Source organism: Paenibacillus sp. CFBP 13594, assembly GCF_014842675.1.
GTDB classification, from domain to species: Bacteria; Bacillota; Bacilli; order Paenibacillales; family Paenibacillaceae; genus Paenibacillus; species Paenibacillus amylolyticus_B.
In genome coordinates, this window is the sequence record NZ_JACYVQ010000016.1 from 1 (window position 1) to 57,671 (window position 57,671).

General features: G+C 47.7%; 55 protein-coding genes and 1 riboswitch (1 of these 56 running past the window's edge). Of the genes, 42 read left to right on the top strand and 13 right to left on the bottom strand.

What is annotated here, in order from left to right; all coding sequences use genetic code 11:
* From IFU39_RS30360 to IFU39_RS30385, 6 genes are all read left to right on the top strand, one after another.
* The coding region (locus IFU39_RS30360; RefSeq protein ID WP_192136368.1) for a hypothetical protein at window positions 1–380 on the top strand (380 nt) is incomplete at its 5' end.
* A 151-nt stretch (window positions 381–531) separates the two neighbouring features.
* The gene (locus tag IFU39_RS30365) at window positions 532–795 is read left to right on the top strand and encodes an AbrB/MazE/SpoVT family DNA-binding domain-containing protein (RefSeq protein WP_091018775.1); all 264 of its coding nucleotides are present in this window, start codon (window positions 532–534) and stop codon (window positions 793–795) included.
* The gene (locus IFU39_RS30370) at window positions 792–1,205 is read left to right on the top strand and encodes a type II toxin-antitoxin system death-on-curing family toxin (protein ID WP_192136369.1); all 414 of its coding nucleotides are present in this window, start codon (window positions 792–794) and stop codon (window positions 1,203–1,205) included. Before IFU39_RS30365 ends, IFU39_RS30370 begins: the two co-directional genes overlap by 4 nt.
* 326 nt (window positions 1,206–1,531) lie before the next feature.
* On the top strand, window positions 1,532–2,263 hold the full coding sequence (locus IFU39_RS30375) for an ABC transporter ATP-binding protein (protein ID WP_091018771.1): 732 nt from the start codon (window positions 1,532–1,534) through the stop codon (window positions 2,261–2,263).
* Window positions 2,264–2,284: 21 nt separating this feature from the next.
* Window positions 2,285–3,532, top strand: a complete 1,248-nt coding sequence (locus IFU39_RS30380; protein WP_192136370.1) for an ABC transporter permease — start codon at window positions 2,285–2,287, stop codon at window positions 3,530–3,532.
* A 112-nt stretch (window positions 3,533–3,644) separates the two neighbouring features.
* Window positions 3,645–4,028, top strand: a complete 384-nt coding sequence (locus IFU39_RS30385; RefSeq protein ID WP_091018768.1) for a hypothetical protein — start codon at window positions 3,645–3,647, stop codon at window positions 4,026–4,028.
* Window positions 4,029–4,204: 176 nt separating this feature from the next.
* Here IFU39_RS30385 and IFU39_RS30390 read toward each other — a convergent pair whose 3' ends face one another.
* On the bottom strand, window positions 4,205–5,473 hold the full coding sequence (locus IFU39_RS30390; protein WP_091018765.1) for an NAD(P)/FAD-dependent oxidoreductase: 1,269 nt from the start codon (window positions 5,471–5,473) through the stop codon (window positions 4,205–4,207).
* Window positions 5,474–5,686: 213 nt separating this feature from the next.
* Here IFU39_RS30390 and IFU39_RS30395 point away from each other — a divergent pair, with 213 nt between their 5' ends.
* The 3 genes from IFU39_RS30395 (at window position 5,687) to nadE (ending at window position 8,969) form a co-directional block, all read left to right on the top strand.
* Window positions 5,687–7,363 (top strand): two-component system sensor histidine kinase NtrB, encoded by a 1,677-nt coding sequence (locus IFU39_RS30395; protein WP_192136371.1) that lies wholly within the window; start codon window positions 5,687–5,689, stop codon window positions 7,361–7,363.
* Between the two features lie 222 nt (window positions 7,364–7,585).
* On the top strand, window positions 7,586–8,020 hold the full coding sequence (locus IFU39_RS30400; protein ID WP_091018761.1) for a BrxA/BrxB family bacilliredoxin: 435 nt from the start codon (window positions 7,586–7,588) through the stop codon (window positions 8,018–8,020).
* Between the two features lie 139 nt (window positions 8,021–8,159).
* A complete protein-coding gene (gene nadE, locus IFU39_RS30405; RefSeq protein ID WP_091018759.1) occupies window positions 8,160–8,969 on the top strand; it encodes an ammonia-dependent NAD(+) synthetase in 810 nt (269 codons plus the stop codon).
* Between the two features lie 160 nt (window positions 8,970–9,129).
* Here nadE and IFU39_RS30410 read toward each other — a convergent pair whose 3' ends face one another.
* Window positions 9,130–9,945, bottom strand: a complete 816-nt coding sequence (locus IFU39_RS30410; RefSeq protein WP_091018757.1) for an alpha/beta hydrolase family protein — start codon at window positions 9,943–9,945, stop codon at window positions 9,130–9,132.
* Window positions 9,946–10,194: 249 nt separating this feature from the next.
* Here IFU39_RS30410 and acpS point away from each other — a divergent pair, with 249 nt between their 5' ends.
* On the top strand, window positions 10,195–10,593 hold the full coding sequence (acpS, locus tag IFU39_RS30415) for a holo-ACP synthase (protein ID WP_091018755.1): 399 nt from the start codon (window positions 10,195–10,197) through the stop codon (window positions 10,591–10,593).
* Between the two features lie 29 nt (window positions 10,594–10,622).
* Window positions 10,623–11,987: an A/G-specific adenine glycosylase gene (gene mutY, locus IFU39_RS30420; protein WP_192136372.1), complete on the top strand. Its 1,365-nt coding sequence runs from the start codon at window positions 10,623–10,625 to the stop codon at window positions 11,985–11,987.
* Window positions 11,988–12,299: 312 nt separating this feature from the next.
* Here mutY and IFU39_RS30425 read toward each other — a convergent pair whose 3' ends face one another.
* Window positions 12,300–12,911: a superoxide dismutase gene (locus IFU39_RS30425; RefSeq protein WP_036614138.1), complete on the bottom strand. Its 612-nt coding sequence runs from the start codon at window positions 12,909–12,911 to the stop codon at window positions 12,300–12,302.
* Between the two features lie 419 nt (window positions 12,912–13,330).
* Here IFU39_RS30425 and IFU39_RS30430 point away from each other — a divergent pair, with 419 nt between their 5' ends.
* From IFU39_RS30430 to IFU39_RS30465, 8 genes are all read left to right on the top strand, one after another.
* Window positions 13,331–13,756 (top strand): GNAT family N-acetyltransferase, encoded by a 426-nt coding sequence (locus IFU39_RS30430; RefSeq protein WP_017690782.1) that lies wholly within the window; start codon window positions 13,331–13,333, stop codon window positions 13,754–13,756.
* Between the two features lie 346 nt (window positions 13,757–14,102).
* Window positions 14,103–14,687: a signal peptidase I gene (lepB, locus tag IFU39_RS30435; protein ID WP_091018817.1), complete on the top strand. Its 585-nt coding sequence runs from the start codon at window positions 14,103–14,105 to the stop codon at window positions 14,685–14,687.
* Window positions 14,688–14,858: 171 nt separating this feature from the next.
* The gene (gene queG, locus IFU39_RS30440; RefSeq protein WP_091018752.1) at window positions 14,859–16,739 is read left to right on the top strand and encodes a tRNA epoxyqueuosine(34) reductase QueG; all 1,881 of its coding nucleotides are present in this window, start codon (window positions 14,859–14,861) and stop codon (window positions 16,737–16,739) included.
* A 15-nt stretch (window positions 16,740–16,754) separates the two neighbouring features.
* On the top strand, window positions 16,755–17,786 hold the full coding sequence (locus IFU39_RS30445; protein WP_017690779.1) for an HD-GYP domain-containing protein: 1,032 nt from the start codon (window positions 16,755–16,757) through the stop codon (window positions 17,784–17,786).
* Between the two features lie 165 nt (window positions 17,787–17,951).
* Window positions 17,952–18,215 carry a YneF family protein gene (locus tag IFU39_RS30450; protein WP_017690778.1) on the top strand — a complete coding sequence of 88 codons (264 nt, stop codon included), beginning with the start codon at window positions 17,952–17,954 and terminating at the stop codon, window positions 18,213–18,215.
* Window positions 18,216–18,312: 97 nt separating this feature from the next.
* Entirely contained in the window at window positions 18,313–18,906 is a 594-nt protein-coding gene (gene folE, locus IFU39_RS30455) for a GTP cyclohydrolase I FolE (protein ID WP_036668229.1), read from the top strand.
* Window positions 18,907–19,095: 189 nt separating this feature from the next.
* Window positions 19,096–19,950: a lipoate--protein ligase family protein gene (locus IFU39_RS30460; RefSeq protein WP_192136373.1), complete on the top strand. Its 855-nt coding sequence runs from the start codon at window positions 19,096–19,098 to the stop codon at window positions 19,948–19,950.
* A 70-nt stretch (window positions 19,951–20,020) separates the two neighbouring features.
* Window positions 20,021–20,245, top strand: coding sequence for a hypothetical protein (locus IFU39_RS30465; protein WP_036614132.1), 225 nt, complete (start codon window positions 20,021–20,023; stop codon window positions 20,243–20,245).
* A 148-nt stretch (window positions 20,246–20,393) separates the two neighbouring features.
* Here IFU39_RS30465 and IFU39_RS30470 read toward each other — a convergent pair whose 3' ends face one another.
* Window positions 20,394–21,674 carry a Fe-Mn family superoxide dismutase gene (locus tag IFU39_RS30470; protein ID WP_091018748.1) on the bottom strand — a complete coding sequence of 427 codons (1,281 nt, stop codon included), beginning with the start codon at window positions 21,672–21,674 and terminating at the stop codon, window positions 20,394–20,396.
* A 148-nt stretch (window positions 21,675–21,822) separates the two neighbouring features.
* A complete protein-coding gene (locus IFU39_RS30475) occupies window positions 21,823–22,848 on the bottom strand; it encodes an alpha/beta hydrolase (RefSeq protein ID WP_091018746.1) in 1,026 nt (341 codons plus the stop codon).
* A 359-nt stretch (window positions 22,849–23,207) separates the two neighbouring features.
* Here IFU39_RS30475 and IFU39_RS30480 point away from each other — a divergent pair, with 359 nt between their 5' ends.
* The gene (locus IFU39_RS30480; RefSeq protein ID WP_017690772.1) at window positions 23,208–23,951 is read left to right on the top strand and encodes an IclR family transcriptional regulator; all 744 of its coding nucleotides are present in this window, start codon (window positions 23,208–23,210) and stop codon (window positions 23,949–23,951) included.
* A gap of 148 nt (window positions 23,952–24,099) precedes the next feature.
* A riboswitch (TPP riboswitch) is annotated at window positions 24,100–24,213 on the top strand.
* A gap of 421 nt (window positions 24,214–24,634) precedes the next feature.
* Window positions 24,635–26,419 carry a phosphomethylpyrimidine synthase ThiC gene (thiC, locus tag IFU39_RS30485; protein ID WP_105602424.1) on the top strand — a complete coding sequence of 595 codons (1,785 nt, stop codon included), beginning with the start codon at window positions 24,635–24,637 and terminating at the stop codon, window positions 26,417–26,419.
* A 302-nt stretch (window positions 26,420–26,721) separates the two neighbouring features.
* Here thiC and IFU39_RS30490 read toward each other — a convergent pair whose 3' ends face one another.
* From IFU39_RS30490 to IFU39_RS30505, 4 genes are all read right to left on the bottom strand, one after another.
* On the bottom strand, window positions 26,722–27,411 hold the full coding sequence (locus IFU39_RS30490) for an aspartate/glutamate racemase family protein (RefSeq protein WP_105602378.1): 690 nt from the start codon (window positions 27,409–27,411) through the stop codon (window positions 26,722–26,724).
* A gap of 179 nt (window positions 27,412–27,590) precedes the next feature.
* The gene (locus IFU39_RS30495) at window positions 27,591–27,758 is read right to left on the bottom strand and encodes a hypothetical protein (protein WP_017690769.1); all 168 of its coding nucleotides are present in this window, start codon (window positions 27,756–27,758) and stop codon (window positions 27,591–27,593) included.
* Between the two features lie 467 nt (window positions 27,759–28,225).
* A complete protein-coding gene (locus IFU39_RS30500; protein WP_105602374.1) occupies window positions 28,226–29,044 on the bottom strand; it encodes a zinc ribbon domain-containing protein in 819 nt (272 codons plus the stop codon).
* Window positions 29,045–29,125: 81 nt separating this feature from the next.
* Window positions 29,126–30,076, bottom strand: coding sequence for a helix-turn-helix transcriptional regulator (locus IFU39_RS30505; RefSeq protein ID WP_091018739.1), 951 nt, complete (start codon window positions 30,074–30,076; stop codon window positions 29,126–29,128).
* A gap of 347 nt (window positions 30,077–30,423) precedes the next feature.
* Here IFU39_RS30505 and IFU39_RS30510 point away from each other — a divergent pair, with 347 nt between their 5' ends.
* The 7 genes from IFU39_RS30510 (at window position 30,424) to IFU39_RS30540 (ending at window position 34,941) form a co-directional block, all read left to right on the top strand.
* On the top strand, window positions 30,424–31,122 hold the full coding sequence (locus IFU39_RS30510) for a response regulator transcription factor (RefSeq protein WP_091018737.1): 699 nt from the start codon (window positions 30,424–30,426) through the stop codon (window positions 31,120–31,122).
* Window positions 31,115–32,203 (top strand): HAMP domain-containing sensor histidine kinase, encoded by a 1,089-nt coding sequence (locus IFU39_RS30515; protein ID WP_105602372.1) that lies wholly within the window; start codon window positions 31,115–31,117, stop codon window positions 32,201–32,203. Before IFU39_RS30510 ends, IFU39_RS30515 begins: the two co-directional genes overlap by 8 nt.
* A 99-nt stretch (window positions 32,204–32,302) precedes the next feature.
* Window positions 32,303–33,166, top strand: a complete 864-nt coding sequence (locus tag IFU39_RS30520) for a M15 family metallopeptidase (RefSeq protein ID WP_192136374.1) — start codon at window positions 32,303–32,305, stop codon at window positions 33,164–33,166.
* Window positions 33,167–33,197: 31 nt separating this feature from the next.
* Window positions 33,198–33,758, top strand: coding sequence for a VanZ family protein (locus tag IFU39_RS30525; RefSeq protein ID WP_105602370.1), 561 nt, complete (start codon window positions 33,198–33,200; stop codon window positions 33,756–33,758).
* 13 nt (window positions 33,759–33,771) lie between these two features.
* Window positions 33,772–33,981, top strand: a complete 210-nt coding sequence (locus tag IFU39_RS30530; RefSeq protein ID WP_105602369.1) for a hypothetical protein — start codon at window positions 33,772–33,774, stop codon at window positions 33,979–33,981.
* A 214-nt stretch (window positions 33,982–34,195) separates the two neighbouring features.
* On the top strand, window positions 34,196–34,594 hold the full coding sequence (locus IFU39_RS30535; RefSeq protein WP_091018727.1) for a hypothetical protein: 399 nt from the start codon (window positions 34,196–34,198) through the stop codon (window positions 34,592–34,594).
* Between the two features lie 32 nt (window positions 34,595–34,626).
* Window positions 34,627–34,941 carry a hypothetical protein gene (locus IFU39_RS30540; protein ID WP_091018725.1) on the top strand — a complete coding sequence of 105 codons (315 nt, stop codon included), beginning with the start codon at window positions 34,627–34,629 and terminating at the stop codon, window positions 34,939–34,941.
* Window positions 34,942–35,050: 109 nt separating this feature from the next.
* Here the strand turns inward: IFU39_RS30540 and acnA are convergent, their stop codons facing one another.
* On the bottom strand, window positions 35,051–37,765 hold the full coding sequence (gene acnA, locus IFU39_RS30545; protein ID WP_036614112.1) for an aconitate hydratase AcnA: 2,715 nt from the start codon (window positions 37,763–37,765) through the stop codon (window positions 35,051–35,053).
* A gap of 362 nt (window positions 37,766–38,127) precedes the next feature.
* On the opposite strand from acnA, the gene IFU39_RS30550 reads away from it, so the two are divergent.
* The 14 genes from IFU39_RS30550 (at window position 38,128) to IFU39_RS30615 (ending at window position 53,985) form a co-directional block, all read left to right on the top strand.
* Window positions 38,128–39,147, top strand: coding sequence for an amidase domain-containing protein (locus IFU39_RS30550; protein ID WP_197997991.1), 1,020 nt, complete (start codon window positions 38,128–38,130; stop codon window positions 39,145–39,147).
* A gap of 137 nt (window positions 39,148–39,284) precedes the next feature.
* Window positions 39,285–40,385: a D-alanine--D-alanine ligase gene (locus tag IFU39_RS30555; protein WP_036614110.1), complete on the top strand. Its 1,101-nt coding sequence runs from the start codon at window positions 39,285–39,287 to the stop codon at window positions 40,383–40,385.
* Window positions 40,386–40,415: 30 nt separating this feature from the next.
* Window positions 40,416–40,739, top strand: coding sequence for a hypothetical protein (locus tag IFU39_RS30560; RefSeq protein ID WP_036614107.1), 324 nt, complete (start codon window positions 40,416–40,418; stop codon window positions 40,737–40,739).
* A gap of 153 nt (window positions 40,740–40,892) precedes the next feature.
* Window positions 40,893–41,894, top strand: coding sequence for a UV DNA damage repair endonuclease UvsE (gene uvsE / locus IFU39_RS30565; protein WP_105602367.1), 1,002 nt, complete (start codon window positions 40,893–40,895; stop codon window positions 41,892–41,894).
* A 107-nt stretch (window positions 41,895–42,001) separates the two neighbouring features.
* A complete protein-coding gene (locus IFU39_RS30570) occupies window positions 42,002–42,865 on the top strand; it encodes an inositol monophosphatase family protein (RefSeq protein ID WP_197997992.1) in 864 nt (287 codons plus the stop codon).
* Window positions 42,866–43,095: 230 nt separating this feature from the next.
* Window positions 43,096–43,386, top strand: coding sequence for a hypothetical protein (locus IFU39_RS30575; RefSeq protein WP_091018724.1), 291 nt, complete (start codon window positions 43,096–43,098; stop codon window positions 43,384–43,386).
* 206 nt (window positions 43,387–43,592) lie between these two features.
* Window positions 43,593–44,915, top strand: coding sequence for a stalk domain-containing protein (locus tag IFU39_RS30580; RefSeq protein ID WP_105602365.1), 1,323 nt, complete (start codon window positions 43,593–43,595; stop codon window positions 44,913–44,915).
* A gap of 250 nt (window positions 44,916–45,165) precedes the next feature.
* Window positions 45,166–46,953, top strand: coding sequence for a sensor histidine kinase (locus IFU39_RS30585; protein ID WP_091018722.1), 1,788 nt, complete (start codon window positions 45,166–45,168; stop codon window positions 46,951–46,953).
* On the top strand, window positions 46,928–48,481 hold the full coding sequence (locus IFU39_RS30590; RefSeq protein ID WP_105602364.1) for a response regulator transcription factor: 1,554 nt from the start codon (window positions 46,928–46,930) through the stop codon (window positions 48,479–48,481). Before IFU39_RS30585 ends, IFU39_RS30590 begins: the two co-directional genes overlap by 26 nt.
* A gap of 220 nt (window positions 48,482–48,701) precedes the next feature.
* Window positions 48,702–49,985, top strand: a complete 1,284-nt coding sequence (locus IFU39_RS30595) for an ABC transporter substrate-binding protein (protein WP_091018718.1) — start codon at window positions 48,702–48,704, stop codon at window positions 49,983–49,985.
* A gap of 139 nt (window positions 49,986–50,124) precedes the next feature.
* Window positions 50,125–51,027 carry a carbohydrate ABC transporter permease gene (locus IFU39_RS30600; protein ID WP_047841423.1) on the top strand — a complete coding sequence of 301 codons (903 nt, stop codon included), beginning with the start codon at window positions 50,125–50,127 and terminating at the stop codon, window positions 51,025–51,027.
* A 2-nt stretch (window positions 51,028–51,029) separates the two neighbouring features.
* Window positions 51,030–51,869, top strand: coding sequence for a carbohydrate ABC transporter permease (locus IFU39_RS30605; RefSeq protein ID WP_017690747.1), 840 nt, complete (start codon window positions 51,030–51,032; stop codon window positions 51,867–51,869).
* 105 nt (window positions 51,870–51,974) lie between these two features.
* Complete coding sequence (locus IFU39_RS30610) at window positions 51,975–53,183, top strand: rhamnogalacturonan acetylesterase (protein WP_105602423.1); 1,209 nt, start codon at window positions 51,975–51,977, stop codon at window positions 53,181–53,183.
* A 385-nt stretch (window positions 53,184–53,568) separates the two neighbouring features.
* Window positions 53,569–53,985: a sensory rhodopsin transducer gene (locus tag IFU39_RS30615; RefSeq protein WP_091018716.1), complete on the top strand. Its 417-nt coding sequence runs from the start codon at window positions 53,569–53,571 to the stop codon at window positions 53,983–53,985.
* Between the two features lie 84 nt (window positions 53,986–54,069).
* Here the strand turns inward: IFU39_RS30615 and IFU39_RS30620 are convergent, their stop codons facing one another.
* The 3 genes in view from IFU39_RS30620 to IFU39_RS30630 are tightly spaced (each overlapping or abutting the next) and all read right to left on the bottom strand, a layout consistent with a single transcriptional unit that may run on beyond the window.
* On the bottom strand, window positions 54,070–55,227 hold the full coding sequence (locus IFU39_RS30620; RefSeq protein WP_192136375.1) for a Ger(x)C family spore germination protein: 1,158 nt from the start codon (window positions 55,225–55,227) through the stop codon (window positions 54,070–54,072).
* Window positions 55,224–56,693, bottom strand: a complete 1,470-nt coding sequence (locus IFU39_RS30625; RefSeq protein WP_192136376.1) for a spore germination protein — start codon at window positions 56,691–56,693, stop codon at window positions 55,224–55,226. Before IFU39_RS30625 ends, IFU39_RS30620 begins: the two co-directional genes overlap by 4 nt.
* Window positions 56,674–57,671, bottom strand: the 3' portion of a protein-coding gene (locus IFU39_RS30630) for a GerAB/ArcD/ProY family transporter (protein ID WP_100526774.1). Its footprint extends 109 nt past the window's final position; 998 of the gene's 1,107 nt are visible here — the last part of the coding sequence; its start codon lies off the right edge, out of view; its stop codon occupies window positions 56,674–56,676. The genes IFU39_RS30625 and IFU39_RS30630 overlap by 20 nt, the downstream gene beginning before the upstream one ends.

The window sequence follows — 57,671 nt, forward strand, 5'->3', positions numbered from 1 at the left end:
ACAGCGATCGTACCACGAGCAGTAACTTCACGAATGAAAGTCGTGGAAGCTTGGATCTGGGTCTGAACGCGAAAGCAGAAGGTGAGAGTGCAACAATGACTCAAACTGAACGCAACAAAAGCTTGAACGACCGTGAGCGTAACACGGGCAGTAACTTTGCTAATGAAAGTCATGGAAGCTTGGATCTGGGTCTGAACGCGAAAGCCGAAGGCGAGAGTGCAACGACGGCTCAATCTGATCGCACTAACAGCGTGAAAGACAGCGATCGCAACACGAGCAGTAACTTTACGAATGAAAGCCGTGGAAGCTTGGATCTGGGTCTGAACGTGGATGCGGATGCAGAGAGTGAAACTACATCTGTGGTGGAGACAAATCGGTAATATGAGATTTTCACTGTAATATGAAGAAGCAGGGGCTCCGGAACCCTGCTTCTTTTTTATGCTTTTCAAAATTCGAAATAATATGCAAATGGACAAGGATTTCAGTATAATTGTTATAACAGTTGAATAGTATAACTAAGGAGGGAAATGAATGAATAGGGTGAGTGAAATGGAACGAAAAGTAACGAAATTTGGTAATAGTCTTGGATTAACCATGACGGATGCCTTCAAACAAATTGGTCTTGAACAAGGTGACATGGTTCAAATTGAGGTAAATCAGTCTAACGGGGAAATTATTATTAAGAAGTCTACAAAAGTCAATTTGCCTAACGGAATCAGTAGTGATTTTATGGATACATTAGCTGATGTGATAGGTGAATACGATCAAACTTTGAAAGGTCTCAAGGATAGATGAGCATGACCCGGTATTTGAGCATACAAGAGGTTATTGCGATCAATGTCGCTATGATTAAGCGTTACAGTCCTGGAGAGCAGATTGGAGTTAAAGATTCTGGTCTGCTTGAATCCGCGATTATAAGAGCGCAATCATCAGCTTTTGGTAACGAAGCCTACCCATCTGTATATGAAAAATCTGCTGCAATTTTTCAATCTTTGGGCCAAAGCCAAAATCATCCTTTTCATAATGCCAATAAAAGAACGGCTTTTACCGCACTGGTAATCTTCCTGCGTTATAACAATGTGTATCTTAAAATGGATCAAACTTTTGCTGAGGACTTTACTGTCGATACGGTGAACCACAAGTACACATTTGAAGAACTGGTCTCGATTATTCGTACATACTGTGTTACTGAAAATGAAATATAATAGTAAGCAATAAGTCATACTTTACTATGATTTATTGCTTTATTTTATTGCGGAAATTTACACGAGAACGTAGAGGGCAGAAAGAACCAGAAGAAGCGGAGCTAAAAGCTTTCTGCAAGAAAGCTACTTCGGAAGCATATTCTTCGCCTTTATCCCCCGATTTTCACCTTGTCAAATTGATTCAAAAAATCGGGGGATAACAGCGATCGGAAGGTTGTTCTGTCATCGCAGTGTGCAGTGTAACTGGTCTTTAGTTCAACGGATATAGATTACAATAAAACATAAAGAACGAGTTAAACACCTGATCAGAACAGGGAGTGAATAATATGGGAATGGAATATAAAAGCAAGGAAGTACAAGAGTCCATATTGGACGTACATATTACCGAGGCAGGATACGAGCCGGGACAATCGACCATACGCAATATTCGAATGAGTGTGGCGCGAGGAGAATTGGTAGGTATTATCGGACCCAATGGTGCGGGCAAAAGTACGACGATCAAAACGCTTCTTGGTCTTCTGGAACATGCGAACTATGAAGTGACGATTGGAGGAGATGGTCGTTATGCCTATATCCCGGAGCAACCGGTTTTTTATGAATATATGACGCTATGGGAACATCTTGATCTGGCGGCAGCGGCATATGAAATGGAGGAAGAAGCTTTTGTTGCCAGAGCGGAGGAACTGTTGATTCGTTTCGGGATGGACCATGTTCGAAATGATCTTCCAGCCAGTTTCTCAAAGGGCATGCGGCAGAAAATGATGTTGATGATCGGATTTCTGTCTTCACCGGATATCTATATTGTGGACGAGCCGTTCATCGGGTTGGACCCTCGTGCAACCAAGGATTTTCTAAAATTACTTGATGATGAACGCCGTCGCGGCGCGGGTGTGCTCATGTCTACGCATGTGCTGGATACCGCTGAACGAATCTGCGACCGGTTTATTCTGATTGCTTCGGGCAGATCTGCTGCCGAGGGAACATTGGATGAGATCCGTGAAGCAGCAGGATTGCCGGAAGCCTCTTTGTTTGACTGTTTCGATGTACTGACGTCTTAGATAGAGAGAGGGTGAGAGAGAATGGAAACTTCCCAGCGTTATACCCCACTTCGTTTATACAGACGAAGACGCAAAGAGCACTTCAGGGAACAGATGAAAAATCTCAGACTCGTCGTGGATTGGACAGTGTGGGTATACCTGCTTGTTCCGGGTCTGCTCTATCTAATTGGATGGTACACGAGTCTGTGGACCAAACCGCTGCCTGCATGGGCGACAGGATTACCGCTCCCCGTACTGACTGGGCTGATTGACGTCGTTATGCTTACCGGTGGTGTGTTGATATTTGTGGAGGAAGCGGATGTATTGTTTCTGAAATCAAGGCCGTTGTGGATGCGCACGTTAATGAGGCAAGGGCTCTACCGGTCCTGCCTGCAACATCTGGGCAAAATGATCCTGATTACAGCGCTGACCGCACCCCTGTGGTCCCGTGTCTATGAGATGTCGAATCTCCAGATTGCACTTATGGCTGTCTGGTTTGGTGCAGTAGCTTCATTCCAAGCCATAACATTACATATGACGAAGGTTCGACATACAGGATGGCGGCGTTGGATTCAGATGATCCCTCTCGTCGTTGGCATAGGTTACATGACCATTCATGCGACATCACGGATGTATGGACAGACGTGGAAAATCAGTTTTGGAATCGTAATTATCATGCTTCTTCTAATTACAGTTGGACAGATGAGGCTATTGATGAAGGGAACGTTTGAAGGGGATGTGCGGGAGGATCTGCGGAGCAGGCTGCAGCTTACAGCTCTAATGTTAAGCCGGGCGGTGAGCAAGCCGAAAGCCCCACGAACACGGTCCATCATCTTCCGCAAACCGCGTAAACTGTTACGCAATCGTTCCATCGCGAATCGGACAGCGGAGATTGCGTTCAAGGCATTTTTCAGGAACTCGGCCACGATGAAATTGTATCTGCAGCTTGGCGGACTATCCATCGCAGCAGTTGCCTTGCCACCTTTTCCGGTCAATGTCATTGTGTGTGCGTTATTAATCATCATGTTGACGGTGATGTTTTATCGTTCCTGGGATGTTTTTGCAACCTCGGACTATGCTCAGCTCATAACGTATGATTCGGAGGCGCTGCATCTTGCGGGTTCAATGATGGTTCGGATGTTGTTCATCCCGATTGGTATTCTTATGGGATTCACGCTGGGATTGGCCTGGCTCGGCTGGATCGTCGGTATTCTGACAGCTGCAGGTGCGGTGGCCTTCGGACTTTGTGTGTTATCTATTGCCGGGTGGGTTCGGCTTACCCGTGGCTAAAGGAATTCCTTTCTAATTCGGAGCATATCGTGCGCTATAACTGACCATGCTATAGAAGAAGAATCTCATCCATGGATGATGAGAGATTAGCTGTAGCAAGGAGGAAGAGACGATGATGGATAATAGCGAACTACAGGTGCACTTTTCAGACGATTCAGCGTTGAATGCCGCAAGGGCAACCTTGGAGGAATTGGGATATAAGCCATATCAGTCCGGCCCGCTGGAATTGTACATCCCTACAGATCGCCAAGATCCTCAGTCTGCCGTAGAGATTGTACAATCTCATGGAGGCAGTGCCGTATTTGCCTCACAGACGGAAGAGCTGGATCAGTTTCAGAATATATCAATTCCGGCTCATCTCGTGAATGAAGACTGGAATGAGGGTTATGCAAACGGAAACCAGGGAAGCCAGACGGAGCAAGGCAGACATAACTATAGCGATGACCCGACATACGATGATTCGGCTGATGGATTTTCAGGCAGTGTGAAAGCATAGAAGCATCACAAGCTAAGAGCAGTTCGAGCCAATTTTTCTAAAATGGAACAATGCCCAAAACCCCCGATCTTCCACAGATGTGGATATCGGGGGTTTTGGCATCTGAAGCAATTCATCGCTGATGATGCCATTAGGCATGATTCGTAATCAAAAGCGGACTTTTTGAACAACCTCTATTATAGTTTAGCGTGTTTATATTCAGCTGCATGCATACCAGCCGTATATCCTGTGGAGAATGCAGCGGTGATATTATACCCTCCAGTGTAGCCGTGAATATCCAAAACTTCACCGCAAAAGAATAGTCCAGGCAGCAGCTTGGATTCCATTGTTTTTGGGTATATCTCCTTTAAGTGGATTCCTCCCCCAGTAACAAAGGCTTCTTTGAGCGATCTTGTTCCGTCTGCACGGAAGGTAAAAGCCTTCATTAGCCCACACAAGTTGCTTAACATACCTTTGGGAAAATGGTGGAACGTAAGGTCATCGCTGATCTCTGCCCGTTTCATCATTAAGGGAATCATACGTTCAGGAACCCATGTTTTTAAAATGTTTTTGACAGCCTTGCGGGATTCTTGTTCCAATACCTGTTGCACCTGTGCTTCCAATGCACCTGGGGACAGCTCCGGGAACAGATCAATGCTCATAATGACCTGTGGGTTTCCAGTCTTCATCTGTACCTTGCGGATAAATTGGCTGCAGCGCAGTGCAACCGGTCCAGACACTCCAAAATGCGTGAAGATCATATCCCCGCGATGAGAGATGACTGTTTTTCCTTTGGCATCCACTACGGATAGAGCGATATCCCTCAAAGACAAACCTTGCAGTTCTTTGGACTGAATCCAACTCTCCCCAGACACAATGGGCACTTCGGTTGGATATAATTCTGTAATGGTGTGGCCCGCAGCCTCAGCCCAAGGATAACCATCTCCGGTAGATCCGGTTTGGGGTACGGACTTGCCGCCGGTAGCAATGATGACAGAGCGCCCAAGAATGGTTTTACCGGATATCAATTTAACACCCTGTACCTGTTGACCGTTCTGAATAATTTCCTTGACCGGTTCTTTGGTGCGAATCTCAACGCCGAGGGAGACAATCTTGCCTACCAGCGCATCCACAACTGTTTTCGCTTTATCGGTTACAGGGAACATTCTGCCGTTGTCTTCTTCTTTCAGGGCAATTCCGAGATTCTCGAAGAAACGCATGATTCCCTGGTTGTCCAGATTCTGAAACGAACTATATAAAAAGCGTCCATTACCGGGAATATGTCGGATGAGTTCATCCGTTTCCTTGGCATTGGTTACATTGCATCGACCTCCGCCAGAGATGCCGAGTTTACGACCCAGTTGATCTCCTTTATCCAGCAGAAGCACGGAGGCTCCATGCTCGGCAGCAGCAACGCAAGCCATCAGGCCCGCAGATCCACCACCAATTACAATGACATCATACATATGTTATTACCCTCTTTTTTCATTGATTTTGTCTGTTTTACGTAAAATGTGTCTACTCCTGGCTTTTTCTGAAATATAATGGAGTTATGAGCAGTTCTATTGTGCAGTCTTAAGGGATATATTGTAATATACTGTCGCCTATGTTTTAATCAGAAATACATGAGGGAATGTGCAGGCAGAGGAGGAGATGGCATTGTGGTTGCGTTAAAGGACATGCTTTTACAAGTACTGCTGGCAGGGTCGGCGGTATTTCTGATTCCCTTATTCCGTCTGGTACTCTCCAAGCGGGTTATTGCCAGAATGGAACATGACGGAACCGTTCATACCAGTTTTGCTGTGACAAGTGCCCTGAGCATGTTATTGTGTCTGCTGTTTGCGCTCTATGCAAGCCCGGTGGCCGTACCCATATCATTAAGCATCGTACCTGTGATACTTGTTATTTTGTATTGTAAGTCCGCTATAGGCGTAACGCTGTCCATTCTACATATTCTCTTCTATTTTCTTTTTGCGCATCCCTATGAGCTGTACGGATTTCTCCTTCATACGGGTATTCTTCTCTATCCTATTGTATGGTTGTCTGCCAAACGATTCAAGCATAATACACCTTCACGCAAAATGGCGATCCTCATCATCCTGATTACAATGGAACTGGTTGTAACGAGTCTGTTATGGATCGCATCCCTCCAGAATGAATCCACGTACTCTGCGACCTACATGATACTTACAGCACTTGGGTATACCGCTGGAGCCATTGTTGCGGGCAGTCTGAGTCTGCTATGGCTGGAACGGATGAAGCACTATCGCGGGCTGGAGCAGCATCTCTCGGAAGTCCACCATCGATACATAGCCGAAACGGAGAAACTTCATCAGATTCTGAACGCAGTGCCTCTCTCCATTGCCACTGTAGATAAACAAGGTACAGTGATGTTTGTCAATGAGATGATGGAGCATACCGCAAGGGAGCAGCTACCTTGTACCTCCACACCTGATCTCATTGGACAGCCTGCCAGTCAATTTGTTGAACAAGGTCAGGCGGATAAGATGGATAAAAGCATTCGCAGAGCCGTCCTTCATGGTGAGATTAGTGGGTTGACCGTTCGTTACGGTGCACACGTATTTCAGTCCCGAACCGTACCGATTTATGCCTTTTCAACAGAATCTGCGAGAGAAGTTACAGGAGCCATGCTGATCATTCAGGATATCACGGAGCTTGAGATGTTGCGAAGTGAACTGGATAATGTGGATCGTCTCAGTCTGGTGGGGCAGATGGCTGCAAGCATTACGCATGAAGTGCGTAATCCAATGGCGGTTGTGCGGGGTTTTCTTCAACTTATGCAGGAAAAGAGTCCTGATTCCCTCGATCACTATTACCGGATCGTTCTGGAAGAGCTGGACCGGGCCAACAGTATCATTAATGATTTCTTGTCTTTGGCTCAGAATCGTATTGCCGAGAAAGAAGAATCCCAGCTTCACGATATCATACATGAACTCAGTCCGTTGTTATGGGCGGATGCGAACCTGCGTGGTCAGAGTATAGAACTCATGTTGGCCCATAATGTGCCGAAGCTGCATCTCAATTCTAAGGAAATCAAACAGGTGGTGTTGAACCTGGCTCGTAACGGGATGGAAGCCATGAATGAGAAGGGCGTGCTTACGCTGGAGACGCGGATAGTGGATGATAAGGTCGAACTGTGTGTACGAGACACAGGGCCTGGTCTACCCAGGGTGAAGAAGGAAAAGCTGTTTGAACCTTTCTATACGACAAAAGCCAAGGGGACCGGACTTGGATTGTCCATGTGCCTGAGTATTGTGGAACGACATAACGGAACCATTACTGTGGAATCGGAGGAAGGCCAGGGCACGACCTTCAAAGTGGCATTTGAACGTTAGTCATTCAGCATATTTTGCCAGACATTGAGACATAATATTATGGAAGAAGCCTTTCCGCAGGCGGTTTCTGAATCTTGCTTTCATTGCTTATGGATGTATAATAGGAATAGCACATCATTACATCCATAATGTTCGATATGAATGTAACGTTGTTTTGGAGAGTTTATTGGCCTTTAATTCGATCGAGATCATAGAACAACCATTTATAAGGAGTGAAACCGAATGTCGATGTCATTTGATCAATACATGAAAGATATGGTTCAACCGATGCGGGATGATTTAACTCGTCTGGGAATCCAGGAGTTGCGTACTCCTGAAGAAGTGGAAGCAAGTCTTCCGGATGCAAAAGGAACAACGCTGGTTGTCATTAACTCTGTCTGCGGATGTGCCGCGGGTCAATGTCGCCCAGGTGTGTCCCAAGCACTTCAGCACGATATTACACCGGATCACCTGTACACTGTATTTGCTGGTCAGGACAAAGAAGCCACTGCAAAAGCACGTGAATTCTTTGCACCGTATCCTCCATCTTCACCGTCCATCGCTCTGATGAAAGACGGAGAACTCGTTCACTTTATCGAGCGTCATCAAGTGGAAGACCGTTCTGCAGAGGATATTGCGGCTGATCTCAAAAGTGCATTTGACCGTTACTGCCGTTAATTCGCTCCAATAGAACGCCCCGCCCTTCGGATCACCGATGCCGGGGCGTTTCATTTTGGATAGATAAGGTTATTGAACCATTCGGACCTTTCAAGCTGGACATCAAATTTCATTCATTTAGAAACGGGGTGTGTGAACGATGAGTTTGCAACAACAGATCATCGCTGAATTGAAGGTTAAACCAAGCATTAATGAGGAAGAGGAAGTACGCAAGCGTGTTGATTTTCTGAAGACGTATGTGAAAAATGCGGGTGCCAAGGGTTTGCTGATTGCGATCAGCGGCGGTATCGACAGTGCAGTGGCTGCGGCGTTGTGCAAAAAAGCAACGGACGAGCTTACGCAAGAGAACAACCAAGAGTACAAAACGCTTGGTGTGTTCCAACCTTATGGTGAACAATCCGATATCGATCACAGCTACGCTGTAGCCAAAGCATACGATCTGAAGCATGTCGTGGAAACCAATATCGAAGATGCAGTGAACGAGATTGCGCTGGAAGTGGAGCAAGGTTTCAAATCCTTGGGCAGCCCACGCCATATGACTCACCAAGGCAAAGGTAATGTTAAGGCGAGAACTCGTATGGTTATGCAATATGCGCTTTCGTTTGAAGAGAACCTGCTCGTTGTAGGTACGGATCATGCATCCGAAGCCATCACAGGCTTCTATACCAAATGGGGCGATGGCGCTGTGGATATCACGCCACTAAGCACCCTGAACAAACGTCAGGTGCGCCAGCTGGCAGCATATCTGAACGTGCCACAAGCTATTTTGGACAAGGCACCATCTGCAGGACTATGGGAAGGTCAGACGGACGAAGATGAACTGGGAATTTCGTATGAAGCGAACAGCGACTATCTCGAAGGCAAACAGATCGATCCGGCTGCACAAGAGCGCCTCGAAGCGTTCTATACGCGCACACATCACAAACGTAATGCCATTCCTGGTATCTAATACGGGTGGATGAACATGATCGTTATAGGCTGTTAACACCAACATTGAAATACCGTCCCTCTTAGGGAATGCAAAAAGAGTCACTGCTCACGCAGTGACTCTTTTTGTTATGTGGAACGAGAAACCGCAAAAATCCAGGTGACTACTATATAAAGATGTGTTAGCTATTCCAGTCTTTGATCTGTTGCAGGGTTTGGGTGATGGCTTGCTCCAGTTGCGGAGTGGTTTCTTTAAATGGGTGAACGGTGTTGAAGGTGTGGTTTCCCTCATTAATCTGGTGCCACGGGATATCAGGGCGTGCTTGCACAAGTGCGGCAGAACCGTCCCGCAGACGTTGGGGATCTTCTGTTCCCTGAATGAGTGCGACTCGCACAGGTGAAGAAGCCAAGCGGTCAATGATAGCGTAACGTTCGCTATGCTTGTCCAGGTCTTCCAGAATAGCTACGTCCAGTGGCATCTGCTGGCCTGTTCGTCCGTTAACGACATGGCTGCGGCCATGCGTACGCATTTCTTCTTTTTGCTCCGCTGTAAAGAGATCCAGATTGGTTACGCCATTCCAGGAGATGACACCTGCCACCTGCTCGGGGTGATCCAGTGCATAGACGAGACTCACGCCTGCACCGCGGCTATGGCCAACCAGGTATACAGGAAGTCCAGTGAGTTCAGGTTGTGTAGCCACATATTCCAGTACCAGGGCCAGATCGGAAAGCTCCCGGCTGTAGGTATTCACTGCGAACTTTTCAAGTTCAGAGAATTGCTCCAGATATTCGCCGATACCGTTGTGAGAGAAATTAAAGGTCAGCACATGATGCGTCTGGCTTAGCTGTGCAGCTGCGTAGGGGAACATACCCCAGTCTTTGAAGCCTTTGTATCCGTGAGCCAGAATGATGACACCTTGAGCGGGTTGTTGTGCAGGGAAAAAGTCTCCGCGAATGATCGCATCTACGTCAGTGGGCAATTCAAAAGTTATGGGCATTATTCAGACCTCCTAAGAATTTCAGACGATTCCTGATTCATATTTTAGCATATATGGTAATGCGGATAGGTACTCGCTTCTGATCGCCCCTCCTGCTACAATAGAATACGTGTTCGGAGAGTTACGGATCATGTGATTGAATGGAGATCTTTTACAATGCATGTTCAAAAAGAGCGGTTTTCAGTACCAAGAAGGTGGAACTTTTGAACAACCTCTTACAGTATAAAAGATTAAGCGGGTGAAGCGTTGATGATATATGGCATAGGCAATGATGTGCTGGAGATTGGACGTATGCGGAAGCTGCTGTCCGGTCGCCATGCGGAAGCTTTCATAAAACGAATTTTAACGTCAGCAGAGCGGGAGATCGCAGTTCGTCGAGGGAAGCGGATGACGGAGTTTGTATCCGGTCGATTTGCAGCGAAAGAAGCGGTGTCCAAGGCATTTGGCTGCGGTATTGGTGGCATAATGGGCTTCACTGACATTGAAGTGCTGCCTGATGGGACAGGACGTCCAGTGGCCTCGTTGTCCAGTCAAGCCTGGGAACGTCTGCAGTTGCCATATGATAAGCAATATGACATTCATTTGAGCATTACACATCAGACGGAATTGGCAGCGGCCTTTGCGATCGTGGAGCAGATGGAAAAGTAGTTAGCTTGGTAATAGGAGAGGACGGAAATATGGGTTTACAGGAACAGAAACAACATTTCAGCGTGAATTTGCTGGACTGGTATATGATCAACCGACGGGATTTGCCGTGGCGGCGCCACAACAATCCGTATTTTACATGGGTATCGGAGATTATGCTTCAGCAGACTCGGGTGGATACGGTAATTCCGTATTTCAATCGTTTTATCGGGAATTTCCCGACCGTACAGGCGTTGGCGGAAGCACCCGAAGAGGATGTGTTGAAAAATTGGGAGGGACTCGGTTATTACTCCCGTGCACGTAATCTTCAGGCAGCCGCGAGACAAGTCATGGAGCTGCACGGAGGCGAGATGCCGCAGGACAAGCCTGCTGTCTTTGCATTAAAAGGGGTTGGCCCCTACACGGCCGGGGCCATTCTCAGCATTGCCTTCAACCAGCCGCAACCTGCGGTAGATGGCAATGTCATGCGGGTACTGTCCCGATACTTCCTCATCGATGAGGACATTATGAAGGGCAGCACCCGGGTGTTGATGGAAGAGCTCGCAGGAGAGCTCATTCCGGAAGGGCGGGCGCGTGATTTCAATCAGGCGCTGATGGAGCTTGGCGCGCTGGTATGTACACCCAAAGCGCCGCACTGCCTGACTTGCCCGGTCATGGAGCAATGTTCCGGCCGTATTGCCGGAAGAGAGCTTACACTGCCGGTCAAGACCAAGGCGAAGCCGCCGCGCCCTGAGCAGCGGCTGGTCGCGATTGTGGAGGGCCGCGGTGATCATCGCGGCCAAGTGCTTGTGCGCCAGCGCCCAGACACGGGCCTATTGGCCCGCATGTGGGAGCTACCGCATGTGCTCGCGGCGCCCGCCGCAGCAAGCAAGAAGGCGGCGCCGCTGGCGGATGAGCCGGCCATGGCATTGCTGGCCGGCAGTCTATGGGCGGAAGGCTTCGCTGCCCGCCCGGAAGGGCTGGCTACCCATGCGGAGCATGTGTTCAGCCATATTGTCTGGAGCCTGCAGGTGTACAAGTGTACCGAGCAGGACCAGAGCAGTGAGCTTCCGCTAATCGCAGCGGAAGCCAGAGCCGCCTACGATGCACAGGCGGCAACAAGGGAGGGCACAGCCTCATTATCAGCTGTGTCACCTGAGTCAGACATAACGCATTCATCGGAGCCAGGCATGCCTAAGGCGCAGAACATCGCAACATCGCTTAACGAGGGAGAGATGTTGGCACCATCTGATGTTAGTGACCTAGCGCTGAGCACTCCGACACTGACTGGTAAAGGCGATGGCTTGACCTACCGCTGGATCGGACCGGAAGACATGGACAAGATGGCATTCCCTAACATATTTCTGAAGCTGATCAGCAGTTATTTTGCCGGTGCGTATGATCAAGTGAAGGATTAAATGGGGAAGCTAACGAACCCCAGAGGTCTTATTATGTGGATATACCACAATTATAAATTCTAACGAACCTGAGTGACGTTATCTTAGCCAAATCAACCCAAAAGTGCGCATCAAAGCTCGTATTTGGGGAAATAGCTACTCTGAGATTTGTTAGGTTCGCGATACGATGAAATATGGAGCAATAGCGGGTCCTGGGTTCGTTAGAAACAAAACACCCATTAACTATAGCGATAGCAAAAAGAGAGCCTGATCACGGTCACGACGACCGAATCAGGCTCTCTTTTATGTTAACTGTTGCATACTAAAACAGTCTTATTTTGCAGAAGCGTAACGTTTGTTCACTTCATCCCAGTTGATTACATTCCAGAAAGCGGCGATGTAGTCAGGACGTTTGTTTTGGTAGTTCAGGTAGTAAGCGTGCTCCCATACATCCAGACCCAGAACCGGAGTCAGACCTTCGAAGAGAGGGCTGTCTTGGTTAGGTGTGCTAGTGATGGACAATTTGCCATCTTTGCCAACTACGAGCCAAGCCCAGCCGGAACCGAAACGAGTTGTAGCTGCTTTAGCGAAATCTTCTTTGAATTTATCAAAGCCACCCAGTTCGCTATCGATAGCTGCTGCGATATCGCCTGTAGGAGCGCCGCCGCCGTTAGGTCCGATGATTTCCCAGAACAAGCTGTGGTTAGCATGTCCACCACCATTGTTGCGAACCGCTGTGCGGATGCCTTCTGGTACGCTGTCAAGGTTAGCGATCAGATCTTCCAAACTTTTTTCTTGCAGTTCAGGAGCGCTTTCCAGAGCTGCGTTCAAGTTGGTTACATAAGTATTGTGATGGCGATCGTGGTGGATTTCCATCGTTTTTGCATCGATATGTGGTTCCAGTGCGTCGTTAGCGTAAGGAAGTGCTGGTAATTGAAAAGTCATAATGAAATACCTCCTGAGATTTTAGTTTTTTTGAAAACAGGTACATATGTAATAATACCCTTGCCACTAATATTAAACCGCATTCGGGCTAATTAAGCAACATTTTTGTTTATTAAGTCCCCCGAGGCGTTGATCTAATGATGGGCCAGAGATAACAAACATATTTTACCCTTTATGAATATATTTATGTGTTTTCAGGCGTTTAAATAGAGGTAAAGTTTAATATTCGTATGTAAACGGTTACAATTAAGCGCTTTCAAAAGAAAATGCGTGTTTTATGGAGAAAAGTATGGTTTAATTGACGAAGAAGCGGTATTTTCTCGTTTTTTGTCATTATATGAACATTGGGTTTTTGGTAAAAAGGGATTCCCTTTTTGTAAAAAACCTCATCTAAGCTAACGAAAAGGGAGATTTAAGACATGCACGTTCGTTCCTTTCAGTTGAGTGATGCAAGCCAGATGACGGAGCTTCTCCAGGTTGCACTATCGGAAGAGTGTTATGAGAACACGATGGGCCCGTTTGCCCGTCAATTGTCATGGGATTCTGACCTGATCATGGTTGCGGAAGAAGAGGGAGACCTCGTAGGCGCTTTGATCGGTACGATTGATCACAACCAGGGTTGTATCTACCGTATTGCGGTACATCCAGACTATCGTCGCCGTGGAGTCGGCAAAACACTTGTCGAGGCTATGGAACAGCGGTTCCAGCAGCGTAAAGTCAGCCAAGTATGGGTGGCGGGTGATGAGCACAACAAAGTAGCCATGCCTCTATATGAAGCAATGGGTTACGGTGCGAATCAGATTATGAGCGCTTTCCAGACTCTTAGTATTTTGTCCAAAGCTTAGTTTGCATGTTTAAAAAGAAATAAAAAAAGATTTTCATTTCATATTAGGCATATCTCTTTAACGTGTAAAAAACGTGAGGGATGTGCCTTTCTATTTGTATGAGCGTTCTTTACGTAATATTCCTCTGGTTTTCTCATTCTCTAACATACTTCGGAGTCTCCGAATTCTATTTAAATTAACGCGGTTATCCCGGCTGTATTCACGATAACGAAGGTACTGGTGCTCATAACCAATTGTTTCACTCTCCCAAATGGAGTAGACTGAAAGGGAGTATGGTTACCATGTTACAAGTTTAATTCAACTATTTAATAAATGAGGTGTCCCTTTGAATTCCAATAATCATTCAATGGAACATGTGACTTCCGAGGAACATAATGAACCGCCAAAGCCTGAACAACCGGGAAAATCCTGGGTTGTCGAGCTGTGGGACTGGGTCAAAACGATTGTTGTTGCTTTTGTAATCATGATGCTGCTGAACCTGTTTGTGTTTAATCTGTCAATGGTCAAGGGACAGTCCATGCAGCCGACACTGGTTGAGCGAGATCGCCTTTTCGTCAACAAAATCGTATACCATCTGGGTACTCCTTCCCGATCAGATGTGATCGTACTTCGTGATCCAAGCGAAGGCTTGGAGAAGAAGGATTTTCTGGTGAAACGGATCGTTGGACTTCCGGGAGATACAATTGAAGTTAGGGATCACCATCTATATGTGAACGGTGAGCAACAAGCGGAAACGTACACCGATATTGAGGTGCAGGACCCTGATTTTGGCCCAATCACACTGGAGCCGGATCATTTCTTCGTGATGGGGGATAATCGTCATGAAGGCAAAAGTAAGGACAGCCGAGTGTTTGGCAGTATTACATCCGACCAGATTGTAGGCAAGGCTGAATTTATTTTCTGGCCGTTTTCTGAATTGAAGAAATTGTAAAATTCTTACAGGACAACAACTTCAGACTGCATTTTGCGTTAAACCATATAGACTCGTTCCGTTTGAATTCAAATATGTAAGGCATATATAGAAATTAACGCCTGTCCTCTTACCGTGAGGCGGGCGTTCACTATTTACGGAATAAGTGTCGGAAGAAGAGAGGGAAGAGAAATGACGAGCGTACAGACCGGGGCAGCACAGGATGCCTCCATATGGGAGAAGTTAAAACAGGAGATCAAGGCAGCTGGCCCCGGACTGGGCATTGATGATATCGGATTTGCTTCGGCTGATCCCTTTGTTTCCCTGAAGTCGCTGCTGGAGCAGTCGCGGGATAAAGGGTATGCTTCAGGTTTTGAAGAGCCGGATATTGAAAAAAGGGTGCACCCCGCCTTAAAAGATGGCGAGCCTGCTTCACTCATTGCAATAGCCGTGGCATACCCATCCAAAATGGTGAATCCGCCGAAATCGGAGCCTGGTGCGTATCGAGGCATTTTTGCCCGTTCGGCTTGGGGTCAGGATTATCATCAGGTCCTGCGTGCAGCGATGGACAAGTTGGTCAATTTTATAAAGGAACGCGTACCTGAAGCCATGATCGAAAGCATGGTAGACACTGGAGCATTGGTGGATCGTGCGGTGTCCCAGCGTGCGGGGATTGGTTTTAGTGCCAAAAACTGTGCCATTATATCACCCAAATTTGGTTCATGGATTTTTCTCGGAGAACTGGTAACGAATATTCCTTTTCAACCAGACACACCTGTGACCGAAGACTGCGGTGAATGTACAAAATGTATCGATGCCTGTCCTACAGGAGCATTGGTGGGGCCGGGGCAGTTGAATTCACAGCGTTGTATTTCTTTTGTAACCCAGACGAAAGGGTTCGTGGATGAAGAATTTATGCTGAAAATAGGCAACCGTCTGTACGGTTGTGACACGTGTCAGATCGTATGTCCGAAGAACCGGGGCAAGAACTGGGATCACCATCCCGAATTTCACCCTGATCCGGAGATTGTGAAGCCGTTGTTGCTACCACTACTGGACATTGGTAACCGGGAATTCAAGGAACGTTTCGGTCAGAGTTCCGCCGCTTGGCGGGGCAAGAAGCCGATTCAACGCAACGCCGTTATTGCCCTGGGCAATTTCAAAGACAAAAGTGCTGTACCCAAACTTACAGAAGTATTAAAACGTGATCCGCGCCCCGAGTTGCGGGGAACCGCAGCCTGGGCGTTAAGCAGAATTGGAGGAGAAGACGCCATGAGAGCAATTGGGGAAGCTGCCGCTAACGAACAAGATGGGAACGTACTAAGCATGCTGCAGAAGGCCGAGGAGCGACTGAGTTCGTCCGAGACCTTACCCAAACAGCCACAGGCTGGGCAAGTGAGTGAAAAGCAGCCAGAGGAACAGAACAACGAGAACAATGCTTTACGTGCGTTACAACAGGATTTGAAAATGGAAGCTGGGATTGAACCGGGTAGTGAGCAGTCTGCACAGCCTGACAAACCGGAAGCCGCAGCGTGGAAACCTTCAGCCGTTACGGGTCTTCATGGCAAGCCCGTATACTACGATGAGGTACTGACACCGATTGGTACTCTTACGTTATGCGCGACGGATGAAGGGCTGTGTCATATTGATTTTGGCGCCTTTCACGTACGGGAAGCTCATCTGCAACAATGGGCCCGCATCTGGATTGGCGAGTATCGATATGAGAAGAATGAAGAGAAGCTCAGCGAAGCTGCAAAGCAGTTAAAGGAGTATTTTGCAGGGGAGAGAAAAACGTTCGACTTGCAGCTTGATCGGCTTGGAACACCATTCCAGCTACAAGTATGGCAAGTACTGTCCGATATATCTTATGGAGAGGCCTCATCACACCAACAGGTTGCGGAAATCATCGGCAGACCCAAGGCTGTTCGTGCAGTTCTGGACGCCATTAGCAAGAATCCGATTCCGATTATTATTCCCTGTCACCGTATCAGTGGTAAAGACGGTACCCTGGTGGGTTATGTAGGCGGTCTGCAAACCAAGGAGCAATTGCTCGCATTGGAGCAGCTATCGTAAGAGCGGGGGACGTTCATGAAGTATGTAAACGTGGAGAGCGTGGAAGCGGGGGAGCTTCTGGGCAAGACGGTATATTCCAGTAACGGCACGGTATTGCTGTCTGCCGGAGTCCAGCTCACCGTATACATGGTCAATACGCTGAAGCGTATTGGCGTGACCATGTTATACATCCAGGATGAAGCGTATAAAGATGTGGATGCAGAAGACATTCTGGATGAAACCACGAAACGGGCAATAATTAACGAAATGAGTGTCACACTCGAATCCATTCGATCCGGGAAAGACTGGAGTCCGAGAAAGGTTGCCCTCAGTATAGAGAAGTTGCTGAATGATGTACTGAACGGGCGTGAAATGCTTGTGCAGCTCACCGATATTCGTACCAAAGACAATGCACAGTATGTTCATGCGATGAATGTATGTTTGTTGTCTTCGGTCATCGGACTGAATATGGGACTCAATTATAATCAACTGAAGGACCTTGCTGTGGGGGCATTATTGCATGATATTGGCAAAGTGGGGGAACCTCCTGGCAGTGGCTCTGCTGCAAATTCTTCGCTGCACCATACATGGCGTGGATTTGAAGTGATTAAGAACAAACGGGAGTTCAGTCTGTTGGTCGCCCATACGGCCCTGCAACATCATGAGCATGTAGATGGTACAGGCATGCCGAGGGGAATCAAAGGGAGTGACATTCATCTGTTTGCGAGAATCGTTAGTGTGGCTAATATCTATGATAATCTCATTAATGGTTTATCCAAGGACAGTTTGATGCCACATGAGGCCTGTGAAGAGATGATGGCGTTGTCTGGTACAAAGCTCGATCGGGACATTCTGATTGAGTTCAACAAGAGTGTATCCGTGTATCCCAATGGTACAGCGGTACGACTGTCCACCAAAGAGACTGGAGTCATTGTGCGTCAACATCGGGGATTACCCGGCAGACCTGTAATCAGGGTGGCACGCGGAAGTACGCGTTATTCTCTGGATGTGGTTGAAATCGATCTGGCTCAGCATACAACCGTTTTCATTGAAGCTGTCATGACGTAGCTTATGTGCGGTTCAACTGGAAAATCCGTTTGCTCAAGGCGTGCGGAAATGCTATGATACTTTCAGGAAATCCGGTCTGTGTCAGGTTTGCAACATGTGCGCTTAACATCATGAAGTGACACGGATTATCAGGCTTTTTAGAATGCATACAGAGGTGTCTAAGAGATGGATATTGTTATACCGATTATTACATTGATTGTTGGTCTGGTCGGGGGATTTTTCATCGGGGTGTTCTACTTGCGTAAACAACTTGAGAAAATGCAAAGCAATCCGGACATGCTTCAGAAAATGGCGAAGCAAATGGGCTACAACCTGAATGGCAAGCAAATGCAGCGTGCCCAGCAGATGATGAAGAATCAGCAGCCAGGAGCGAAAATGCCTCAGCCGCAACAGCATCCTGCGCGTAAAAGTTCGGGCCGCCGAAAATAATAGCAGGGAATAACTGCTTAAAGTGCGTGTTCAAAAAGTTGGGTCGCACTTTTTGAACAACCTCTTACAGTAGTGGTTCGAAAGGAGGCGTTTGGCAGTGGCTGGCGTTAAAGATTATTTGAATTCAAAAGTATCCGACAATCGGGAGAAGATCGAGTATCATGTAGAGCAGATCCTGAAATTGATCGGGGAAGATAGTACACGTGAAGGGCTGCTTGAAACGCCTGCACGTGTGACCCGAATGTATGAAGAAATTTTTGGTGGTTATGAAGTAGATCCACGCGATGTGCTCGGTGTCACGTTTGACGAGAATCATGAAGAACTGGTTATCGTTAAGGATATCGTCTACTACAGTCAGTGTGAGCACCATATGGCGCCGTTCTTCGGCAAGGTACACATTGGCTATGTACCAAGCGGCAAGATCGTTGGTCTGAGCAAAATGGCTCGTCTGGTCGAAGCAGTAACACGTCGCCTTCAAGTTCAGGAACGTATTACTTCACAGATTGCTGACATTCTGACAGAGGCCGTTGAACCTCATGGAGTTATGGTCGTTGTGGAAGGCGAGCACTTGTGCATGTGTTCCCGCGGCGTGAAGAAACCGGGAAGCAAGACGGTAACGTCTGCTGTACGTGGTTCTTTCCGTGAGAATCCGGCACAACGTGCGGAGTTCTTGTCTTTGGTGAAAGATTAAGATCAGGTATGTCCACACGCTGGACAAGCCGGATGTGTAAGTTCCTTTGGTTTTGGAAGCAGTAGTTTCTAAGCCATAGGATGTGATATAAATAAGCCGTGTTCCCTGGGAACCGGCTTATTTATATATGTGTTGTCATTCCTATATACTGGATACATATGAATTCGTTAAGCCGGAGGTAATGGAACGATGAGTGTACCTTCCCATTCAGATCAACCGGTTCAACCGGAAAAGGGACTACAGGCAGATCAACAGGCTACATTGCGTCTGCAAATCTGGGAGACACCACTCATGCGACAAGGGAGTAGTGTACTCGAAGCTTTTGCTTGGGAAGAAGTTATGTGCAGGCGGGTTGGGGCAGGGCATCTACCTGTTGCACATATATGGAGACACCCAGCTGCCTTTGTAGCGGGTCTGCGTGACCGCAGGTTGCCACAGGCTGTAGAAGCGATGGAACAGATTAGAAGCCAAGGTACAGCGGTCTGTGTTCGGCCTTCCGGTGGAGCGGCAGTACCCTTGAACCCAGGGGTAGTTAATGTGTCACTGATTCTGCCTAATCCCGGACATGCCATCAATATTCATGATGATTTCCGGGAGATGGCTTCAATTATTGCCGAGTCGCTAACGCCGTGGTCGAATCAGGCGCAAACTGGTGAGGTTCAGGGTGCTTTTTGCCCGGGAGATTATGATGTCAGTGTAGGTGGCCTAAAATTCTGTGGTATTGCCCAGCGTAGGCAAGCAAAGGCGTATATTATTACTGCTTTTATTATTGTGGAAGGTCAGGGAGATCAACTGGCAGCGGACGTGCGACAATTCTATCAGCATGCAGCAGGCGGGGCGAGTGAAGGATATCCCGATGTTCAGCCTGGCACGATGGCAAGTCTGAAAGAATTGGCAGGTGTACCTTCAGCTGCGGCATATACTGCGGCTTTGGTTCGTACACTGCGCGATCGCTATCCACAGGCGGAGACTAGCAGGGTGCTTAGCGTTCGTTCTGAAGAAGTGCGCCTGACAGCTGAGCAGATGAAGCTGCGCTACGACTAACACTTTTTACTAGGGCTTGGAATTGGTTAATAGAGATGATATGATGTGATTTCGGAAGGAGAGTGTTAGGATGGACACATTGAGATATACGTATTTATATGAGGTTGTATCAACAGGCGAAAAATCCGAGTTCAGCCAAATGGCAACAAGCAAGGAAGAGGCTGCTGCACTGATCGTTGCACGTATAGCCGATCTGGAGTTTACAGATGAGTCTGATATCAAGCTGGGCGATCTGATCTCCATTAGCAAACAGGTTGGCGACAACTATGTGGCGTGCGAGGGCTGTGCTTCTTAAGTGAACATTTAGAAATAGGAAGTCTCTCAAAATACAAGCAAGTCTCTTTTTACAGGAGGCTTGCTTTTTTGTATACACCAAAAAGAGATATCTTTCAGTCATTCGGCTGGAGATATCTCTTTTTTCTCTAATCGATCTAACTCCAAGCTTAGTAAGGCGGCCACAACAACTTGCGTGCCGTTTCGTAACGCTCCGCAACAGCGGGCCAGTAGACAACGTTCCACCAATCCTCGATATATTTTTTGCGTTCATTCTGATGTTTCAGATAGTAGGCATGTTCCCACACATCCAGTGGCAGGAGCGGTACGATATCGGACTGGGACAGGTTCTGGTGTTTTTCCGCCTGCAAAATCTCCAAACGATGTGCTCTCGGGCTCCAGACAAGCATCGCCCAGCCACTGCCTTCCACTTTGTTCGCGGCTTCTGTGAATTGATTCTTAAACGCTTCATAACTTCCGAAATCTCGCTTGATCTGCTCTGCCAGCATACCGGAAGGTTTGCCGCCGCCAGCAGGATTCATAATCGTCCAGAAGATCGTATGCAGGTAGTGGCCTGCCCCGTTGAAGGCGAGTTCACGTTCCCAATGTTTGATGAGTTCAAAGTTATTCTTTTTTCGCGATTCCGCCAGCTTCTTCTCTGCTACATTTAATCCGTCCACATAAGATTGATGGTGTTTGTCATGATGGATACGCATCGTCAGCTCATCAATATGTGGCTCCAGCGCATTGTACGCATAGGGAAGAGGGGGCAGTGTGTGCCCTCCAATGGGAACCGGCTTTTCTTTTACGGGAGGTGCTGTAGTGCTGGGTGTGGCTTGTGTTGTTCCGGTAGAAGGCGGTTGAACGGTTGCAGATTGGATCTGAGCTGAAGCGGCAGGTGCATTTACATTCCCCTCTGGAGAAGTTGGAGCTTCTGAAGCTTGGCGATGGACGCTTCCGGACCCTGACGTATGAAGCGCATTTTCCAGAAAAAGTGATGGCTCCGAATCCGTTTCACGCAAGATGCCCGGTTGGCCAAGCGTATCCAATACGCCCAGAAAATACTCCGATTCGCGGATAAAATGCAGAATGAGTACTTTGGCAAGCGGAACAGCTTGCACAGCAGCACTTTGTTCCAGAAGAACATACAGCTGTTTGATGAACTCTCTCGATTGCTGCCGAGCTGCCAGCACAAGTTGATCGATACAACGAACCATGTAGGGAGCAGGTGGATGGGTTGCGGGCAATAGTTGTTTTAAAAGCTGATTGGCTACTCGCTCACTGTTTGCAAAGGTAACCTCCCATTCCTCCAGCAGCTTGACGTATGGGGGCTCCAGATCAGGAACCAGGGCACGGATGACGAGTGTATGTTCTTTCTCTTGCTCTTTCCAGAAACGAATTTCCTCCAATGTCCGCAGAGGCAGCAGGTGACCATATCCATACCAGTTCATCTATGTTGAACCTCCTTCAGATGAAATTCATTGCATGCAGACCGTCTGTTCATGCGTCACAAGAGTATATTCCGCGAGCTTGTTGTCCTATGAGTACAAAAAAAGAGCCCCTGAGGGCTCTGGAAAAAATTCAATGATTAAAATTTGGTTATTGTCCATTATTCGTGTTCTGCACATCGTCACTGCTTGTTTTCGTTACATGACTGAGGAAAGTTGAGACACGACGCAGATATTCCTTTGGATGCTCCCGGAAGATCAACTCATGATGCGCATCCTGGACAATCCATACATCGGAGTACGGATTGGTCTGGTTGGCGGCGAGTTGCTCCGCAATTGGATAAGGTGCCTTCTCGTCCTCTGTACCATGGATGAAGAAAATCGGGAACGGATAATCTTCCTTTTTCACTTCCTGGTATGGAATCTGTTGTAATCCGGTACCATTCAGAACAGGGAACAACAGCTTCATGATCTCCAGTGTAGGCTGACGTGGCAGATCGATCTGGTTGTGAATGTTGTGGTACAGTGTATCTGGCTCCAGCAGGAACGCACTGTCCAGAATCATTGCATCCACTTCCTTCGTAATCAGTCCGGTTTGTAACGCTGTACCGGCACCCATCGAGAAGCCCCAGACAACCAGTTCCTGCGCACCACGTTGCTTGGCGAACTGGATCGCACCGAGCAATTGCTGTGACTCAGCTTTGCCACCTGTGGCTACAGCTTTGTTCACCTGTGAGGCGAAGCCATAATCGAACATGACCACGTTGAACCCAAGTTGATGAGCATAGTGTGCCAGGTCATACATGGGAACCCATGTTTCTTCACGATTGGCACCATAGCCGTGACTGAAAATAATCGTTTTGCTTGCAGCATTGTCAGCAGGTATATACCATCCCTGCATCGTCCGGCTGCCATCTGCTGCCGGGAACGTGATGTCTTCGTACTTCATGTTCTTGGCTTGCATCGGATTGGAGAAGACCGGCGCTACAGTAGGATTGGATAATACCCATGCGATATAACCATGCAGTGCAATAAAACAAAACAGTAGAAAAAATACAACGGAGAGCAGCAGCGCTACGATAATATGTTTGAACCGAATCAGCCTCGGTGATAGGGAAGAGGGCAGATCGGACACTTTTGTTTGCAGCGGGGCTTCGCTCTGGGATGTTGGATACATGAATGCCCCTCCTTTGAAGTTCAGTTGAAGATAACAACGACATGAAAAGAGAATTGCGTCGATTTCAGAGCCTGCTTCAGAGCGATATCTTAATGTAATATATCTTTATCGTATGTTCCAATATAGTCAAAGTCAATTGATTGAGGGCATTTGTTACGCAATTGTTATATAGTTCTTAAGATATATGGGTAACATTACCTTAGTGTGTAAATTACAGGGGATTAACTCTTATAAAAAGGAAAAATTTACACGTTGGCCTATTTTAATTTTGGCTCTTTTTGGTTTACAGATGAGACCGTTTCTCATATAATTTATGTAACCAAGTTTCATGTGATGAAACATGAGGAGGGCATTATGCCATGGAAGATCGCAAGTTAACCGTCCGGGCTGTGGAACGGGCGCTGGATATATTATTATGTTTTACCACACGCAGTGATCTGGGACTCACCGAAATTGCCAGCCAGATTGGCCTGCACAAAAGTACAGTGCACCGTTTGATGGCTACGCTGGAGGATCGAGGGTTCGTGATCCGCGATGCAGCAACAGAGAAGTACCGACTTGGCATCCGAATCTGGGAGCTGTCAGCTCATATGTCCCGCAGTGATGATCCCGCTATTCTGCTGCTGCCTGCGATGGAGCGACTGAGAGATCGATTGGGGGAGACGGTAAGTCTGTACTTGCGTGATGGGAGTGAAAGGATACGGATTCAAGCTGTGCAAAGTGATCAGGCGATCCGCCGAGTCGCTCCAGTGGGTGTTAGACTCCCGCTGTCTGTGGGCGCTTCCAGCAAAGTTTTGATGGCGTTTGCCACGGACGAGGATCGTGAAGAACTGATGAACGGGCCGGAATGGCCGGTGTTTATTGATCCCGCGGTGTATTTGGCGCAAATGGGAGATATCCGGGATAACGGATATGCGACGAGTTATGAGGAGCGTGAGCCGGGAGCTGCCGCGGTATCTGTACCGATTATGGATCGCCGAGGCAATATTGCAGCTGCTCTCTCGGTCTCAGGGCCTGTCAGCCGACTTTCGCAGGAGACATTGCATGAATACGCACCTGTGTTGAAGGATGCTGCTACGCAGATGGGGCTCATGTTATCCTGATGCTGATGTAAGTTTGTTTCCAAATTGAGTTGGTGTTCTGGAATATAAAGGTTGTTTTTGTGTTCCGGTTGCGCTACTCTGTAATGGACGGCCCATCGGGGTCAGCTTCATTGAATATGAACGGCGGCATGTGTGTGCCGCAACTTGTTAACGTTACTGGGGGAGTCCGAACTGTCCGGACTGAGACGGAATCGCATGAGATTCCGGACCCTTTGCACCTGATCTGGATCATACCAGCGTAGGGAAGTAATCGGCGATATGACCACAACCACCACATGATGTGACCCTTGTAGGGCTCCGTTTAGGAGCCGCGTGAAGGTGCATTATTGGTGATGGACATAAAAGTCGGTTCCTTCGGGGACCGGCTTTTTTATATACAGTGAACGGGCGATATAGCACGTACTCCATCGACTTCTTTTTCAATAACCTGCGAAAGTGGGCTTGGATGATGAGAGAGAAGTCACCTTAGATCCATGATCTGTGGTAACCTCCGTTCTGTTGTTAACTGTACATGAAAAGTGTCTCTCCTGGTCTGGCGTAGGATCGCTCTTTCTTCTCTGCATTGCGCATGATTTGGGACAGGTACGTAAGCGAGCTAATGACGATACCAACCAAACAAGCGATGAACACTGAGGAGGAGACAAGCGAACATGAGTACAGGAAATCAAACGGGACAACAAGCGATGGAACAGGAACATAACGGTCAGCAGGTGGAAAAAGAAACAGGAGCGGCCGGACGGGTTCAGCCCTTTCCGGGCAGCCGCAAAGTCTACATTCAGGGCTCACGGTCGGACATTGCTGTACCGGAACGTGAGATAGCCCTTCATGACACGAATACTCCCCAAGGGGTGGAGCATAACGAACCGCTGCGTGTCTACGATACGAGCGGCCCCATGACCGATCCCGCATTTCATGCGGATATCCGTGCAGGTCTGCCAGCCCTGCGCACCCGTTGGATCACAGAGCGCGGCGATGTTGAAGCTTATCGGGGCCGTACGGTTAAACCGGAGGATAACGGACTGAAGCCCGGAGGGAAGAGAGCCGGCGCCGAAGAGTACCCCGGATTACGTGGCAAACCGCTGCGGGCACAGCCAGGACGCTGTGTGACCCAGATGCACTACGCGAGACAGGGAGTCATTACGGCAGAGATGGAATTCGCCGCCATTCGTGAGGGCGTGGAACCGGAATTTGTACGTCAGGAGCTGGCGAGTGGACGGGCCATTCTGCCATCCAACATCAATCACCCGGAGAGTGAGCCGATGTTGATCGGTCGTCATTTTCACGTGAAGATCAATGCCAACATAGGGAACTCTGCCGTATCCTCTTCCATCGAGGAAGAGGTGGAGAAGATGACTTGGGCAGTACGCTGGGGATCGGATACCGTGATGGATCTGTCCACAGGCAAAAACATTCATACGACCCGGGAATGGATCATTCGTAATTCTCCTGTGCCGATTGGTACGGTACCGCTGTATCAAGCGCTGGAGAAGGTGAATGGCGAAGCGGAGGCGCTGACCTGGGAGTTGTACCGTGACACACTCATAGAGCAGGCAGAGCAAGGCGTGGACTACTTTACGATTCATGCAGGTGTACTGCTGCGTTATATCCCGATGACGGCCAAACGGATGACAGGCATTGTGTCCCGGGGCGGGTCCATTATGGCAGCATGGTGTCTGGCGCATCATCAGGAGAATTTTTTGTACACTCATTTTGAAGAAATCTGCGAGATTATGAAAAGGTATGATGTGGCGTTTTCGCTGGGAGATGGACTTCGTCCAGGCAGTATCTACGATGCCAATGACGAAGCTCAGATGGCAGAACTGGCTACGCTCGGGGAACTGACGCAGATCGCATGGAAGCATGATGTGCAGGTGATGATCGAAGGCCCGGGTCATGTGCCGATGCACAAGATCAAAGAGAATGTGGACTTGCAGATGGAGATATGTAAAGAAGCACCGTTCTACACACTTGGGCCGCTAACAACTGACATTGCGCCAGGATATGATCACATCACGTCTGCCATTGGGGCAGCCATGATTGGCTGGTTTGGCACGTCGATGCTCTGTTATGTTACGCCAAAAGAACATTTGGGCCTGCCCAACAAGGATGATGTGCGCGAAGGGGTTATTGCCTACAAGATCGCAGCTCATGCCGCCGATCTGGCGAAAGGCCATCCACGTGCTCAACGCCGCGATGACGCATTGTCCAAAGCGCGGTTCGAGTTCCGTTGGCGTGACCAGTTCAACCTGTCACTGGACCCTGAACGTGCGCTGTCCTACCATGATGAGACGCTGCCAGCAGAAGGGGCCAAAGAAGCTCATTTCTGCTCCATGTGCGGACCGAAGTTCTGTAGCATGCGCATTACGCAGGACATTCGTGCCTTTGCGGCGGGTAAAGGATTGTCCGATAATGAGGCTGTAGCAGCGGGCATGCAAGAAAAGGCCGAGGAATATCGGACACGCTCCTAGGCGTCGGTACAGCGCAAGCTGGGCAGTCTGAAATAGAGATAAAGCCGTTTCTCTCTGTCATTGCAGAGAAGAACGGCTTTTTTGGTGCTATGTCATGTATGTATTCTTAACTTACTCAGCCTTTATCAGAATTAGCTTTGTGACTGCATGTGGCCCATATCTTATACAGAATTCCTGCGATAACGAATAAAAGAGCATCACTGAGTTTTGGTGCTCCTCCGTATAGAAATGCGGAACAGGAAAAACCTACTATAAACAGTAAAACAATATAGAGGAATCGCATATTAGTTCACCTCGTTAAATTACTGTCGAGCCAGGCCCAAATTCTTCTCCAAATACGCTGCAAGCAATGCCAGCGGACTATGGATTGGAATACCGCGATCTATTGCAACCTGTGCAGCGGCGGGAGCCATAGACAGTTGGGCCGCCACTACTGTTTTACCCGGATACTGCTCAGCAATCTGCTGTAAGCCTTCACGTACCGCTTCGAGATACCCTTGCTGATCTCCACGCATAATCAACTCAAATGTCCCAGGGATGCACACCGCATCCGTCTGAGATGTCTTGGCAACGTGTAGTTGCCCATTCTCATCCTCTTGCTGTAATGCCTGATTCACCCGTGCCATCGTTCCTTCAATAGTTGCCGGGTTGGTGAATGCTATTATGTAATCTCCGGGTACTCGTCGCATCTCCTGCAATAACGGATCATCTATGCCGATCACAGGCACAGGGACCTGTGTGGCTTCCTGCTCCAGTACTGTCGCAAACAGGGTACACGTGACCAGAATGGCATCGGCATGACACTTAGCGATCCATTGGAGCGTCTGGGCTACCTTCTCGTGAATGACGACCTCGGAAAAGTCAGCGTCATGTTTAAGGCGGTCCAGACCTGGATCGACGTAATGGACTAATTCAACTTCATAAGGAGCAAGCGTCTCTTCAATTAAGGCAATGTTGGAATAATGAGCGTGAAAACAACCAATGGTGATCATGTGCTAAGTCCCCTTTTACAGTTCGTATATGTCATGGATCTCGTAGATATTTAAAACCATTATAGAAACATGACTGAGGACTGTACAGTTGTTTATTGCTCAACGCCAATAACCGCCCTTCCGCCAAGCTGCGGAAAGACGGTTGATAAGCGGACTCGAATAGGGTCCGGTGTCCATTTTTATCTAAGGGAAGGAGAAGCATTTTTCTTCGCCATTTTTTGCTGTAGAATTTCATGAAAGGATAGACCTTGAGTGTTCTCATTCTCCTTTTTAGGAGCAGTGGTCGCCGTGTTGCGCGGATATTGGTGATGGTACGGGATCATTTGCTGAATAGGCATGCGGATCATCTTGGTTCCTCCTTTGATGCGTTTTTTCGAATTATGTATTTCGACTGGTTACCATGCCAGGTGCGCATATAGGTACATGTGACTTGTTAGACGAAATAGAAGAGTTTAAAGCGTAATTCCAATTGGATTGTAGTGATTTTACCCGGTTTTAAGGAGATGTAAACGTTTTTAGGGAAATTCAGGAGTAAAGGACCTGATATGAGAGGGTGTACATGGGAAGATCGAATCGGTTGTTATGCGAATAGTCCCAATTTTAAGGAAGTCAATGGTACCCGCATATGAGGCATATTATCTGGTTAAATGATGCAAAGCATGCTAACTAACTTGGTACCATGGTCGGGTTGTTTAGGGAGTAATGTAGTTCCGGATATAACAAAAAAGCTGCCGAGTGTACTCGACAGCTTGCGTGATATGAAGAAGGATGCGAACTAACGTTGATTCTGACTGAGATGTATATCGTACTACTTTTATCTACTTTGGCGAACAGCGATGTATATATCCACTTGTACACTTTCGGGATTCAGGCTGCGTTCATCATACAATTCAAAATCCCCGGTGAACGTACGATCGATTTGTTTCTCCCATGCCCACACGGCTCCCCATGCTTCACTAACAACCTCTGCCATTGGCCCTTTTCTGGAAGTGAATACGGCGTAAGTTGCAGGCGGGAGCAGAATGTCGCCCAATCCTTCAGGTAATGATTCCTCCGAACTTACCTCATGCCCTACCAGTATGGTGTACTCTCCGGTTATGCCATCGGTGTAATCCGTGTAACAGCCATAGCGGGCAGCTTCGGGTGCAGGGAGGTGCTCTGAGGCAAAATAATTGTTCCAGAGTCCCTGAATACAGCCTTTGCCACTAATCTCAATGGCATTGGTTGTGCGGGCGGATATGCCGGCCAGGCGTTTGCCCGGAAGGGTGACATAACGAACGGGCTGGGCAGATAACGATTGAGTTGTTGTAACCTGACCTGGTATAGCGGAAGTGACAGAGTTTTCAGCTGGAGATACTTCGTGTTGATCCGTTGTATTCGTGCGCCAACGTTTCAAAAAAGGAAGCTGATTACGCAGCATCGAACGAGCGGATTCCTCATCCATGCCCTCGTCCTTCAGAATGGCGGTGCACATCTCCGTCATGCCTTCCAGTGAAATACCGGGCTGCGCGAACTCGCCCTCTTTGTAACAATAGATACAGTATTCGCGGGTTGTGCTTCCATCTGCTTCCGTTCCGAATTGTGCAGGGGTGGTGAGTGGCATACCGCAGCTTTGACATACCGTAACATTCATCTTTCATTCCTCCTTGGGTATATATGCAACTTCAACCTGAACATATTTGAAGTATACGGGGAGGAACTGGACAACTGTCTGTCAGGTTTGATCGGAGGTTTTATAATTTTGAACAATTTGTTCGGCTATACGGCACACATTATCCCGAATATGCAAGGGTTCCAGGACCTCGACATCCGCCCCAAAGCCCAAGATGAAGCCGTACAGCCAGTTATCTTCTGGAAAAGCGACCTGGCTGATATAATAGCCGTTCCCGTCAGGCAATACATTTTCAATACCGAACCATTCCTCCGCAACATGATGGATACGGGCATGGAATCTCAAGGTAATCCCAATCTGGTTGTCTGGCCTGCTCCATTCCTGCTGCCACGGCCGGTCTTGAAGGTTGATGGATTTTCGTTCATAGTGCTCTGTAGTAAGAGAGACGTCTTTCATACGAACCAGCTTGAACATGCGGAATTCATTTCGTTCATGGCAAAAAGCATACAGATACCACGCGTGCCTCTTCAGCACAAGCGTGTGGGGTTCAACTGTACGATAGGTCTGTGCACCTTCGGCGCTGCAATAGGCAAAATAAATGCATTGTAGTTGATCGATTCCCTGATCAATGACTTTTAATTTTTGTTGCAGCGCTTCAGGGTGCGTCCACGTTGAATGATCCACGATGAATCGGTGCGTGCTGGCCTGAAAATCTTCATTTTTGGCTTCCGGGACGATACTGCTTAGCTTTTCCACCAACAGTTCACGTGCAGCATTTGTATGTGAGGTCGATATACTGCGCAGGGCGGTGACGATGGAAACAAGATCCTTATCGGTTAACAGATTGCGATCCAGACGATACCCTTCCGCTAGGCCGATGCCTCCGCTTGCTCCCTGATAGGTCACGACCGGAATCCCGGCTTGTCCTAATGTGTCGATATCTCTATAGATCGTCCGGATGGAAACTTCAAACATATCGGCCAGGTCTTTGGCCTGTAATCGCCCCCGGTTGATAAGCAGTACAACGATGGCTAACAAACGCTCCAGTTTCATAGCTACCTCTTCCTTTTTTTATTTGTGTTTATATAAATGAGCTATTTCTTTTACACTTGAACGGAGAGGATAGAAAAAACCTGGAGAAGCGAAGCGCTCGCCTAAAAGCTTTCTGGAAGAAAGCTGCTTCGGAAGCATACGCTATCACCGGATTTTCCCCTTTGGAAGATGGAATCAAAAAAATCTGGGGATAACAGCGATTGGAAGGTTATTCTGTCATCGGAGTGAACTGTGTAAAACTTTTGTCCAACTTATATAACATTGCTTTCAATTGTTTATCTGGTACTTATCTGTTAGATTCATAGGTGTTATATTGCCCAGCATCCCATATAGGAGTGAAATAAGCAATGAAGCGAATTACGATTCTGATTGCGGACGATGAGGTAGAGATCGCAGATCTGGTGGCTTTACATTTACAAAAAGAAGGCTATCATACCGTCAAGGCATCTGACGGACAGTCGGCACTACAGGCGATTCAGACACATGCCATTGATTTGGCTGTACTGGACATTATGATGCCGGGTATGGACGGGTACGAGGTGACCCGCAAAATACGGGAGCAGCATCATTTTCCGATCATTTTCCTGAGTGCCAAAACCTCGGATATGGATAAAATTACGGGGCTGGTAATGGGTGCCGATGATTATATGACCAAACCATTTAACCCGATGGAGCTTGTAGCACGCGTGAATTCTCAATTGCGACGCTCATTACAATTCAGCCAGTCCACAGCGGCGGTTCAGCGCTCGATTCTGGAAAAGGGCGGACTTGTCATTATACCTGAACAGCATAGCGTGACGCTTTACGGTAAACCGCTGGAGTTAACACCGAAGGAATTTGATATTTTAGTGTTGCTCGCGAGCAATCCAAAACAGGTCTTCAGTGCAGAAAGCATTTTTGAAAAGGTATGGGGAGAGGCTTATTTCGAAAGTGGCAATACCGTTATGGTACATATTCGGACGCTGCGCAAGAAGCTCGGAGAAGATGTGGACAAGAACAAGTTTATCAAAACGATCTGGGGCGTGGGGTACACGTTCAATGACTAAACGCAGAAGCTTTCGCACAACGATGATTATGCTGCTCGGTCTAAGCATGCTGTCTTCTGGCGCCGTAACATTTATCGTTTACAGGCTCTTGCAGTTGTATTATTCAGGTGTGCGGATGGAAGATCCGCTGGCGGAATATCGAAATATCATGAGAAGTATTGGCGATTTATATGTCTTTATGCTGCTCTTCATCCCGCTTGCGATTTTATTTTTCTACTTGTTTACGAGACCCTATGTCACGTATTTCAAAGAGATTTCCACAGGCATTAATCACTTGGCGAACGGAGACTTTCAGCATCGTGTTCAGATTTCGTCCAAGGATGAATTGGGTTCGATTGCGGAGGGTATGAATATGGCAAGCCAGAAGCTGCGGGAGGCGATGGAACGAGGTGACTTTGCCGAGAACAGCAAAGACCAGCTCATCGTAAACCTTGCGCATGATCTGCGTACACCGTTAACCTCCGTGCTGGGCTATCTGGATCTCCTTATGAAGGATGATCAGCTGACAGAGGAACAGGTTCGGCATTTTACGTCGATTGCATTCACCAAATCACAGCGTCTGGAGAAGCTGATTGATGATTTGTTCGAAATTACCCGCATGAATTATGGCATGCTACCGATCAATAAGGCTCCACTGGATCTTAGTGAATTGCTGAAACAGATGAACGAAGAGCTCTATCCTGTATTTGAAAAGAACCAACTGGTCACCCGCTTGAAAATAGACACTGACCTTACCATCTCTGGTGATGGCGAGTTGCTGGCTCGTGTGTTCGAGAATCTACTGATTAACGCTGCACGGCACGGCAAGGACGGCATGTACGTGGATATTAACGGATATCGTGATGCAGAACAGGTTATCATTCAGGTCATTAACTATGGCGGACATATTCGTCCAGAGGAATTGCCACATATTTTCGATATGTATTATACCGGAGATCGTGCCAGAACCCCTCAGGAGGGTGGGACAGGCCTCGGCTTATTTATCGCCCGTAATATCGTGGAACAGCATGACGGTACGATTTCAGCCCAGAGTGATGTGGTACGGACGTTATTTGAAGTTCGTTTGCCCCTATTACAATGAGGTTCGACGTCAAATTTAAGAAAAACTTTAAAAATGCCCTGCTTTTTCTTTAACTTGTTTTGTCTATCCTTGATGTATGAGGTAAAAGGAGGAACAAGCATGAAGAAGTGGGGCTTTTTAATATGTATCGTTTTGATCGGATATATCGTTACACAATCACCAGGATGGATTCATCAAAAGGATGAGCTACCTATCGAGATTCAGAATACGCGTGAAAATCCCGCAGGTTATACGGTATCTGTCACGGGAAATATTCAGGATCAGGTACATAAGGGCAATTTGTTACTGGTTAATAAGCAATACCCCGTTCATGAGGAAGGGGTTAAATCGGATATTGTATATGTGGCGGATGAGGATGATCTGCTTCGTGGATATGGAATACTGGATCGGAAAATCATGTTATCCCGGCAGGTGGCACAGGAGTTTCGGAAGATGGTTGAAGCAGCAGGCGAAGAGGGAGTCCGATATTTTCTTGTCAGCAGCGGGTACAGGGACTTTGCGAAGCAGGACGAGCTGTATCAGGAAAAGGGTGAAGACTATGCACTGCCTGCCGGTCACAGTGAGCACAATCTCGGGTTATCCCTGGATGTCGGTTCCACATTGGCTGCTATGAATGAAGCACCAGAGGGAGCATGGCTGGAGAAGAATGCATGGAAATACGGATTTGTTTTGCGTTATCCGAAGGATAAAGTGCGCATCACGGGAATACAGTATGAACCATGGCACTTTCGATATGTAGGGCTGCCGCACAGTGCTGTCATGTATAAGAATAATCTGGTGCTGGAAGAGTATTTGGATTTGCTAAAAGAGAAAGAGAACATTAATGTGGAGGTAGAGGGTGAGGCGTATCATATTCGCTACTATGGAGCCACCCGAGATACGACCGTTTACATACCTGAGCAAGGCCAAACTGAAATCTCGGGTGATAACATGGATGGCGTAATTGTCACCGTAAAGAAATAACAGGGCAGCACAAAGGAGGAGGAGCAGCAGCATGAAGCACAACAACCAGAAGAAAAACAAACATTACATCCTTTGGATTGCCGTTTTCATTATCTATGTATATCTACTTACGAAGCTGATCCTGTTCAAAGGAAGCCCGGTCGATTTTGGCATCGTGAAGGTTCGACTGATGGCGTTCTTGCAACAACCGGATCTGATCCATACACGAACTGTCAACCTGACGCCATTTCAGGAAATTTCACGAGACTGGAACAGTCTGTCGTTACATCGTCCGGGCACTGCAATCCATCTGGTAGGCAATATATGGGCCTTTATTCCACTGGGCATCTTCATCCCTGTGTTGACGGGCAACAAGTTATTCTCTGGAGTAAAGGTACTCCTGCTGTCCCTGCTGCTCAGTTTGGGTTATGAAGTGACACAGTTGTTGACGGGGATGGGAATATTTGATGTGGATGATCTGATGCTTAATACACTCGGCGGCTTGATTGGATATATTGTTTTCACTATGGCTATGGGTCTGAAAAAGGTGTTGTCGGGAGGAGAATCCCGCGTGACGACGAAAAAGTTAAATTCTAAGGAAAGTCACGTGTAAGGAGGGGAACAACTTGATTATAATAGCTGCAATCTTCATTAGCGCAGGGCTAATGTTTCTCGTGTATCCACACAAGGTAACAGATGCTTCGGAAAAACAGATTACGGAGCGAGTAATCATGTCTAGATGGGTCGGCGGCTCGTTAATTGTTCTGTCGTGTTTGTTTCTGATCATGGGCACGATTCAACTGTTAGATCAAGCATCACATCACATTGGGCATTAAAAGGCAGTTGGCCTTGAAGCAACGGAGAACACACATACTGAAAACAAAGGCTCTCTATCACTGTGCAGATTGCACGTTACGGGGAGTTTTTTTGTTGTTTCATAAGGTATCGAATATAGCATAGGACCAGTGAACTTTGCGAGTAACATCGCAAATGAGGTAGAGTAGAGATGATGCGTTAGTACCTATTCCTTACAAAAAAGGAGGATATACATTGTATTCATTAGCTAAAGAACTAGCAGGAACCATGAAAGCCATTATGCAAATTGAAACCGAAATTGCTGAAGCTACGAATAATCACTACGATAAAGAAGTAGTACGTGATGTAGAACAGAAAAGAACTGATCTGATAAGAGCTTGTACACGTGATGAGTTGCTGGTGATAAAAACAGTCATGAAAGTGGGACAATCGGAGAGAGGATATCGTCATTATTTCGATTCGAATGATGTTGAGATTATTTATCTCCCTGTTGAGTTAAACGAGCATGAGTTGATGCAGAAATATTCCTATTATCTTATACATAAGACTGAACGCGAACTTGCGGATAGCATTGAGTACTATACCGCTGTGTCGGAACAACTAAGAGAAGGTATGGAGATCTTAAAACTTTAAACTGTGATCTGTAAGTTCTAGGAGGCTTGTAAATGTTAATGAAAATTGTTGTATATCACTTTGATGTGTTCTACTATTACGTTCCCAATCAATATGCAGGAAAAATTGGCGAGTGGAGAGGAGAATTTATCGATTTTTTGCAGAGCCTAGAGTATAAGCACCCATTCACCCTGTATATCGAGTCTATTGATCATGAGGGAAATACGGAATATGCTCACTTTATTCGTAGTTACGGGGCGGATGATTTTGTAGACTGGATTAACGTAGAGAAATTAAACTGCAGAGGTATATATCGTATAGCTGAGCCACCTGATGATTCGGAAGTTGGCTTGAAGATTGATTTTTAACCATACCCCGATTATAAAAAGCAAAGCCAAAAAAGCTCCCCGCCACGTGCTGATTGCACGTAATGGGGAGCTTTTTTGTATAACTTCATCGCATTAATGATTTATATCATTAAGCTTTTTTCATCATTTGACGCAATACGGTTTGCAGGATACCGCCGTTATGGTAGTAATCCACGTCAACCATGCTGTCCAAACGAGCGATGACAGGGAATTCGAACTGTGTACCGTCTTCACGAGTTACGGTAACTTTCAACTCTTGTCCTGGCTTCACGTCATTGCTGAGGCCAGTAATGTCGTACGTTTCACGTCCGTTCAGACCAAGGCTGGACCAGCCGTGACCTTCCTGGAATTGCAATGGCATTACGCCCATGCCGACCAGGTTACTACGGTGAATCCGCTCGAAGCTTTCTGCGATAACGGCTTTGACGCCGAGCAGGAATGTTCCTTTTGCCGCCCAGTCACGGGAGCTTCCTGTACCATACTCTTTACCAGCGATAACGATCAGGTTCTGTCCTTCATCCTGATACTTCATGGAAGCATCGTAGATGGACATTTCTTCGTCTGTTGGCAGGTACTTCGTAATGCCGCCCTCAGTACCCGGAGCCACCTGGTTACGAATACGAATGTTAGCAAACGTACCACGCATCATGACTTCATGGTTACCACGGCGTGAACCGTACGAGTTGAAGTCTTTGCGCTCTACGCCATGTTCTTTCAGGTACAGTCCAGCTGGGCTGGATGGTGCAATATTACCTGCTGGCGAGATGTGATCCGTTGTTACGGAATCCGCAAGCAATGCCATAACACGTGCAGAACGGATATCTGCGATATCGTTCAACTTGTCGCCAAGCTCTTGGAAGAACGGAGGATTCTGAATGTATGTGGAGTTCGGATCCCACTCGTACAATTCACCTTCCGGTACAGAAATTGAATTCCAACGCTCATTGGCTGTAAATACATTCTCGTACTTGTTGCGGAACATCTGAGCGTTCAGGGAACTTGCGATGGTATCCTTGATTTCCTCGGAAGTAGGCCAGAGGTCTTTCAGGAACACAGGTTCATTGTTCGTATCATAACCGATTGGATCGGTTTCAAAGTCAATATTCACGGTACCCGCAAGTGCATACGCCACAACGAGTGGTGGTGATGCCAGGTAGTTGGCTTTAACCTGTGCATGCACACGGCCTTCAAAGTTACGGTTACCGGACAATACAGCCGCTACGGTCATATCGTTCTCAGCAATAGCTTCGCTCACTTCGTCCGGCAGTGGGCCGGAGTTACCGATGCACGTTGCACAACCGTAGCCGGCAACGTTGAATCCGAGTTTGTCGAGATACGTGATCAGACCTGCTTTTTCCAGGTACTCGGTAACCACAAGGGAACCTGGTGTCAGACTGCTTTTCACATATCCTGGTTTGGTCAGGCCGCGTTCAACTGCTTTTTTCGCCAGTAGTCCCGCTCCAACCATAACACTTGGATTCGAAGTGTTCGTACAACTTGTGATCGCCGCGATCACAACAGCACCTGCCTTCAGTTCACTGTTGGAACCGTCCGGATGCTTCACAGGTACGGATTGTTCGATTTTCTCATCGCTCAGACCGTAGCCGCCTTTATCTACAGGTGTGCGAATGATGCTGTTGAAGCTTTCTTTCATTTGTGTCAGCTCGATGCGATCCTGTGGACGTTTTGGTCCGGCAAGACTTGGTACAACAGAGCCGAGATCCAGTTCAATCACATCTGTGAATTCAGGATCAACGGTGCTTGAAGTACGGAACATGCCTTGAGCTTTGTAATAAGCTTCAACCAATTCTACCTGCTCGTCAGGACGTCCAGTGTTACGCAGATAGTTCAACGTTTCACTATCAACAGGGAAGAAACCGATTGTTGCGCCATATTCTGGTGCCATGTTGGCTACTGTAGCACGGTCAGCCAGACCGATGTTGGCAAGACCTGGTCCGTAGAATTCTACGAATTTACCAACAACACCTTTTTTACGAAGCAATTGGGTAACGGTGAGTGCCAGATCCGTTGCTGTTGCGCCTTCGCTCAGGCTGCCTGTCAGTTTGAAACCGATAACGTCCGGTGTTACAAAATAAAGCGGTTGGCCCAGCATACCTGCTTCGGCCTCAATACCACCAACACCCCAACCAACAACGCCAAGTCCGTTGATCATGGTGGTGTGGGAGTCTGTACCTACGAGGGAATCCGGGAATACAACGGTTTCGCCGTCCACGGTTTTGGTTGCTGCCACGGAAGCCAGATACTCCAGGTTAACCTGGTGAACGATCCCTGTGGATGGTGGAACGGCACGGAAGTTGTTGAATGCCGTTTGCGCCCAACGCAAGAAGCGGTAACGCTCTTCATTACGCTCAAACTCAACTTTGATATTGTAATCAAGTGCATCGTTGGTACCAAAAGCATCAACCATAACGGAGTGGTCGATAACAAGATCGACGGGTACGAGCGGGTTGATCTGTTTTGGATCGCCGCCTGCTTTTTTCACAGTATCACGCATTGCAGCGAGGTCAACGACAACCGGTACACCGGTGAAATCCTGCAGAACGATACGTGCAGGGATGAATGGAATTTCCTTGTTATTGTCACGGCCATCTGCCCAGCCGGTCAGTTGTTTTACGTGTTCTTCGGTGATAGCACGTCCGTCGAATTGACGAATTGCTGCTTCAAGCAACACTTTAATGGAGAAAGGAAGCCTGGAAAGATCGCCGTGGCCGTTTTCCTGAAGAGCATCGAGACTGTAGTAGCGGTAAGACTTGCCTCCAACCTCAAGACTGCGAGCGGCGGAGAAATGATTCTTTGCTGACATACATGTACCTCCTTGGGATGTGTCGGTGAGATGAAGAAAACGTTCATTTAGGTGAAGAACAGGCCTTCATCGTTCCGTGTTCTTGTTCGTTAGTTTCATCAGATGAAACGTAATTTCATAATCATAACTTTAGTTTTAAGTATACCGTTTTCACCTCCGTACGTAAAGGTCTTTTTGCCTGATCAAGCAAGCTTTTGGAGCGATGAAGGCGTTTTCGTGAAGCGAGCAGGAATAAGATATCTTGTGTACCTGTATTTGCCGAATTTCGAATCTCCCTCCTGAGCCGTGTACATACAACCGAAGACCCTTTCATATGAATAGTAGGAGTTTATATACGCAATGAAATATTCCAGACAGAACTCATGCCAAAGGGGGACATAGGCTTGGAACGGGAATGGAAGAGTGCCTTATATACTTACGTGAACCAGTACAATCGCTGTGAGATCGACTACCGTCCACAGACCAGCGAACGGATCGTTACCGATCCTGACTTTGTGGTGGAACGGGGAGAGCGTATGGCAAGGCTGGACGAATGGTATCGTAAGCGCCGCGCCGTGCCTCTTCGCAGCGAGACCAGCGCCAAGCTTGTGCGCACGCTTATGGATGGTCAGGAAGAAGCGGTGGTGGATGTACAATTGTACAGCAGACTGTTCTACGAGAAGAGCGGGATCACCCACCGGGAGGACCGGATTGAGCGGGAGCGGTTAACCTTTCTGAGGCAGAGTGGTGGATGGATCATTGGACGGGTTGAGCGAGAAGTGCCGGAGCGTCGCCCTGCTGGGGAAGGACGTCCGTTTCAACAAGCTGATTTTGTACAGGCGATGAATCGGCCGCTGCTGAATCGGGAAGTGTTGGGTCAAGGAAGAAGCTCACGGCAACAGTCATATCGCAGAGATCTGGCAGTTGCCTATGCAGATCGGTGGTGGAATGCGGGCAATCCGGCATTTGAGGAATTTGATGTGGATTGTACCAATTACGTGTCCCAATGTCTCTTTGCAGGGGGCGCACCCATCCACTATACTGGTAGAAGAGAAGCCGGCTGGTGGTATAAAGGGTATGTGAACGGCTCCGAAATGTGGAGTTACAGTTGGGCAGTTTCCAACAGTCTGGAGCGTTATTTGTCAGGCAGCAGCTGGGGTCTGACCGCGACAGAAGTGGAGCGTCCTGAGCAGCTGATGCTCGGCGATGTTATTCTCTACGATTGGGATGGAGATGGACGATTTCAGCACAGCACCGTTGTGACCGCGTTTGATGCGGGCGGTATGCCGCTTGTTAACGCACATACGGTTAGCAGCCGTCACCGATTTTGGGATTACCGGGATTCTTACGCTTGGACGGAGCGGACGGTATACCGGCTTTTTCATATTGCAGATGAGTTTTGATGACGAAAGATTTTCGGGATGCGGTGACGCAGACATTCAGTTCCGTGTAAAATAAGATCAGATAACGCAAGCAGAATAACAAGGGTGCTGAGCATGCAAACATGACAGCATCAGGCACAGATAATCGGAGGGTACACATGAGTATGGATAAATTAAAAGTAGGCGTCGTGTATGGCGGAAAATCGGGCGAGCATGAGGTGTCGCTGCAAACGGCGTTTGCTGTAACAAACGCATTTGATTATGAAAAGTATGAACTGGTTCCTTTTTATATCTCCAAGCAGGGGACATGGAAAAAAGGACCTGTCATGCATGCGCCGTTCGCGCAGATTGAAGATCTGAAGCTGGAGCAATCGGCGGGTGGAACGCAGGATGCGCTGAACGCCCTGTTTGGCCGTTTGTATGGCGGAGCAGAAGCGCTGGATGTGATGTTCCCTCTGCTGCATGGTACGTTTGGAGAGGATGGCACCATTCAGGGCATGTTCGAGATGGCGGATATGCCATATGTAGGTGCAGGTGTACTCGCTTCGGCAGGCGGCATGGACAAAGTGGTCATGAAAAAGCTGTTTGCACAGGCTGGCATTGACCAATGTGCCTTTACGTATTTTAACGCGACACAATGGAAGCAGACTGAGCACGAAATGATCGTACAGGTCGAAGATCAGCTGGGGTATCCTTGTTTTATCAAACCGGCCAATCTGGGCTCCAGTGTAGGCATCTCCAAAGCACGTAACCGCGATGAACTGAAGACAGCTGTTGAGTTCGCACTTCGGTATGATACGAAGGTTGTCATTGAGGAGTTCGTTGAAGCACGCGAGGTTGAAGTCAGTGTCCTCGGTAATGACGAGCCCATGGCTTCCGTTCCAGGTGAGATCGTATCCTCCGGTGAGTATTATGACTATGCAGCCAAGTATATTGATGGTCAATCACAGATGCTGATTCCAGCTCCACTGGACCCAGAGGCCGCAGATCGCATTCGCGAGGCAGCTTTGCAGGCGTTCCGTGCGATTGAAGGTAACGGTATTTCACGTGCGGACTTCTTCATTCGGAAAAATGACGGCGCTTTGCTTATTAATGAAGTCAACACCATGCCTGGTTTCACACCGTACAGCATGTATCCACTTCTTTGGCGTGAGACAGGTGTATCGTATGCCGAACTGCTGGATCGCATGATTGAGCTGGCACTGGAGCGTTACAACCGTAAGCAGGCACTGAATTACGAGAACGGCGTACAGGCGTAGCCTGCGACCACAAGATCAGGAGGGATATGCATGGGATTTCAGACTGAATTCAATTCCGTATGCAAGTTCAAGAATGAGCAGGAGCTGTTCGAACTGCTTGAATACGGACGCGGCAAAATGGTCAAACAGGGCTTCCGGGTATTTCCTACCGGCCAGAAAGTGATTGCATACACACCGGATAACGTGGCTGTAGCCATCGTCAAGATCGTGGTTTCCATTGCGGAGATCAACTTCCAGGGGCAAGAGGTAACTGAGGTGGAGATGCAACTCATCCGCAAATTGACTGAGGAAGAATCACGCATTCAGACTGCCCTTGCGGATGAGATGTTCTTTGGAGAGCAAGCACAGGAATAGTTGTTGACTGTAAGTGCGGGTCGGAAGGACGGATTTGCCAGAATACGATTATGGTCACTCTTTTAGGGTAAAACTTGGTTATATACAGTGACGGTACATCCTGACGGCTGAATGCCGTGCGGGTTCTCCGCCCTAATAGAGAGGAAGAGATTCATGCTCGTACGCTTTGGTTACGTGGCCATGTCCGTGCTTATAGAGAATGCCTCGCCTTCCCGGACCATGACCATGTCGAGTTTTAACAAAATCGGTGACAGGGAAGCAGCGATCCGCAAGCTCGAACGGATTGCAGCTGAGAACCTGCACAATACATTACGTTTGCTCAGGCACAACAAGGGCAGCCATATTCATGTATATCGCTTCTCTTCCAAATTGATTCCACTGGCAACACACGAGGATCTGAATGACTGGGACCCGTTCCCGGCACTGAAGCAGGACTTTGCGGCCATTGGTGATTTTGTGAAGGAAAATCATATGCGTGTGTCCTTTCATCCAGATCATTTTACCGTACTTAGTACCCCCCGCGAGCAAGTTCTGCGCAACTCGATTCGCGACCTTCGTCATCATGTTCGGATGCTGGATGCCATGGGGCTGAATGCCACTGCCAAGAACAATATACATATTGGTGGTGCATACGGGGACAAGCCTTCAGCGGCGCTTCGTTTTGAAGAAAACTTTTTGAAGCTGGATCGGGACATTCAGGAGCGGCTCACACTCGAAAATGATGACAAAACGTTCAATGCGCCTGAGACACTTGCCGTGTGCCAGCGCTTGGGATTGCCCATGGTACTGGATATCCATCACCATTGGGTGAACAACGAAGGAGAACAGGCATGGGATCTGTGGCCTGATATTCTAAAGACCTGGCAGTCACCGCTTGCCCAGGCAGATTCACCGGCTGATCAGCCATTGCCACCCAAAATCCATGTCTCCAGTCCAAAGAGTGAGAAGGATCTGCGAGGTCATGCCGATGGTGTGGAGGTAGAGCCTGTGCTCGATTTCTTGCGTCATATCGCAGCAGACACCCCAAGACTTGACGTGATGATTGAGGCTAAACGCAAGGATGAGGCTCTTGTGCAACTGATGCAGAAGCTGGCATTCTATCATGAAGAGGGTGTGGAGTGGGTGGACGAGTCTACCGTCATCATTCATCCGTAGTGCCAAAAGGGGCCTGGGCAACGAGAAACTTTACGACCTGTGGGGCGTATACTTTTAACAAGTATTTCAACTTTTCGTAGATTGATATAGAAAGTAGAGTGAACGCTTTGAATGAGAAGGAAAAGACACCTTATGTCGTGACAAGCAAAAGCTATACTGCCGTTGCCATTAATGCAGCTTCCAAAGCTGGCGAATGGATCAAAAGCCGTCTTGGGACGGTAGCTGAACTTGGCACCAAATATTCACCCCAAGATCTGGTGACCGAAGTGGATAAAGGAGCGGAACAGATGATCCGCCGCCTGATTCTTACGCATTTTCCCCACCATGCCATTCTGGGTGAAGAAGGCGTAGAACCGGGACCGGAAGCTTCGGCAAAAGCACTGAAAGAGGCCGAGGAAGAAGAGTTCCTGTGGATTGTTGATCCTGTGGACGGAACGACGAACTTTGTACACGGATTCCCGTTTTATTCGGTGTCCATCGCATTGGCTCACAATGGTGAAGTCATTGTTGGCGTGATCTACGACCCTTCCCGTGATGAAATGTTTGTTGCGGAAAAAGGGAAAGGGGCATATGTTCACGGAAACCGGATGCTTGTATCTGGTGAACAAGAACTGGCTCAGAGCCTGATTGCGGTTGGATTCCCGGCAGACACAACCTTTGCGTTGCCACTGAACATGGCAGCTGTGCAGGCGCTTGCTCCGCAAGTCCGTAACTTGCGTGCAGGCGGATCTGCCGCTCTTCATCTGGCATATGTTGCCGCAGGACGCCTCAGCGCCTACACCGAAGTTGGATTGAAACCGTGGGATATTGCCGCAGGTGCGCTGCTGGTTGAAGAATCCGGCGGCAAGGTGACCGATACCATCGGAACGCCTTACCAACTGTCTGTGAATCATGTCGTTGCCAGCAATGGCAAAATCCATGATGCACTGACGGATGTGCTGAAGGAAGCGAAGGCTACCGGGTTGGAGTGAGTTAGTTCAACTCATTGATGCTTTAATAACCTGTAATTGTACATTAACGGAGGGGACAGAAAGCATTTGAAGAAACGAAGTGCTCGCCTTTATCACCTGATTTCTTCCTTGGAAAAGGGAATCAAAGAAATCTGGGGATAACAGCGATCGGAAGATGATTCTGTATACGAAGTGAAAGTACAATAGCAATATTTAACGCATGTATGACTTTAATTAAAGGAGCGAGAACAATGGATGAATCCAAAGAACTGGAACGACGGCTCAGTGATATGCTGACGGAAGGGGACATGGAAGAGTCCGGCGACACCGATCAGCGTGAACGCCAGCTGATTCCTCCCAAGTATGAAGTGCGAATCCAGACAGAACGTGATCCAATTGTCGAGGAAACGTTAAAGTACCGGAAGATGGCACGTGAAGTGGATGATCGTTATGATCGATATCTGGAGCGAGCTGCCGGGAACAAACCGGAGAGCGACAAGGGTCATTCAAATTCTGAGGACTCGAATAAGCCGCAATCTTAACTAATCAGTGAACGTCATAGCTGAGCTTAACCAGTAACAGGCTCCCCTTTAGGGGGTCTGTTATTTCATGTGTGTTCTCAGCAGAGAGGACAACGCCTACTTTAAAATGATAGAATAGAGTAACACGAACCTATGTCATTGGAATGACCGATGTACACTATATTAGTGTAAATTATTATAGATTTGCGAGAAGGAGTGTTACCTGAATGAAGCGTAAACGTATATGGGAAAATACAGCTGCCGGTTTAACGGTAAGCATGTTGGCAGGAATGTTGCTCTTCACATCTTCTGCATTGCCTGCACACGCGGCTGACACCAAAACCGGTGTATTGCCAGCGGGCACAAATGAGACTTCGCTGACAGCGAAGAAAGATGCAGTAGCTGTAACCAAGGAGTTCCGCATCGTCACATTGGGAGATTCCATAACGGTAGGTTATGAGCCCAACACAAAAGAATTGTCTTATGGTTATGTAGAACGTTTGCATGAGCAAGGTTTGCTGCATGGACGTACACAGGTGGACAACTACGGGATCGCCGGATTGAAAACCAGTGGCCTGAAAAACTTTACTACTGCAATTAAGGATGGAAAAACGCTGACTTCAGAAGCCATTCAACCAACTCTTCCTGATCCAAGAGCGGGACAGATCGGAGCCAATACTGCTGCAATCCGTGAGAGCGTAGCACAGGCCAATCTGGTTGCAATTACCATTGGGGGAAATGATGTATCTGAGCTTCTCGGTACAGCAGACAAACTGAGTGATCAGGATCTGCAAGCGAAGGTAAAAGAATTACTCGCAACATATACAGCCAATGTTAGTGCAACGATTAATGATATCCATGAAATTAATCCGACGGCTACAATTGTCATCGCCGACCAGTATCAACCGATGCCGGAAGTAGCAGGCAAGGCAATCTATGCCAAACTGATGGAGGCATCCCAAGGTTTCACACAGACCATTGATGGCATTGCAGCACAATTCACTGCTCAGGGTACTGATGTCAAAGTCGCACACGTGGCCAAGGAGTTTGTTGGTGGTGAAGGCACGATGACACATATGATCAAAGATCGTGATTTCCACCCGAACCAATTTGGATATGCGGCCATTGCCGAAGTATTTTCCAAAACGATCTGGGGCGACTACACCAAGCTGACTGCACCTGCGACAGGTGAGCCGATGAACATTATTGTGAGTGGCAAAACATTGAATACACCGTACAAACCGATTATCCGTAACGGCAAAAACTTTGTGGCGATCCAAGACATCGTGAATGCGGTCGGTGCTACTACAGTGTGGGATAACAAAACTTCAACCGCAACCATTACATATGGAGACCGAAAGGTTGCTGTGAAGATTGGTGCCAATGCTGTGAAGGTAAATGGAGCATCGGTTACTGTGGATACACCTGCATTCCTGAATAAGGTAGGCAAAGAGTCCAAAACATATGTACCACTTGCCATGGTGGCTGAAGGTCTTGGCTTTGATGTGCAATATGTAGCGAAGCTGAAAACTGTTTTTGTTAATCCGTAAATTGTATTTCATGCTTTAACCTGATGTTATTCAACAGCCAGAATACCTTGATCTGTTCAAGGTATTCTGGCTGTTTTGTGTTCTTTTTGAGTTGCTGACACAGATGTATACCTTCTCTAATGACCTAAAATGTTGCATAAATATATCTTGTCAGATGACCAACGGATGTGTAAATATGAAAATAACTTACAATAAAACCACTAATGCATAGGATGACAGGCACCCCTCGCAAGCCAAAGGAGCGCTTAGGATGAACAAAATTAAGAACGCTTTCACAACACTGCCGATTCATCACAAAACGATTCTTCTCATCGGACTTTTGATGTTGATCAGCTTTACGTTTTATGCGTCCGTACTCCGATATGTGTTCAGTATCTATGACCGTCAGATCTATGAGAAATCATCGCAGGTCCTCAATATGTCCTCGGTAGGTATTGAGAATCAACTACGTGAAGTTTCCAATCTCTCCTTCAAGGTGATGTCAGACGAGCCGCTCCAACAATATTTGCTTCAACTTGAAAAGGCCGAGACGGGATATGAGAGAAATGGTCTGCGCAAGAAAATTACCAATCGATTGGTTGCTTATGCGGGTTCTGAGAAGTACGTCTATTCCATGCTATTTATCGATAATGATAATAACGTCATGGCCGCAGGCAATCGGGAGGGAATTTCGGAGTCGAAGCAAAAAGAACTGGTTGCACTGGGACAGCAATACTCGGGCTCCAATGCCTGGCATACCAGTGGGGATAAACAGTCCCGACTCTTGTCGGTCCGGCAGGTGAAATCCTTTATTGGGGGAGCATTTACATTGGAAGACCTCGGCACACTGATCATCCGCGTACGGCTGGACCGAATTGTACAGGACCAGATGCAAGAACCGGCTGAGGACTCCCAATTACTCATTACGGATGGAAAAGAAGTGATCTATCCAACAGAATCGTCGGTCAGTGAAGCTGAGATTGAGTCTGAACTGAAGCGCACCCAGCCCTATGGGATTGCCATGTTAGAGCAAGGGAGACACTTTGTAGCTCGTGCTCATTCTTCCTATACGGATTGGACCTATTTGTACACAACCCCGTTTGACCAGATGTTTAAACAGATCCAGTTTGTCAAACAGTTGGTCACGGTGATTTTCATCATGATTTTTCTGGCGGCGCTTATCATTGGAGCGAGATTCTCTCGCAGTATTACCCATCCGATTGCGCAGTTGATCAAGAAGATGCGTAATATCGAAAAAGGCGATCTGGATAAGCTGGAGGAGGCTGCTCTCGGAAATGTTCCGATATCTCCACAGAATGAGGTTGGGCTGCTGCATCGCACATTCAAGATGATGCTTCAACGGATACGTGAATTGATTGATGAGAATTATGCCAAGCAACTGGTGATTCGTGAGACTGAATTGAAAGCGCTTCAGGCTCAGATTAATCCACATTTTCTCTACAACACGCTGGAATCGATTAACTGGCTGGCTAAAGTACAGAAGCAACGACAGATCTCGGAAATGGTTGAGGCTCTCGGATTCCTGCTGCGTAGCTCTGTGAATATGTCCGAGAAGTGGATTACGCTGGAAAGAGAGCTGGACATTGTCCGCAGTTACGTGACGATTCAGCGCACTCGTTTTGAGGAAAGACTGGATTTCGACATGGAAATTGCCCCAGAGGTAGGAACGGCGCGGATACCGAAGTTAACATTACAGCCTTTGGTGGAAAACGCCATACATTATGCACTTGAACCAAGCATTGACCCTTGCCGGATCCGTATTCGGGCGAGAGCAGATGGAGATAAGGTGATTATTGAAGTCGAGGACGACGGTCCGGGGATGACACCGGAATTCCTGGAACAACTACACGAAGGACGTATTCAGACAAGAGGACAGGGCATTGGGTTATCTAACATCCAGGAACGAATCAGACTGACCTTCGGCGATGAAGGTGGAATGGTGATGAGCAGCAAGCCCGGATCAGGAACTGTAGTATCGATCAGCATACCTTGGATCAGAGAGGACGATGACGATGTACAAAGTGATGCTCGTAGATGATGAACGTGTCATTCTGGAGGGGATTTCCCAAGTGGTCGATTGGGCCGCGGCAGGTACGGAATTGGTGGATACGGCGAGGAACGGGATCGAAGCATTGGATAAAATCGGACAGTCGAGGCCCGATATTATCATTACGGATATTTCCATGCCGGGTCTGGATGGTCTCGGACTCATAGAGAAGGCATCTGAAGCATACCCGGGTGTACGTTTCATTATGTTATCCGGCTATAAGGAGTTCGAGTATGCCCGCAGAGCGATGCAATATGGTGTGAAGCATTATTTGCTCAAGCCCTGTAACGAGAATCAGATCCATGATGCATTAACTGAACTGTTGCAGGAACATCAGGATGCCCAGGTGAAGGAGAATGTTGCAGGGGAGATGAAACAGCGATTGCAGCGAGTCCTTCCACATGTGAAGGAGCAATTTCTGCTGGAGTTCATGACCAACCGCACCTATGGGCCGGTTGATCTGGAGTATTATCAGGAGCTGTTTGATCTGGAGCTTGAAGAGAACGCAGTTCGGTTACTGTTGTTCCGAATTGTAGATGAACATGATTACAGCCACTTATTTGCGATCAAAAACATTGCCAGTGACCTGCTCCCACATGTCCTGTTAAGCACAACCATTGAAGGTAAACTCCTCATTCTGCTCGCGGATTCAGCTGATCCGGCTGGACTGAAAGAAAGTATTGAAGAGGTTCGGGCTGCATTTACCAGACTATATAAATTGGAAGTGACCGCTGCGCTGAGTGAAGCAGATCGAATGATTCAGTCCCGGCGGTTGTTTCGTGAGGCGTTGCAGTATCTGAACCATCGCTTCTTTATCGGTGAAGGCAAGCTGATTACGAAGAATGATCTGGTATTGGCGGGAGAATGCGACGGATTGCATGTAGAACAGGATGCCGAGCAACTGTGTCAGTTGATCAAATCGGGAAATACCGAGGAAACAGCGGTAGAGGTGGAGCGTCTGTTTGATCTACTATCACGTCAGCAGCTGGAAATCGAGGTGACTCGCTCTTATGTAGTGCAGCTCTACTCGGCGATGGTTCATGTTTGTCCACCTGAGGAGGCAACGGAATTCACCCAGCGTATGGCAGAATTGCCTCATATCGATACGTTATCCGGTTTGAAATCTTTTGTTGCAAGCAGTACAGCCCGATTAACTTCCGGTTATTACAAAAACCATATCAGCCGCCAGTCTTCAGCCGTGGAGAAGATGATGGATATCGTGGATCGTCATTATGGAGAGGCGGATCTCTCACTCAATGGAGTTGCTCATCAAATGTTGTATATGAATCCGGATTATTTGGGTAAGATTTTCAAAAAAGTCACAGGCGAGAATTTTTCCAACTACGTGAATCGTCTGCGCATTGAACGCGCATGTGACCATATTCGCAGAGGCGGGGATGTGAAAGTATTTGAGCTTGCTGAATTGTTCGGATTCGGCGGGAATTCACAATATTTCAGTCAGGTGTTCAAAAAGTGGACTGGGATGACACCTACGGAATTCCGTAGGATCGGCATATAACAATGGACTACCAATCATGTAATTCATGTCTGAGGAGGACGAACAGCGACGAGAGGAGGCTGTTGTCCTCCTCTGTTTTTTGAACCAACTAGACGGTTTTGTGTATTCAACTATGGTCGTACATTTGCGAAAATGACATTAACAAGTTTGTGAAAGCGTTATCAGAAATAAAAGGATAACTCGTTCACACAACCATATCAACATAAAAGGGGAGATTGGCATGGTGAAAAAGGCAATATTCCTGATGATGGCTGCTTTGCTCGTGTTTACAGCGGCATGTAGCTCAGGTGGAGGAACTGAAGGAGCATCTGGAGATGACTCAGTTACCCTGCGGATCGCTTGGTGGGGCTCGGATGCAAGGCATGAATATACACAGAAGGTCATCGACCTGTATAAATCGAAAAACCCGAATGTCAAAATCGACGTGGAATATGCTTCATTTGATGACTACTGGAAAAAGCTCGCACCACAAGCAGCGGCAAATCAGTTGCCTGACATCGTTCAGATGGATATTTCCTACATCAGTCAATATGCACAGAATGGTCAGCTTGAGGATCTAGCGCCTTATCTTGGCAACCAGATCAAAGTGGACGATGTGTCCGAGAATGTTATCAGCACAGGTGTAATTAACGGTAAACAATACGGTGTACCTGCCGGTGTTAACGTTCTGGGCTTCCAATATGATCCGGCATTGCTTAAAAAAGCAGGCGCAGATGCAATTCCTGACAATATGACTTGGGAGTCGTACGAAGCACTCGGTAAACAAGCCGCAGATAAAGGTCTGTATCTGGATGGAGGCGTAGCTCCGGATATTTTCTTCCATTACTTCCTACGTACCAAAGGGTTGTCGCTATACAATGCGGAAGGCACAGGTCTTGGTTATGATGATGACCAATTGTTTGTTGAATTCTTCGGACTTATGCGCCGCATGATTGAACAGGGCGCAGCACCTACACCGGATGTAGCCAACCAAACCAAAGGCATTATTGAGGAATCGGATCTCGTGAAGGAAAAAGGAATTGGCGTATGGCAGTGGTCCAACCAGTTCGTAGCCTTGCAACAGGTAGCGAACCGTCCGCTCGAAATCGCCCCAATGCCAGGACCGGATATGGAAAAAGGACTATATATGCAACCAAGTATGTATTGGGGTGTAACGTCCAACTCCAAAGTGAAGGAAGAAGCGGCTAAATTCATTGATTTCTGGGTGAATGACGTGGAAGCCAACAAACTGATCAAAGGTGAGCGTGGTGTACCAATCTCCGGAGCAATCAAAGAAGCTATCGCACCTGAGCTGAGTGACGCCACGAAACAAGTCTTTGAATTCGTAGCAGCCATGGAGCCTAAGGCTTCACCAATGAGTTCTCCGCCACCGGTTGGTTCACCTGAAGTAATCTCTTCCCTAGCAGATGTGGTTGAAGAGTTGAACTTTGGCAAAATTACACCTGAACAAGCAGCAGAGACATTCCGCAAGAACGCCGAATCTGTTCTTGCGAACAATAAATAACAGTTGAATGATGGCTTGCTCATCCTACTTCAGGGATGGTCGGGAATGGGGCTACTCGCAAATGCGAGGGCCTTTCCCCGTCCAGATGACCGAAGCCAGGATGAGGGAGCAAGCTGATCCATGAAGGAGGTTCGTTCCATTGAGGCAGTATTCGTCGTTACGTAGAAACTTAACTGGATATGCGTTCATAAGCCCGTTTATTATTGGATTCCTGGGCTTCACACTCATCCCCATGTTTGTGTCCTTATATATGTCGTTCACGAGTTATAATTTGTTCACTTCTCCACGGTGGATTGGGCTTGATAACTACACCAAAATGTTTTTTGATGACCCGAAATATTGGAATTCGGTTAAAGTGACGTTTCTGTATGTATTCATTGGGGTACCGTTAAGATTGATCTTTGCCCTCTTCGTAGCGATGGTCCTGAACACTGGCTCTCGTATGATTGGAACGTACCGGACGTTGTATTACCTGCCATCCATTATCGGTGGTAGTGTGGCCGTATCCATTATGTGGCGTAACCTCTTCAGTAATGAGGGTGTTATCAACAGTGCTCTAACGGCAATCGGGATTGGGCCTATAAGCTGGTTTGGTGACCCGAATGCATCCTTGGTTATGCTCATCTCACTGTCTGTGTGGCAGTTTGGTTCGTCCATGCTGATCTTCCTGGCTGGTCTCAAAAATATCCCTACTGAGATGTACGAGGCAGCAGGTGTGGATGGCGCGAACCCTATACGGAAATTTTTCAGCATCACCTTGCCACTACTTAGCCCGATCGTCCTGTTCAATATGATTATGCAGACGATTGGTGCATTCATGACGTTTGTACCTGCCTATATTATCTCCAAAGGCGAAGGTGGTCCAATGGACGGTACGATGCTGTACTCCCTGTATCTGTTCCGTCAGGCGTTTATGTTTAACAACATGGGTTATGCTTCGGCAATGGCCTGGATCATGCTAATCATGATCGGTATACTCACGGTAGCTGTGTTCCTGACATCCAAGTACTGGGTGTTCTACGAATCTGAAGGAGGGAAGTAACGATGGTTTGGAGAAATGTAAAATGGCCCATTTATCACCTGTTCGTTGCAGCTCTTGCCCTCCTGATGCTCTATCCCGTCCTATGGATGCTATTTAGTTCATTCAAGGAAAGCCGTACGATTTTTGTCACAGCGGATACCCTGTTTCCTGCGGAGTGGATCTGGAGCAACTATGTGGATGGCTGGAAAGGCACAGCTGGAAGACCGTTTATGGATTACATCACCAACTCACTTGTAATCGTGGTTATTTCCACGATCGGTGCCGTAATATCGTCATCGCTGATCGCTTTTGGTTTTGCCAGACTTAACTTCAAGGGACGCACGTTCTGGTTCTCCTTAATGATGTTGACGCTGATGCTGCCACATGATGTGGTATTGGTTCCTCAGTACATCATTTTCACGAAGCTCGGCTGGCTGAACACTATCTTGCCAATCGTTGTACCTACATTTTTCGGAATGCCATTTTTCATCTTCCTGATGGTACAGTTCATTCGAACGATTCCGAAGGAGCTGGATGAGGCTGCAACCATCGATGGGTGTAACAAGTTCAGACTGTATATTCAGATTATTATGCCGCTGATCAAGTCTTCTCTGGCGACTGCAGCCATCTTCTCCTTCTATTGGAGATGGGAGGATCTGCTCGGTCCGGTATTGTACCTGAACTCGCCTGATAAATACACCGTGTCGATGGCGCTGAAAATGTTCCTGGATAGCGAATCTGCTTCCAACTGGGGCGCAATGTTCGCGATGTCCATCGTCAGTCTGGTTCCGGTTGTAGCTGTGTTCTTCATCTTCCAAAAACAAATTGTTCAAGGGATGAGCACCAGCGGATTGAAAGGATAAGCCAGATTACTGTATCTTCGTATCTTCGCCCGAATGAACGTTTACGAAAGTTAACCAAGGAGGGTATCGCTTTTGAATAAAGCTCAAGGTAGTCAGGCCGTTGCCATGGAGGCAGCGGCAGAGGGCCAGGCAGTTTCCGTGACCAGCTGGAAGTTTAACTTTGGACCGGACTCGGGAAGAGCAGATGAGACAGGGGATTATCTGAAAGTAACTGCAACAACCGCATATGAGGAACGCGGAGGATACGGATTCGAAGCAGGATCTCTGGTGTATGAGAAACAACGCATTAGTGATGACGATGTGTCGGATCCCACGAAACAACATCATAACCATCCGGGGCAGACAACCATGTCTGCCCGATTGCGTTCGGGCTTCTGTATTCCACTTAAAGCATCCTTCATCGTGGATGTTCCCGATGGAACCTATCAAGTTTTACTTGTTGCAGGTGATGAATTGGCTGAGACAGTGACCCGTGTGAAAGCTGGTGAGGGCAGGCTTGTACTGCCAACCATTCGTACACTTCCCGGGCAATTTGCAGAGATGCGATTCTCGGTCGTTGTTCGCGGCGGCAGACTTCGTCTGTCATTCTCCGGTCCTGCACCGAGAATTAATGCTTTGGAGATTACTCTTGCGAATCAGACCATGACCGTATTTCTTGCCGGGGATTCAACCGTAACAGATCAGCCGGAAAGTGGATATCCGTATTGCGGTTGGGGCCAGTTATTTCCAGCACAGTTCAAACATGATGTGGCAGTAGATAATCACGCCCAGTCAGGGCGCAGTTCCCGCAGCTTTATGAATGAAGGCAGGCTCAGGGCCATTCTGGAGCTAATTAAGCCCGAAGATTTTCTGTTTATTCAATTTGGACATAACGATGAGAAGCCGGACCCTGAACGTGGGACCGACCCATTCACAACATATAAGGAATATCTGAAAAAGTATATCGATGCTGCCCGTGAAGCCAAGGCTCGTCCGGTGCTCATAACCCCCGTGCATCGTCGCTATTTTGCGGATGATGGCACATTGAATGATACACATGGCGATTATATCATCGCCGTTCGTGAGCTTGCAGAAGAGGAAGGTGTTCCGCTGATTGATCTGGCTGAGCGCAGCCGTCTTCTGTTCGAACAGGCGGGCGTTGAAGGCACCAAGGACGACTTTATGTGGGTGCTGCCAGGCGAGTATGTGAACTTCCCCTCAGGCGTGGAGGATAACACGCATTTTCAGGAACGCGGTGCCCGCCGCCTTGCCCAGCAGGTGGCAGAAGCCATCCGCGAGTTGCAATTGCAACCGCTGCAGATGTATCTGCGGTAGGCGAGTAATCATCACAGTTGTAAAGGTTCTAATTCTATTGCACTAGTGGATAAGTTCCCGCAGGATTTTAAGTCCTGTTCGTCCGTATTTATGCAAAGCGAGTTAAACGAAGTAACGAGCCAGCAAAAGTTGCCCAGCGAAAGAGCGAAGGCAATAATCTTTTAAATCAGTCCGGCGAGCGTAGCAGCGGAGGAGGGCGGAATCGGGTAGAGGGAGCGAAGCGTCCGCCTTTGGAGCGGGATTTCCCCTGCTGAGGGGGGAATTGAATAGAAATCCCGAGCCAACAGCGGCCCACAGCCCGATCCGCCCGCCGAAGCGACTGTCGTGCGAGCCCACCAGATTTTTAACCTATATTGCAATCGCAAAAAAAGGAGGATGTATTTCAATGACACCTGACCAGACAGAATCAGGCACATCTGCCCGTAAGAACGTTTCAGCAGCTACAGGTCACACCTACTGGGTCATTCCGGATGGTTACATTCCCCCGGAGAGCCGGGGCACATTGGAGAGTCATGAGAGCATCTGTGTACTGAACACCAGTGCCACGGATGCGGAGCTGCACATCACGATTTACTTTGAAGACAGAGAACCACTCGAAGGTATGGTCGCTGAAGTGCCAGCGAGAAGGACGAAGCATATTCGCACTGCATCGCTACGATCCGGGGAGCAGTCTATTCCGCCGGGCGTGCCTTATGCGATTACGGTTTCGAGCAATATCCCCGTTATCGTCCAGTACAGTCGTTTGGATACGACCCAGCCTGAATTGGCTTTGATGAGTGTCATGGCGTATCCATTAGGATAACTTCCCCAATCGACAGCAGTTGGAGATGGTAAGAAGCCCCGTAACCTTGCATCCAATGCAGGCACGGGGCTTCTTTTGCTTCATTTATTCGCTGTATTTATACGTGCTCGCATTAAGGATATCCACGTGAACCTCCACTTTTCCAAGCTTAAAACGTTGGAGTGGGTCCGCCCGGTTGTAGACTTCCTGTTTCCATAAGGGAAGGTTGTGGCGATATAAGTGTTCCACAAGACCGTATGAATCAATCTTGTGTGACTTGGTTTTTTCAAACGTATCTCGGATTTGGGATTCGATTTGTTTCTCCGCTTCTTGTTCCATGGCCTGAGGCGTGCGCGGGGCTCCATGGTCTTCGGTGATGGAACTTTTGACCGAGGTAACCAGATCAAATGTGACGCCATCTCCTTGTTTCCTTGCCTTGATTCTAGTCTTGGGATCACGAAGCATCAGGGTTAAATCAGGAGTTTTTTGACCATTCCCATATACGTATAGTGGGTACTGATGTACGCGCTCATAATTTACGTATCGTGTACCGTCCGCGTCTGCTCCTGCAACTCTACCCTGACTTGTTCCTTTGGAAATAACATAAAATCCATCCATTCTAACAAGGGGGGGAGTTTTATCCCCGTTGAACCAAGTCTCGTTCCTTGTTGAAACAGAGGGTAAAAGAACAACGGAAGCTGGCTCCCGTAGTCCATCAAGAAGCTGATGGAGCCGGATTGGTTCGTAACCGGAATGCTGTTTGTATAGCCTCATGGGCTCAAATAACTCAATGGTCTGGGCGGATTGGTTCAGCAGCGCAGAAGGGGAGAGCACGTCCGGAATGTTATGTTCTGTCGCGTAAATCCAAGGTGTATATCTCAGTTGACCTGAATGCAGCAACGTGTTAAATATATCCTCCAGCTTCCCGTTGAGAGCATTTTTCGATAAAACAATGGCTTTAACATGAGTCCAGAGCGTTTGCTGCTGTGACGTTTCATACAAGTCGTTAATAGCCATGCTCAGTGTTGTACCCTCGCCCCGTCCAATCCAGATATCCCTTGTCTCCCGGGAAGTTGGTGTTTCCTGTTTTGCAATACTGGAGAAGTCAATCAGTTGGGCATACGCAATATACTGTTTGTCTACATAATCAATTCCTATCGCCGTAATGAAGTTTATACTTTGCACCTCTTTGGAATCCCAGCACCCCGTTAGCAGGATCAAGCAGCATACAAGAAGGCCGCTTATGGATACCCATCGTTTCACGGACGTTTCCTCCGGCGGGTAGAATCCTGTGTATGAAGTGCTTCTGGGCGCTTGGTTCTTTTCATGGAAGGTGGCATGGATACGGCCTGAGTGAAGTCTCCGGGAATGTAAGGAGATACAGGTGACAGATAGGATACGCCATAACACTCCAACGATACGAGATGCACCAACAGGGCGAATAGTCCGATCATAAAACCGAACAATCCAAGAATGGAAGAGACGAGTAACATCCCGATCCGAACATGGGCAGTAGCCCCGCTTAGCACAGTATTCACGAGAATATAACTAGAGATGACCGAGATCGCAACCGTGACTATTATGGTGGGAGAAGTAATCCCTGCACGAATAGCGGCATCCCCAATAATAAGCCCGCCAACAACGCTGACCGTTTGCCCCAACGCACGTGGTAATCTACGCCCTGCTTCGTTGAATAGCTCAAACATAAAGATCATCAGGAACGCTTCCAGCGTCACCGGCATGGGCAGGCCCATTCGAGTACCAGCAATTGTAGCCAAGAGAGGTAGTGGGATCTGTTCCACATTGAAACTGGTCAGGCCGATATAGAAGGCTGGGAAGAAACAGGCAATCAGCAGTCCGGATATACGCAAAATTCGTTCGAAAGTAACGATGAAAAAGGGTGTACTTTCGTCTTCAGGAGATTTCAATTGATTGAAAAGTGTAGTTGGCGCGATGACCGCTACAGGAGAGCCTTCAATAAGAACGGCAAACCGTCCATTTAACAGGGAATCGACAACAAAATCAGGACGTTCAGTGTTATCCGTGAGCGGAAAGATGCTCCGAACCCCTCCCATGACAGCCCGCTCCATGATCGAGGTACCCAGAATGCCATCGATCTCAATCTGATCCAGATTGTGTCGTGCTTCTTTTAGAATGTCTGGATTAATAATATCTTTTACATATACAAGTCCAATGGCAGTTTGAGTACGTCCGCCTTTGACATATTTCTCATAACACATCGAAGATGTTTTCATTCGTTTGCGTATAAGGGCCACGTTGGTAGTGAGTTCTTCGGTGAATCCATCGCGCGGGCCTTTAACTGATGTTTCAATGGCTGATTCTTCGGGACTGCGTCCCGGGATATCAGCAATATCTACACTGCAGGACTGTACACCATTACCGAAAATGATCAATAGTTGTCCACTAAATATCAACATATTAAGCTTGTTAGTATCTTTGAGGTCATCCAACGGATTCAATGTTAATCCGAGTTCTTTGGGATGTGATTCCTCAATGATCAGGGAGTGCTGTTCCAGACGGGGAATGATAAATTGGTTAATTTGTTTACCGTCGACGAGACCGTCACAATAAAGCAGAATTACGGGCTGATCAGATTTGTCTTTAACAGGAAAGGTCTGAATAACGACATCTGCACATGGATTGAATTGCTCTTTCAAAGAGGCAAGCAGTGTTTCATGGGACGTGGTGTCAATCGCTTGATGCTCCATGATGTTTCCTCCTCTGATGGCGTGAATGGATAAAGGCAACCGTCGTCGCGATAATCGCAAGTCCGCTCAGATACACGAGATTGAACGGAAATATGTATTCAACCAGAAGCTTTTCGAAGGTCATATCATCCATAGGATACAACATGGTCAGGATAAAGAAGACACCCAACGAGATACAACTGATAAGCCTTTTGGTAGAGCTCTTAATATTCCATATTTCAACTACAATATACATGGCAAGACTAATTCGGGTGAATGCACCTGCCAGCCATTGGTAGATGGAAAAGAAGTCGGTCTGGGCAATGTATTTGCCCAGAGAGGCAATTCGCCATTCTTCAAAGGCGGGATATCTCATTTTGGCAGCCTCAAAAGGATCGAATTCCACAATCGCCCCAATGAGTGGGCCGACAGTCAGTCCTACGAGAATGAGTGCGAGCATCAGATACTGCCATACACGTATACGTTTGGTGAGATGAGGCTGGATGTACCAGATGAACAGCAGTTCAAACATGCCTGCAAGACTGTAGACCATGCCATTAAGAATAGGATGCCATCCATGTTCAAGAACGGGCAACAGACGACTGTAGTCCTTGTATTGGGTATTTACGATAGCAACATAGAAACCTAACAAGACAACTAGTGGCAGGACTAACCCTGCGGTAAAGGCCAGCGAGCGAATACCTTTATACGCAGCGTAGGCACAGAGAGACATCAGGGCAATACTGGTTACCAACACGGGCGTTTCGGTCAGATAGTTCGTTTTAGCCCATGCCGTGGTATCATGCAGTGTGAAAAAGATTACGCTTAGAAAAAAGAGACTGTTACCAACTCGAAATAACATGCCAATGGGCTTCCCGAGACGGGAGGTTAACCAATCATGCAGGGTTTGATGCTGTAGGAAACGAGAGACATAGGCGAGCATTAGCGCAAATATCAGAAATGGTCCGGCTGATAGCAGGACGGAAATCCAAGAATCCC

Bases quoted from the DNA above. Each gene is read 5' to 3' on its own strand.
- IFU39_RS30365 (WP_091018775.1), top strand. From the start codon at position 532: ATGAATAGGGTGAGTGAAATGGAACGAAAAGTAACGAAATTTGGTAAT.
- IFU39_RS30370 (WP_192136369.1), top strand. From the start codon at position 792: ATGAGCATGACCCGGTATTTGAGCATACAAGAGGTTATTGCGATCAAT.
- IFU39_RS30375 (WP_091018771.1), top strand. From the start codon at position 1,532: ATGGGAATGGAATATAAAAGCAAGGAAGTACAAGAGTCCATATTGGAC.
- IFU39_RS30380 (WP_192136370.1), top strand. From the start codon at position 2,285: ATGGAAACTTCCCAGCGTTATACCCCACTTCGTTTATACAGACGAAGA.
- IFU39_RS30385 (WP_091018768.1), top strand. From the start codon at position 3,645: ATGATGGATAATAGCGAACTACAGGTGCACTTTTCAGACGATTCAGCG.
- IFU39_RS30390 (WP_091018765.1), bottom strand. From the start codon at position 5,473: ATGTATGATGTCATTGTAATTGGTGGTGGATCTGCGGGCCTGATGGCT.
- IFU39_RS30395 (WP_192136371.1), top strand. From the start codon at position 5,687: ATGCTTTTACAAGTACTGCTGGCAGGGTCGGCGGTATTTCTGATTCCC.
- IFU39_RS30400 (WP_091018761.1), top strand. From the start codon at position 7,586: ATGTCGATGTCATTTGATCAATACATGAAAGATATGGTTCAACCGATG.
- nadE (WP_091018759.1), top strand. From the start codon at position 8,160: ATGAGTTTGCAACAACAGATCATCGCTGAATTGAAGGTTAAACCAAGC.
- IFU39_RS30410 (WP_091018757.1), bottom strand. From the start codon at position 9,945: ATGCCCATAACTTTTGAATTGCCCACTGACGTAGATGCGATCATTCGC.
- acpS (WP_091018755.1), top strand. From the start codon at position 10,195: ATGATATATGGCATAGGCAATGATGTGCTGGAGATTGGACGTATGCGG.
- mutY (WP_192136372.1), top strand. From the start codon at position 10,623: ATGGGTTTACAGGAACAGAAACAACATTTCAGCGTGAATTTGCTGGAC.
- IFU39_RS30425 (WP_036614138.1), bottom strand. From the start codon at position 12,911: ATGACTTTTCAATTACCAGCACTTCCTTACGCTAACGACGCACTGGAA.
- IFU39_RS30430 (WP_017690782.1), top strand. From the start codon at position 13,331: ATGCACGTTCGTTCCTTTCAGTTGAGTGATGCAAGCCAGATGACGGAG.
- lepB (WP_091018817.1), top strand. From the start codon at position 14,103: ATGGAACATGTGACTTCCGAGGAACATAATGAACCGCCAAAGCCTGAA.
- queG (WP_091018752.1), top strand. From the start codon at position 14,859: ATGACGAGCGTACAGACCGGGGCAGCACAGGATGCCTCCATATGGGAG.
- IFU39_RS30445 (WP_017690779.1), top strand. From the start codon at position 16,755: ATGAAGTATGTAAACGTGGAGAGCGTGGAAGCGGGGGAGCTTCTGGGC.
- IFU39_RS30450 (WP_017690778.1), top strand. From the start codon at position 17,952: ATGGATATTGTTATACCGATTATTACATTGATTGTTGGTCTGGTCGGG.
- IFU39_RS30460 (WP_192136373.1), top strand. From the start codon at position 19,096: ATGAGTGTACCTTCCCATTCAGATCAACCGGTTCAACCGGAAAAGGGA.
- IFU39_RS30465 (WP_036614132.1), top strand. From the start codon at position 20,021: ATGGACACATTGAGATATACGTATTTATATGAGGTTGTATCAACAGGC.
- IFU39_RS30470 (WP_091018748.1), bottom strand. From the start codon at position 21,674: ATGAACTGGTATGGATATGGTCACCTGCTGCCTCTGCGGACATTGGAG.
- IFU39_RS30475 (WP_091018746.1), bottom strand. From the start codon at position 22,848: ATGTATCCAACATCCCAGAGCGAAGCCCCGCTGCAAACAAAAGTGTCC.
- IFU39_RS30480 (WP_017690772.1), top strand. From the start codon at position 23,208: ATGGAAGATCGCAAGTTAACCGTCCGGGCTGTGGAACGGGCGCTGGAT.
- thiC (WP_105602424.1), top strand. From the start codon at position 24,635: ATGGAACAGGAACATAACGGTCAGCAGGTGGAAAAAGAAACAGGAGCG.
- IFU39_RS30490 (WP_105602378.1), bottom strand. From the start codon at position 27,411: ATGATCACCATTGGTTGTTTTCACGCTCATTATTCCAACATTGCCTTA.
- IFU39_RS30495 (WP_017690769.1), bottom strand. From the start codon at position 27,758: ATGATCCGCATGCCTATTCAGCAAATGATCCCGTACCATCACCAATAT.
- IFU39_RS30500 (WP_105602374.1), bottom strand. From the start codon at position 29,044: ATGAATGTTACGGTATGTCAAAGCTGCGGTATGCCACTCACCACCCCT.
- IFU39_RS30505 (WP_091018739.1), bottom strand. From the start codon at position 30,076: ATGAAACTGGAGCGTTTGTTAGCCATCGTTGTACTGCTTATCAACCGG.
- IFU39_RS30510 (WP_091018737.1), top strand. From the start codon at position 30,424: ATGAAGCGAATTACGATTCTGATTGCGGACGATGAGGTAGAGATCGCA.
- IFU39_RS30515 (WP_105602372.1), top strand. From the start codon at position 31,115: ATGACTAAACGCAGAAGCTTTCGCACAACGATGATTATGCTGCTCGGT.
- IFU39_RS30520 (WP_192136374.1), top strand. From the start codon at position 32,303: ATGAAGAAGTGGGGCTTTTTAATATGTATCGTTTTGATCGGATATATC.
- IFU39_RS30525 (WP_105602370.1), top strand. From the start codon at position 33,198: ATGAAGCACAACAACCAGAAGAAAAACAAACATTACATCCTTTGGATT.
- IFU39_RS30540 (WP_091018725.1), top strand. From the start codon at position 34,627: ATGTTAATGAAAATTGTTGTATATCACTTTGATGTGTTCTACTATTAC.
- acnA (WP_036614112.1), bottom strand. From the start codon at position 37,765: ATGTCAGCAAAGAATCATTTCTCCGCCGCTCGCAGTCTTGAGGTTGGA.
- IFU39_RS30550 (WP_197997991.1), top strand. From the start codon at position 38,128: ATGCCAAAGGGGGACATAGGCTTGGAACGGGAATGGAAGAGTGCCTTA.
- IFU39_RS30555 (WP_036614110.1), top strand. From the start codon at position 39,285: ATGAGTATGGATAAATTAAAAGTAGGCGTCGTGTATGGCGGAAAATCG.
- IFU39_RS30560 (WP_036614107.1), top strand. From the start codon at position 40,416: ATGGGATTTCAGACTGAATTCAATTCCGTATGCAAGTTCAAGAATGAG.
- uvsE (WP_105602367.1), top strand. From the start codon at position 40,893: ATGCTCGTACGCTTTGGTTACGTGGCCATGTCCGTGCTTATAGAGAAT.
- IFU39_RS30575 (WP_091018724.1), top strand. From the start codon at position 43,096: ATGGATGAATCCAAAGAACTGGAACGACGGCTCAGTGATATGCTGACG.
- IFU39_RS30580 (WP_105602365.1), top strand. From the start codon at position 43,593: ATGAAGCGTAAACGTATATGGGAAAATACAGCTGCCGGTTTAACGGTA.
- IFU39_RS30585 (WP_091018722.1), top strand. From the start codon at position 45,166: ATGAACAAAATTAAGAACGCTTTCACAACACTGCCGATTCATCACAAA.
- IFU39_RS30590 (WP_105602364.1), top strand. From the start codon at position 46,928: ATGTACAAAGTGATGCTCGTAGATGATGAACGTGTCATTCTGGAGGGG.
- IFU39_RS30595 (WP_091018718.1), top strand. From the start codon at position 48,702: ATGGTGAAAAAGGCAATATTCCTGATGATGGCTGCTTTGCTCGTGTTT.
- IFU39_RS30605 (WP_017690747.1), top strand. From the start codon at position 51,030: ATGGTTTGGAGAAATGTAAAATGGCCCATTTATCACCTGTTCGTTGCA.
- IFU39_RS30610 (WP_105602423.1), top strand. From the start codon at position 51,975: ATGGAGGCAGCGGCAGAGGGCCAGGCAGTTTCCGTGACCAGCTGGAAG.
- IFU39_RS30615 (WP_091018716.1), top strand. From the start codon at position 53,569: ATGACACCTGACCAGACAGAATCAGGCACATCTGCCCGTAAGAACGTT.
- IFU39_RS30625 (WP_192136376.1), bottom strand. From the start codon at position 56,693: ATGGAGCATCAAGCGATTGACACCACGTCCCATGAAACACTGCTTGCC.